Origin of the sequence: Pseudomonas sp. OV546 (assembly GCF_900116845.1) — a bacterium.
GTDB classification, from domain to species: domain Bacteria; phylum Pseudomonadota; class Gammaproteobacteria; order Pseudomonadales; family Pseudomonadaceae; genus Aquipseudomonas; species Aquipseudomonas petroselini.
The window spans coordinates 1-56577 of record NZ_FPCE01000007.1; the positions used below are offsets into that span (position 1 = coordinate 1).

57 protein-coding genes and 2 pseudogenes (1 of these 59 only partly in view) are annotated in these 56577 nt (G+C 57.7%); 18 read left to right on the forward strand and 41 right to left on the reverse strand.

What is annotated here, in order from left to right; genetic code table 11:
- Positions 1–623: 623 nt before the first annotated feature.
- A complete protein-coding gene (locus tag BM403_RS16725; RefSeq protein ID WP_093543810.1) occupies positions 624–1496 on the reverse strand; it encodes a LysR substrate-binding domain-containing protein in 873 nt (290 codons plus the stop codon).
- A gap of 112 nt (positions 1497–1608) precedes the next feature.
- Here BM403_RS16725 and BM403_RS16730 point away from each other — a divergent pair, with 112 nt between their 5' ends.
- The 4 genes from BM403_RS16730 (at position 1609) to BM403_RS16745 (ending at position 7137) form a co-directional block, all read left to right on the forward strand.
- Positions 1609–3234 carry a 5-guanidino-2-oxopentanoate decarboxylase gene (locus tag BM403_RS16730; RefSeq protein WP_093543812.1) on the forward strand — a complete coding sequence of 542 codons (1626 nt, stop codon included), beginning with the start codon at positions 1609–1611 and terminating at the stop codon, positions 3232–3234.
- Entirely contained in the window at positions 3231–4673 is a 1443-nt protein-coding gene (locus BM403_RS16735) for an aldehyde dehydrogenase family protein (RefSeq protein ID WP_093543814.1), read from the forward strand. The genes BM403_RS16730 and BM403_RS16735 overlap by 4 nt, the downstream gene beginning before the upstream one ends.
- Positions 4674–4876: 203 nt before the next feature.
- Positions 4877–6064 (forward strand): cyanate transporter, encoded by a 1188-nt coding sequence (locus BM403_RS16740; RefSeq protein ID WP_093543817.1) that lies wholly within the window; start codon positions 4877–4879, stop codon positions 6062–6064.
- Positions 6065–6201: 137 nt separating this feature from the next.
- Complete coding sequence (locus tag BM403_RS16745; protein WP_093543819.1) at positions 6202–7137, forward strand: LysR family transcriptional regulator; 936 nt, start codon at positions 6202–6204, stop codon at positions 7135–7137.
- A gap of 125 nt (positions 7138–7262) precedes the next feature.
- Here BM403_RS16745 and BM403_RS16750 read toward each other — a convergent pair whose 3' ends face one another.
- Together BM403_RS16750 and BM403_RS16755 are read right to left on the reverse strand one after the other, a co-directional pair.
- Positions 7263–7625 (reverse strand): 5-carboxymethyl-2-hydroxymuconate Delta-isomerase, encoded by a 363-nt coding sequence (locus BM403_RS16750; protein WP_093543821.1) that lies wholly within the window; start codon positions 7623–7625, stop codon positions 7263–7265.
- Positions 7626–7674: 49 nt separating this feature from the next.
- Positions 7675–8598, reverse strand: a complete 924-nt coding sequence (locus tag BM403_RS16755) for a LysR substrate-binding domain-containing protein (RefSeq protein ID WP_012722791.1) — start codon at positions 8596–8598, stop codon at positions 7675–7677.
- Between the two features lie 60 nt (positions 8599–8658).
- Here BM403_RS16755 and BM403_RS31555 point away from each other — a divergent pair, with 60 nt between their 5' ends.
- The gene (locus BM403_RS31555) at positions 8659–8904 is read left to right on the forward strand and encodes a hypothetical protein (protein ID WP_139237981.1); all 246 of its coding nucleotides are present in this window, start codon (positions 8659–8661) and stop codon (positions 8902–8904) included.
- Here BM403_RS31555 and BM403_RS16760 read toward each other — a convergent pair.
- From BM403_RS16760 to BM403_RS16785, 6 genes are all read right to left on the reverse strand, one after another.
- The gene (locus BM403_RS16760) at positions 8859–10184 is read right to left on the reverse strand and encodes an MFS transporter (protein ID WP_093544165.1); all 1326 of its coding nucleotides are present in this window, start codon (positions 10182–10184) and stop codon (positions 8859–8861) included. The two genes, BM403_RS31555 and BM403_RS16760, sit on opposite strands and share 46 nt — an antisense overlap.
- 55 nt (positions 10185–10239) lie before the next feature.
- Positions 10240–11562 (reverse strand): MFS transporter, encoded by a 1323-nt coding sequence (locus BM403_RS16765; RefSeq protein ID WP_046034536.1) that lies wholly within the window; start codon positions 11560–11562, stop codon positions 10240–10242.
- A gap of 73 nt (positions 11563–11635) precedes the next feature.
- The gene (locus tag BM403_RS16770) at positions 11636–12514 is read right to left on the reverse strand and encodes an SMP-30/gluconolactonase/LRE family protein (RefSeq protein WP_093543824.1); all 879 of its coding nucleotides are present in this window, start codon (positions 12512–12514) and stop codon (positions 11636–11638) included.
- 63 nt (positions 12515–12577) lie between these two features.
- Positions 12578–13510 carry a 3,5-dioxohexanoate:acetyl-CoA acetone transferase gene (locus BM403_RS16775; RefSeq protein ID WP_093543826.1) on the reverse strand — a complete coding sequence of 311 codons (933 nt, stop codon included), beginning with the start codon at positions 13508–13510 and terminating at the stop codon, positions 12578–12580.
- 67 nt (positions 13511–13577) lie between these two features.
- Positions 13578–14366 carry an SDR family oxidoreductase gene (locus BM403_RS16780; RefSeq protein WP_012722787.1) on the reverse strand — a complete coding sequence of 263 codons (789 nt, stop codon included), beginning with the start codon at positions 14364–14366 and terminating at the stop codon, positions 13578–13580.
- Complete coding sequence (locus BM403_RS16785) at positions 14363–15085, reverse strand: GntR family transcriptional regulator (protein WP_012722786.1); 723 nt, start codon at positions 15083–15085, stop codon at positions 14363–14365. The genes BM403_RS16780 and BM403_RS16785 overlap by 4 nt, the downstream gene beginning before the upstream one ends.
- Positions 15086–15332: 247 nt before the next feature.
- Between BM403_RS16785 and BM403_RS16790 the strand changes: the two genes are divergently transcribed.
- Positions 15333–16637: an MFS transporter gene (locus tag BM403_RS16790; protein ID WP_012722785.1), complete on the forward strand. Its 1305-nt coding sequence runs from the start codon at positions 15333–15335 to the stop codon at positions 16635–16637.
- On the forward strand, positions 16637–17395 hold the full coding sequence (locus BM403_RS16795) for a substrate-binding domain-containing protein (protein WP_093543828.1): 759 nt from the start codon (positions 16637–16639) through the stop codon (positions 17393–17395). Before BM403_RS16790 ends, BM403_RS16795 begins: the two co-directional genes overlap by 1 nt.
- On the opposite strand, the gene BM403_RS16800 is transcribed toward BM403_RS16795, so the two are convergent.
- Complete coding sequence (locus tag BM403_RS16800; RefSeq protein ID WP_012722783.1) at positions 17387–18289, reverse strand: LysR family transcriptional regulator; 903 nt, start codon at positions 18287–18289, stop codon at positions 17387–17389. The two genes, BM403_RS16795 and BM403_RS16800, sit on opposite strands and share 9 nt — an antisense overlap.
- Positions 18290–18613: 324 nt before the next feature.
- Between BM403_RS16800 and BM403_RS16810 the strand changes: the two are divergent.
- Positions 18614–19044, forward strand: a pseudogene (locus BM403_RS16810) (hypothetical protein); the annotation flags it as partial.
- Between the two features lie 5 nt (positions 19045–19049).
- Here BM403_RS16810 and BM403_RS32555 read toward each other — a convergent pair.
- From BM403_RS32555 to BM403_RS16820, 3 genes and pseudogenes are all read right to left on the reverse strand, one after another.
- Positions 19050–19913, reverse strand: coding sequence for a methyl-accepting chemotaxis protein (locus tag BM403_RS32555; RefSeq protein ID WP_370636056.1), 864 nt, complete (start codon positions 19911–19913; stop codon positions 19050–19052).
- A pseudogene (locus BM403_RS32560) lies at positions 19908–20675 on the reverse strand (MCP four helix bundle domain-containing protein); the annotation flags it as partial. The gene BM403_RS32555 and the pseudogene BM403_RS32560, both read right to left, overlap by 6 nt.
- A gap of 190 nt (positions 20676–20865) precedes the next feature.
- Entirely contained in the window at positions 20866–21120 is a 255-nt protein-coding gene (locus BM403_RS16820; protein ID WP_012722780.1) for a hypothetical protein, read from the reverse strand.
- 283 nt (positions 21121–21403) lie between these two features.
- On the opposite strand from BM403_RS16820, the gene BM403_RS16825 reads away from it, so the two are divergent.
- Entirely contained in the window at positions 21404–22630 is a 1227-nt protein-coding gene (locus BM403_RS16825; RefSeq protein ID WP_093543830.1) for an MFS transporter, read from the forward strand.
- A 144-nt stretch (positions 22631–22774) separates the two neighbouring features.
- Here BM403_RS16825 and BM403_RS16830 read toward each other — a convergent pair whose 3' ends face one another.
- The gene (locus BM403_RS16830; RefSeq protein WP_043204949.1) at positions 22775–22954 is read right to left on the reverse strand and encodes a hypothetical protein; all 180 of its coding nucleotides are present in this window, start codon (positions 22952–22954) and stop codon (positions 22775–22777) included.
- A gap of 168 nt (positions 22955–23122) precedes the next feature.
- On the opposite strand from BM403_RS16830, the gene BM403_RS32565 reads away from it, so the two are divergent.
- Entirely contained in the window at positions 23123–23434 is a 312-nt protein-coding gene (locus BM403_RS32565; RefSeq protein ID WP_148270897.1) for a colicin E1 family microcin immunity protein, read from the forward strand.
- Between the two features lie 24 nt (positions 23435–23458).
- On the opposite strand, the gene BM403_RS16835 is transcribed toward BM403_RS32565, so the two are convergent.
- The gene (locus BM403_RS16835; protein WP_093543832.1) at positions 23459–24754 is read right to left on the reverse strand and encodes a colicin-like pore-forming protein; all 1296 of its coding nucleotides are present in this window, start codon (positions 24752–24754) and stop codon (positions 23459–23461) included.
- A gap of 192 nt (positions 24755–24946) precedes the next feature.
- Positions 24947–25216 (reverse strand): hypothetical protein, encoded by a 270-nt coding sequence (locus BM403_RS32210; protein WP_052308629.1) that lies wholly within the window; start codon positions 25214–25216, stop codon positions 24947–24949.
- An 832-nt stretch (positions 25217–26048) separates the two neighbouring features.
- Here BM403_RS32210 and BM403_RS16845 point away from each other — a divergent pair.
- The 6 genes from BM403_RS16845 (at position 26049) to BM403_RS16855 (ending at position 33820) form a co-directional block, all read left to right on the forward strand.
- On the forward strand, positions 26049–27434 hold the full coding sequence (locus BM403_RS16845) for a metallophosphoesterase (protein ID WP_093543834.1): 1386 nt from the start codon (positions 26049–26051) through the stop codon (positions 27432–27434).
- Positions 27431–28459, forward strand: a complete 1029-nt coding sequence (locus BM403_RS31565; RefSeq protein ID WP_139237982.1) for a GTPase-associated system all-helical protein GASH — start codon at positions 27431–27433, stop codon at positions 28457–28459. The genes BM403_RS16845 and BM403_RS31565 overlap by 4 nt, the downstream gene beginning before the upstream one ends.
- Positions 28460–28464: 5 nt before the next feature.
- Positions 28465–29526: a TRAFAC clade GTPase domain-containing protein gene (locus BM403_RS31570; protein ID WP_139237983.1), complete on the forward strand. Its 1062-nt coding sequence runs from the start codon at positions 28465–28467 to the stop codon at positions 29524–29526.
- A complete protein-coding gene (locus BM403_RS16850; RefSeq protein WP_093543836.1) occupies positions 29508–30437 on the forward strand; it encodes a TRAFAC clade GTPase domain-containing protein in 930 nt (309 codons plus the stop codon). The genes BM403_RS31570 and BM403_RS16850 overlap by 19 nt, the downstream gene beginning before the upstream one ends.
- Before the next feature lies 1 nt (position 30438).
- Positions 30439–33081 (forward strand): GAP1-N1 domain-containing protein, encoded by a 2643-nt coding sequence (locus BM403_RS31575; RefSeq protein ID WP_139237984.1) that lies wholly within the window; start codon positions 30439–30441, stop codon positions 33079–33081.
- 490 nt (positions 33082–33571) lie between these two features.
- Entirely contained in the window at positions 33572–33820 is a 249-nt protein-coding gene (locus BM403_RS16855) for a DUF6124 family protein (protein WP_093543838.1), read from the forward strand.
- Positions 33821–33879: 59 nt separating this feature from the next.
- Here BM403_RS16855 and BM403_RS16860 read toward each other — a convergent pair whose 3' ends face one another.
- Positions 33880–34674: a DNA adenine methylase gene (locus BM403_RS16860; protein WP_093543840.1), complete on the reverse strand. Its 795-nt coding sequence runs from the start codon at positions 34672–34674 to the stop codon at positions 33880–33882.
- 300 nt (positions 34675–34974) lie between these two features.
- Between BM403_RS16860 and BM403_RS31905 the strand changes: the two genes are divergently transcribed.
- Positions 34975–36129, forward strand: coding sequence for an HNH endonuclease (locus BM403_RS31905; RefSeq protein WP_175538082.1), 1155 nt, complete (start codon positions 34975–34977; stop codon positions 36127–36129).
- Positions 36130–36180: 51 nt separating this feature from the next.
- Here BM403_RS31905 and BM403_RS16870 read toward each other — a convergent pair whose 3' ends face one another.
- The 21 genes from BM403_RS16870 to BM403_RS16970 form a co-directional block, all read right to left on the reverse strand.
- Positions 36181–36690 (reverse strand): lysis system i-spanin subunit Rz, encoded by a 510-nt coding sequence (locus BM403_RS16870; protein WP_256577178.1) that lies wholly within the window; start codon positions 36688–36690, stop codon positions 36181–36183.
- Positions 36684–37235 (reverse strand): glycoside hydrolase family 19 protein, encoded by a 552-nt coding sequence (locus BM403_RS16875; RefSeq protein ID WP_093543842.1) that lies wholly within the window; start codon positions 37233–37235, stop codon positions 36684–36686. Before BM403_RS16875 ends, BM403_RS16870 begins: the two co-directional genes overlap by 7 nt.
- A gap of 11 nt (positions 37236–37246) precedes the next feature.
- A complete protein-coding gene (locus BM403_RS16880) occupies positions 37247–37921 on the reverse strand; it encodes a hypothetical protein (RefSeq protein WP_093543844.1) in 675 nt (224 codons plus the stop codon).
- Positions 37921–38214 carry a hypothetical protein gene (locus tag BM403_RS16885; RefSeq protein ID WP_065886272.1) on the reverse strand — a complete coding sequence of 98 codons (294 nt, stop codon included), beginning with the start codon at positions 38212–38214 and terminating at the stop codon, positions 37921–37923. The genes BM403_RS16880 and BM403_RS16885 overlap by 1 nt, the downstream gene beginning before the upstream one ends.
- 3 nt (positions 38215–38217) lie before the next feature.
- Positions 38218–41568 carry a TipJ family phage tail tip protein gene (locus tag BM403_RS16890; protein WP_093543846.1) on the reverse strand — a complete coding sequence of 1117 codons (3351 nt, stop codon included), beginning with the start codon at positions 41566–41568 and terminating at the stop codon, positions 38218–38220.
- 7 nt (positions 41569–41575) lie between these two features.
- On the reverse strand, positions 41576–42229 hold the full coding sequence (locus tag BM403_RS16895) for a tail assembly protein (protein ID WP_256577179.1): 654 nt from the start codon (positions 42227–42229) through the stop codon (positions 41576–41578).
- Positions 42230–42323: 94 nt separating this feature from the next.
- Positions 42324–42548: a hypothetical protein gene (locus BM403_RS16900; RefSeq protein WP_093543848.1), complete on the reverse strand. Its 225-nt coding sequence runs from the start codon at positions 42546–42548 to the stop codon at positions 42324–42326.
- A gap of 128 nt (positions 42549–42676) precedes the next feature.
- Positions 42677–43447 (reverse strand): C40 family peptidase, encoded by a 771-nt coding sequence (locus tag BM403_RS16905; protein ID WP_093543850.1) that lies wholly within the window; start codon positions 43445–43447, stop codon positions 42677–42679.
- Between the two features lie 2 nt (positions 43448–43449).
- Complete coding sequence (locus BM403_RS16910; protein WP_065886268.1) at positions 43450–44148, reverse strand: phage minor tail protein L; 699 nt, start codon at positions 44146–44148, stop codon at positions 43450–43452.
- Positions 44149–44154: 6 nt separating this feature from the next.
- A complete protein-coding gene (locus tag BM403_RS16915; RefSeq protein WP_093543853.1) occupies positions 44155–44487 on the reverse strand; it encodes a phage tail protein in 333 nt (110 codons plus the stop codon).
- Positions 44488–47730, reverse strand: a complete 3243-nt coding sequence (locus tag BM403_RS16920) for a tape measure protein (RefSeq protein WP_093543855.1) — start codon at positions 47728–47730, stop codon at positions 44488–44490.
- Between the two features lie 45 nt (positions 47731–47775).
- A complete protein-coding gene (locus BM403_RS16925; protein WP_065886265.1) occupies positions 47776–48099 on the reverse strand; it encodes a hypothetical protein in 324 nt (107 codons plus the stop codon).
- Positions 48100–48203: 104 nt separating this feature from the next.
- The gene (locus BM403_RS32215) at positions 48204–48806 is read right to left on the reverse strand and encodes a hypothetical protein (protein WP_256577180.1); all 603 of its coding nucleotides are present in this window, start codon (positions 48804–48806) and stop codon (positions 48204–48206) included.
- A gap of 43 nt (positions 48807–48849) precedes the next feature.
- Positions 48850–49143, reverse strand: a complete 294-nt coding sequence (locus BM403_RS16935; protein ID WP_093543857.1) for a phage tail assembly protein T — start codon at positions 49141–49143, stop codon at positions 48850–48852.
- A gap of 26 nt (positions 49144–49169) precedes the next feature.
- On the reverse strand, positions 49170–49637 hold the full coding sequence (locus BM403_RS16940) for a phage tail assembly chaperone (protein WP_093543859.1): 468 nt from the start codon (positions 49635–49637) through the stop codon (positions 49170–49172).
- On the reverse strand, positions 49637–50107 hold the full coding sequence (locus BM403_RS16945) for a phage tail tube protein (protein WP_065886261.1): 471 nt from the start codon (positions 50105–50107) through the stop codon (positions 49637–49639). Before BM403_RS16945 ends, BM403_RS16940 begins: the two co-directional genes overlap by 1 nt.
- Positions 50108–50115: 8 nt before the next feature.
- The gene (locus tag BM403_RS16950; protein WP_093543861.1) at positions 50116–50463 is read right to left on the reverse strand and encodes a tail completion protein gp17; all 348 of its coding nucleotides are present in this window, start codon (positions 50461–50463) and stop codon (positions 50116–50118) included.
- Positions 50460–50876, reverse strand: a complete 417-nt coding sequence (locus tag BM403_RS16955) for an HK97-gp10 family putative phage morphogenesis protein (protein ID WP_093543863.1) — start codon at positions 50874–50876, stop codon at positions 50460–50462. Before BM403_RS16955 ends, BM403_RS16950 begins: the two co-directional genes overlap by 4 nt.
- A complete protein-coding gene (locus BM403_RS16960) occupies positions 50869–51192 on the reverse strand; it encodes a phage head closure protein (RefSeq protein ID WP_093543865.1) in 324 nt (107 codons plus the stop codon). The genes BM403_RS16955 and BM403_RS16960 overlap by 8 nt, the downstream gene beginning before the upstream one ends.
- Positions 51192–51533, reverse strand: a complete 342-nt coding sequence (locus tag BM403_RS16965) for a head-tail connector protein (protein ID WP_093543867.1) — start codon at positions 51531–51533, stop codon at positions 51192–51194. The genes BM403_RS16960 and BM403_RS16965 overlap by 1 nt, the downstream gene beginning before the upstream one ends.
- A gap of 2 nt (positions 51534–51535) precedes the next feature.
- Complete coding sequence (locus tag BM403_RS16970) at positions 51536–52780, reverse strand: phage major capsid protein (protein ID WP_093543869.1); 1245 nt, start codon at positions 52778–52780, stop codon at positions 51536–51538.
- Positions 52781–52826: 46 nt separating this feature from the next.
- Between BM403_RS16970 and BM403_RS31580 the strand changes: the two genes are divergently transcribed.
- Complete coding sequence (locus BM403_RS31580; protein WP_139237985.1) at positions 52827–53930, forward strand: hypothetical protein; 1104 nt, start codon at positions 52827–52829, stop codon at positions 53928–53930.
- A gap of 90 nt (positions 53931–54020) precedes the next feature.
- Here the strand turns inward: BM403_RS31580 and BM403_RS16980 are convergent, their stop codons facing one another.
- The 3 genes in view from BM403_RS16980 to BM403_RS16990 are tightly spaced (at most 12 nt apart) and all read right to left on the reverse strand, a layout consistent with a single transcriptional unit that may run on beyond the window.
- A complete protein-coding gene (locus tag BM403_RS16980) occupies positions 54021–54785 on the reverse strand; it encodes a head maturation protease, ClpP-related (RefSeq protein WP_093543875.1) in 765 nt (254 codons plus the stop codon).
- 12 nt (positions 54786–54797) lie between these two features.
- Positions 54798–56042, reverse strand: a complete 1245-nt coding sequence (locus tag BM403_RS16985) for a phage portal protein (RefSeq protein WP_093543877.1) — start codon at positions 56040–56042, stop codon at positions 54798–54800.
- Between the two features lie 2 nt (positions 56043–56044).
- Positions 56045–56577, reverse strand: the 3' end of a protein-coding gene (locus BM403_RS16990) for a terminase large subunit (protein ID WP_093543879.1). It continues 1228 nt past the right edge of the window; 533 of the gene's 1761 nt are visible here — the last part of the coding sequence; its start codon lies beyond the right edge, outside the window — the gene reads right to left on this strand; it ends in the stop codon at positions 56045–56047.

Sequence of the window (56577 nt, forward strand, 5' to 3'; positions counted from 1 at the left end):
AGTCGCTGGAAACATTGAATCGCACAAGCACTCGCGCCAACGCTTCACCGTCGGCTACTGACACAACACAGTTAAAACTGTGGGAGGGGGCTTGCTCCCGATGGCGGTGGGTCAGTTGGAATATCGTTGACTGAACCACCGCCATCGGGGGCAAGCCCCCTCCCACATTGGGATTTTCAAGTTGCTGGAAACGTTGAATCGCACAAGCACTCGCACCGAACGCTTCACCGTCGGCTACTGACACAACACAGTTAAAACTGTGGGAGGGGGCTTGCTCCCGATGGCGGTGGGTCAGTTGAAATATCGTTGACTGAACCACCGCCATCGGGAGCAAGCCCCCTCCCACATTGGGATCTTCAAGTCGCTGGAAACATTGAATCGCACAAGCACTCGCGCCAACGCTTCACCGTCGGCTACTGACACAACACAGTTAAAACTGTGGGAGGGGGCTTGCCCCCGATGGCGGTGGGTCAGTTGAAATATCGTTGACTGAACCACCGCTATCGGGGGCAAGCCCCCTCCCACATTGGGATTTTCAAGTCGCTGGAAACGTTGAATCGCCCAAGCACTCGCACCGAACGCTTCACCGTCGGCTACTGACACAACACAGTTGATCTTCAGCGCTACGGTTGTTGTGCTTGGCTCACTAACCAAACCATTAAGGCTTCGAGCCCCGCCGATGGTTTGGTGTCCGGTGGATACACCAGGTAATACCCCATCCCCGTCGGTACCCTCAGTTCAAACGGCGTCGCCAATCGCCCCGCTTTCAAATCCTCGCCAATCAACGCACTGTCGCCAATCGCCACGCCCGAACCTTGGGACGCCACCGTCATCGCCAGATCCAGCGTTTCAAAATGATGCCCCTGGCTCAAATTGTTCAGCCGCGTATTCGCCGCCTTCAGCCACAACGCCCAATCCCGCTCATCGCGCGTGGGGTGCAGCAGTACCTGTTGCTGCAGGTCGGCCGGTGTGTGCAAGCCACCGAGCAACGCCGGCGCGCAGACCGGGGTGAGTTGCTCATCGAACAGGTGCCGGGCCTCAGCCGACTGCTCGGCGATGGGCGCATAGATCACCGCCGCGTCGAATTGCTCACGGCGAAAGTCCACGGTGTAGGCCACGGTGGTGGTGAGTTCCACCGGCACGTCGGGGCGCTCCCGCTGCCATTGCATCAGGCGCGGCAGCAGCCAGCGCATCACACAGGTGGAGGCCTTGAGTTGCAGGGTCTGGCGGCGATTGCCGATCTGCTCGACCGCCTCACTGATCAGGCCGAACACCTGGTGGGCGCGCAGTGACCATTCGCGGCCCTCTTCGGTCAGGCTCAAGCCGCGCGCCTGGCGTTGGAACAGCGCGTAGCCCAAATGGCTTTCCAACCCGGCAATCTGCCGGCTCACCGCGCCTTGGGTGATGTGCAATTGCTCGGCGGCGCGGGTGAAATTGCAGCACTGGGCCGTGACCCAGAAGGTGTGCAGCGCAGGCAGTGGCGGGAGGCGTTTCATAACAGGCGGAGCCATGACGTGAGGACATGGCTAGTATGACTTTTTATCGATTGTTGTCGCTACCGGCCAGCCGCTCCAATAGCGCCTCGAATCCATAACAAGAGCGACCTCTATGGCGACCTGCGGCGAAGTATTGGTCAACCTCCTGGAAGGCTACGGCGTGGACCAGGTGTTTGGCATCCCTGGCGTGCACACCGTGGAGTTGTACCGCGGCCTGGCCCGTTCCAGCATCCGTCACGTCACCCCGCGCCACGAACAGGGCGCCGGTTTCATGGCCGACGGTTATGCGCGCACCCGTGGCAAGCCCGGCGTGTGCTTCATCATCACCGGCCCCGGCATGACCAATATCACCACCGCCATGGGCCAGGCCTATGCCGACTCGATCCCGATGCTGGTGATTTCCAGCGTGCAGTCACGCAGCCAATTAGGCGGCGGGCGCGGTAAGTTGCACGAGCTGCCGAACCAGGGCGCGATGATGGCCGGCGTGGCGGCGTTCTCCCACACCTTGATGTCGGCGGCGGAATTACCCGGCGTGTTGGCGCGGGCCTTTGCGTTATTCCAGGCCGGACGACCACGACCGGTGCATATCGAAATCCCGCTGGATGTGTTGGTGGAAAATGCCGACGCACTGCTCGGCAGTGAGCCCGTCAGCGTGGCCCGTGCCGGTGCGGCGCCGTCGGCGGTCAAGCAGATGAGCCAGTTGCTCGCGGCGGCCAAGCGGCCCTTGATTCTGGCAGGTGGCGGCGCCATCGACGCGGCCCCGACACTGACGCAATTGGCCGAGGCGCTCGGCGCGCCGGTGGCCCTGACCATCAACGCCAAAGGCCTGCTGCCCGCACGCCACCCGCTGCTGATCGGCTCGACCCAGACCCTGGTCGCCACCCGTGCGTTGGTGGCCGAAGCAGACGTGGTGTTGGCCATCGGCACCGAGCTGGCGGAGACCGACTACGACGTCACCTTCGCCGGCGGTTTCGAGATTCCCGGAGCCTTGCTGCGCATCGACATCGACCCGGACCAGACCGTGCGCAACTACCCGCCACAGGTGGCGCTGGTGGCCGACGCACAGATCGCCGCCGAGGCGTTGGTGAACGCGCTGAGCAGCCAACCATTGCCGCCACGCAACAGTGCCTGGGGCGCTGAACGTGTCGCACGCTTGTGGACCGAACTGGACCCTGCCTGGGACGCCGCCACCCGTGCGCAAACCCTGTTCCTCGACACTGTGTTGGACACACTGCCCAACGCCGTGCTGGTCGGCGACTCGACCCAACCGGTGTACAGCGGCAACCTGACCCTGAACCTCGACCACCCGCGCCGCTGGTTCAACTCGTCCACCGGCTACGGCACCTTGGGCTACGCCCTGCCCGCCGCCATCGGCGCCTGGCTGGGGCGTGGCGATGGGCAACCGGTGGTGTGCCTGATCGGCGACGGCGGCCTGCAATTCACCCTGCCGGAACTGGCCAGCGCCGTGGAAGCACGCACGCCGATCATCGTGCTGCTGTGGAATAACCACGGCTATGAAGAGATCAAGAAATACATGCTCAACCGTGCCATCGAGCCGGTCGGCGTGGACATCTACACCCCGGACTTTATGGGTGTGGCCAAGGCACTGGGCTGTGCGGCCGAAAGCATCCAGGGCATCGAGCAACTGCGCACGGCATTGCGCAACGCCGCTGATCGCCAGGGACCGACACTGATTGAAATCGACCAAGGCCAGTGGATGCGGGAGGTGGCGCAATGAGCCCGGTCGTGAACGGTGTGTATATCAACGGTGAGTGGCGTGCCGGAGAGGCCGTGCTGGAGGTGATCAACCCGGCCACCGAGGCCATCCTGGCCCAGGTCAGCGTCGGCAATGCGGGCACCGTGAGCCTGGCGGTCGACGCCGCCAGCGCAGCCCTCGCCGACTGGTCGAAAAGCACCGGCCGCGATCGCGCCGCCCTGCTGCGCAGGATCGCCCAGGGCGTGGGCGAGCAGCGCGAACAGTTGACGCACCTGCAGTCGAGCAACAACGGCAAGCCGCTATTTGAAGCCGCGATCGATGTGGACGACGTGATCGCCACCTTCGAGTATTACGCCACGGTGGCCGACGACCTGGACGCCGGCCAGGACCGCCCGGTGGCGCTGCCCAGCGCTGACTTCAGCGCACGCCTGCGTCGCGAACCGTGCGGCGTGGTGGGGCTGATCGTGCCGTGGAATTTCCCGATGGTGACCACCGCCTGGAAACTCGCCCCGGCCCTGGCGGCCGGTTGCTGCGTGGTGCTCAAGCCATCGGAAGTCACACCGTTGGCGGAGTTGCAGTTGGCGCGGATTATCGCCGAAGCAGGCGTACCGGCCGGGGTGTTCAACCTGGTGTGTGGCACCGGCCTGGACGTCGGCGCGCCGTTGGCGGCAGACCGTCGAGTAGCGAAGATCTCCTTTACCGGCAGTAACGCCGTCGGTGTGCAGGTGATGCAACGCGCGGCCGAAACCATCAAGGGCGTGAGCCTGGAATTGGGCGGCAAATCTTCATTGTTGGTGCTGGCGGATGCCGACTTGGACCTGGCGGTGGAACTGGCCTGTGGCGGTGGATTTTTCAACGCTGGGCAGATGTGTTCAGCCACCAGTCGCGTGCTGGTGGCTGACAGCCTGGCGGATGAATTCCTGCAGCGTGTTCAGGCACGCGCTGAAAGCATTCGCGTGGCCGACCCCTTTGCCGATGAAGTAGAAATGGGCGCGCTGATCAACCGCGTGCAGTATCAGCGGGTGCTGGGGCATATCCAGCGCGGCATCGAAGACGGCGCCCGTTTGCTCTGCGGCGGTGAGCGCCCGGCGGATCTGCCGAAGGGCTTTTTCATTCGCCCCACCGTGTTCACCGATGTGCCGCTGGACAGCGCGTTGTGGAACGAAGAAATCTTCGGCCCAGTCCTGTGTGTACGACGGTTCGCGACTGAGGACGAGGCCATCGCACTGGCCAACAACAGCGATTTCGGCTTGGTGGCGAGCGTGGTCAGCCGTGACAACGAAACCGCCGAGCGCGTGGCGAATGCCTTGCAGGCCGGGCTGGTGTGGATCAACGCGCCGCAAGTGATCTTTGCGCAAGCGGCGTGGGGCGGTTACAAGCAGAGCAGCATCGGCCGCGAGCTAGGGCCGTGGGGGTTGGCGGCGTTTCAGGAGATCAAGCATGTGATCAGATCCAACTGAGGGCGCAGGTCAAATGTGGGAGGGGGCTTGCCCCCGATGGCGGTGTGTCAGTCAACAATGTTCTGACTGAACCACTGCTATCGGGGGCTCGCCCTCTCCCACATATTGATCAGCGCAATTTTTAGATAGACCTAGCGACTTTCTCATTTGCCCCACTCCCCCGCCCATGGCCTGATGCCCCCTTGTTCACTCAAGGCCGTCCCATGGAAACCGTTCACACCAAACCCACCACCGCCCTGTGGCTGATGATCAGCGTCGTGCTGGTCGCCCTCAACCTGCGCCCGTCGATGGCCGCCGTGGGCCCGCTGTTGTCGTCGATTCGCACCGATGTGCCGTTGAGTTTCAGCAGCGCCGCCTTGCTGACGATGTTGCCGGTGATGGCCATGGGCTTGGCGATGTTCTTTGGCATGGGCCTGGCCAAGCGCTTTGGCGAGCACCGCAGCATCGTGGTGTCGCTGCTGGTGATTGGCGTGGCCACGCTGTCGCGGTTGTTCCTCGACTCGGCGCTGGAGTTGATCGTCAGTGCCATCGCCGCCGGGGTGGGGATTGCGATGATCCAGGCGTTGATGCCGGCGCTGATCAAATCGCGGTTCAGCGATAACGTCTCGCTGTTCATGGGCCTGTACGTCACCGCGATCATGGGCGGTGCGGCACTGGCGGCGTCGTTTGCGCCCTTCGTGCAAGTGCAGACCGGCAGTTGGCGCATTGGCCTGGCGATCTGGGCCGTGCTCGCCGTGCTGGCCCTGGTGTTCTGGTATGCGCAGCGCTCAGCGCTGCCGCCCCTGCCCCAAGCCGGCGCCGGCCCTCAAGAATCGTTTTTCGGCAATGGCCGCGCCTGGTTGCTGGCAGTCTTCTTTGGCCTGGGCACCGCGTCCTATACCTGCGTACTCGCCTGGCTCGCGCCGTACTACGTGGAGCAAGGCTGGAGCGAACAGAACGCCGGGTTGCTGCTGGGCTTTTTGACGGCCATGGAAGTGGTGTCCGGCTTGGTCACGCCCGCCATCGCCAACCGCCGCCAGGATAAACGCGGGGTGGTGGCCGTGCTGCTGGTGCTGATCATCCTCGGTTTCTGCGGCTTGATCCTCAGCCCGCAACACCTGAGCCTGCTGTGGCCTTGCCTGCTGGGCCTGGGCATCGGCGGCCTGTTCCCGATGAGCCTGATCCTGTCCCTCGACCACCTCGACAACCCGCGCCGCGCCGGTGGCCTCACCGCGTTTGTGCAAGGTATTGGCTACCTGATTGCCGGGCTGTCGCCGCTGATCGCCGGGATGATCCGCGACCAGCTGGGCAGCTTCGAATGGGCCTGGTGGTCGCTGACGGCAGTGATCGTGGTGATGCTGCTGATCGTCGTGCGTTTTAACCCCAAGCATTACGCGCACCATATCCGCTGAGGTCGTGTTGCAAACAGTATTTGTCCCACAGCAAACATAGAAATGCCCTACAGCGCTTTCTATTGGCACGTCCGTTCCGTTAAGCTTTTGCGCTGTCTTGTACTGAGTTCGGTACAACGGGTTTACGGACGAAACCGATGTTAAACAGTAACTTGCTCAGAAAACTCGATATGCAGGACTTGATGGTGTTTATCGCCGTCTACGATCAGAGCAGCGTTACCGAGGTGTCCGAAACGCTGTTTGTCAGCCAGTCCACCGTGAGCTACAGCTTGAAGAAGCTGCGCACCAGTTTTGAAGACGAACTGTTTATCAACACCCGGGCGGGCATGCGGCCGACGTACAAGGCCACCACCATGTACGGCCATGTGCAGAAGATCCTCGAAAGCATCAACCTGTGCCACGCCGGTGGCCAGGCCTTCGACCCGACCCAGAAAGCCGTGACGTTCAATGTCTGCGCGCCGGAATACTTCGAACAGTTGATCCTGCCGCGCCTGTTGAAACACTTCGATCACGCCGACCTGCCGGTGATCGTCAATGTGCAGAAACTGGAAACCGACATCCCCGCCGATGACCTGCGTGAGGGTCGCCTGGACCTGGTGATCTGCTTCGGCCCCAACTTCCACCGTGCCCATAAAGACTTCCGCACCCAGATGTTGCTGGAGGACGATCTGGTGTGCGTCTTCGATAAGCGCTCGGCACCGCGGGAAGCGGCCTTCAGCCTGCAATCCTTCGTCCAGCGGCGCCATGTATTCCCCACGCCGTGGACCTCCGACACCAACATGATCGACGGCTGGCTGGCGCGCCAGGCGCACAAGCGCCAAGTGATCGCCCGCGCCAACAGCTACGGCGCGGCGCTGAAGATGATCACCGGCACCGACTTCATCGTCACCCTGCCGCGCCGCGTGCAAAAACTGCTGGCGCCCGCGACGGTGTTCGGCCATTGCGAAGTGCCCAACGGCTTGCCGGGGTTCACGCTGGAGATGCAGTGGAATGAAACCAGTGAACAGGACAGTGCCAATACCTGGTTTCGTGAGCAGGTGGTGAAGGTGTGCGCGGATCAGGGGTTACTCTAACGTCTGTGGCGAGGCGCTTGCTCCCGTTGGACCGGGCTGGCGCTCCAGTGCGAAGCGCTCCCAAGATGTTGGGGCCGCTGCGCAGCCCAGCGGGAGCAAGCTCCCTCGCCACAGTTGATGGTGTGTCAGCCAATGGCGACTTTGCTGTAGGACTCGCGATCCATATCTATCACCTGGACGCTCAGCTGAACCTGGATATCCGCCGGCCAATCGCCCAGATCCTGCAGTGCTGCCAGCAGGCTCTCCGACAGCTGTTTCTTGACCTGTGGCGACCGCCCACTGAGCAGTGACAGCCTCACCGCCATAAAGCCACGCGGGTCGAGAGAGGTGCCGACCTGGAAACTCTCGACCTTGAGCGCTCGGCTTTTGATATCGAACTCGGAACCAAACTGCCCGGACGCCATCAGCACGTTGTTGAGCCTTAGCAGTGTTTTCTCAACGGCCAGGTTCGTCAGGTTGGCGGTGTATTCCAAGTGCAGATGTGGCATGGAGGGCTCCGAATTTGTTGTAGGAAGATTTGTAGATATATCACGTGAGTCAGGCCTGGGTCGCCAACCCTCGATCACTCATAAACGCCTCGAGCCGCGAACGCACCCAGCGCTCGGCCGGGTCGGTGTCCACATGGCTGAGCCAGACCATGGACAAATCCAGGGTCGGCGTCTCGAACGGAAACGGCTCGCAGAACAGGTGGCCCGACACCGCCATGGCCTCGGCGGTGTAGTCCGGCAGGCTGGCGATCAGGTCCGTGCCGGCCAGCAAGGCCGGCAGCGCGCTGTATTGCGGCACCGACAGCACCACGTGGCGTTTTCGACCGATTTCCGCCAGCCACTCATCGGCAAAGCCCGACACGTTGGCGGTGTGAGACACCAGCACATGGGGCCGTGAGCAATATTCATCGAGGGTCAGCGGTGTGTCCGACGCATCGGCGCGCAGCAAGCGTGGGCGGATATGGCGCAGCAGCTTGCGCTTGGCATTGGCCGGCAGGCCACGGGTCTGGGTGATGCCGACGGTGATATCGCCGGAGGCCAACAAATCGGGAATGCGCCAGTAGTCCACATGCTGCACCACGAACACCACTTGCGGCGCTTCCTGGCGCAAGGCGCGCAGCAGCGGTGGCAGCAGGCCGAACTCGACATCATCGGACAGGCCGATGCGGAACGTCATGGTGCTGACGGACGGGTCGAAATCGTGGGTCAGGCTCAAGGCCGACGACAACGAATCCAGGGCCGGCGACAGGTGCTGGATGATTTCCTCGGCCCGCGCGGTGGGCTCCATGCGGTGGCCGACGCGAATGAACAGCGGGTCGTTGAACAGCGTGCGCAAGCGGTTGAGGGCCGAACTGATGGTCGGCTGGCCGAGAAACAGCTTCTCCGCCACCCGCGTCACATTGCGCTCAAGCATCAACGCTTCGAACACCACCATCAGGTTGATGTCGGCCTTGCGTAATTCATTGCGATTCATCGGCGCCAGCCCCTTTCCCCAAGCCAAGCCGCAGTTTAGAAAGCGCGGGGGGCTGCGTCTATGCGCACACTGTTCATCCAGGCGCTTTGCGACTATAAATCAGCTCTCAATGGTCACAGGAACACCGCCGTGCTGGTCATTCTTGCCTTAAGCATCCTGCTCGGCGGCGTTTTGCTCTGGGCCATCAAGTTCATCGCTCATCCCACCGCCAGGACACTGCTGCGCGCCTTTGTCGGGTTATGCCTGGCGGCGGTCGTGGCTTATCTGGTGCTGGCTTCCGGGTTTCCGACTTCGCTGCTGGTCTGAGCCGCCTCCTGGCCCTGGCGCAGACGCAATGCCGCCAACGCGGCCACCACCAGCACCAGCGCAATCACTTTCAAGCCGTTCATCGCATTGCCGGTGCTCATCTCGATCGCGCCCATCACCGACGGCCCGACAAACCCGCCCAACAGCCCGCAGGCGTTGACGAACCCCAGCCCGCCCGCCAGTGCCACGCCCTTGAGACGCGAGGCCGGGTACAGAAAGATGATCGACTGCACCACAAAGAACATCACCGCCGACAGGCAAAAGCCCAGCAGGCTGAACACCGGCCCCGACACCGACGCAATGCCCAACCCCAGCGCCATGGTCAGCAGCCCGGTGACCAACAGTCGACGGCAACGCCCCGGCGTCGTGGCGAAACGCGGGATCAGTACCGCGCCGAGTGCCGCCGCGATCCAGGGCAAGGAGGTCAGCAGGCCAACGCTCATGGTGCTCAGTTCGCCGTACTTGCTGATGATGCTCGGCAGGAAAAAGATCACCGTGTAGATAGTGATCTGATGGCAAAAGTACACAAAGATCGCCAGCAGGATTTGTGGGGTCAGCCAGTTTTTCAACGAGTGCCCGCCCTCGCCCGCGCCCTCTTCGGTTTCCAGCGCGATGCGTTGTTCGATCCCGCGTGCTTCCTCGGCCGACAGCCAGGGCGCCTTGCTCGGACGGTCCGGCAGTTTGCGCCACACCACCCAGGCGAACGCCACGGCCGGCAAGCCTTCCAGCAGGAACATCCACTGCCAGCCGTGCCAGCCGAGCATACCGTCCATGCGCATCAAGGCGGCGCCCACCGGGCCGCCGATGATGTTGGCGAAGCACACGCCGAGCAGGAAATAACCGGTAGCGCGCGCCCGTTGTTCGCGGTTGAACCAGTAGGTCAGGTACAGCATCACGCCTGGAAACAGACCGGCCTCGGCAATCCCCAGCAACAGGCGCAGCACGTAGAACGAGGTCTCGCCCTGCACAAAGGCCATGGCCGCCGAGATCAGGCCCCAGGTCACCATGATCCGCGCAATCCAGAAGCGGGCGCCGACCTTGTGCATGATCAGGTTGCTGGGGATTTCCGACAGCGCATAGGTCAGGAAAAACAGCCCCGCGCCCAGTCCATAGGCCGCGGCGGAAATGCCCAGGTCGACATCCAGGTGATGCTTGGCCAAGGCAATGTTGGTGCGGTCCAGGAAGCTCAGGATGTAGGCGATGATCAGCAAGGGCATCAGCTTGACGAACATCAGTTTGTTCAACGCCTGCGGCTCGCGGGCGTGGGGGGCGGAAGTCATCGGCAATTCCTCTTGGCGCCCCGCCAGCCAGGCTGGGGGGCGCATCGGTGTTGTTCTAGGAGTCGAGTTGCACAACCAACGCCTGGGGGCGATGGGAAAACAGTTGCAGCAGCGCGCCGCCCAGGGCGCAGCCGGCCATCACGAAGAAACACACGGTGTAACCGTGCAGCGTGGTCCAACCGCCGCCCATGGCGATCAGGCTGCCCATCAGCACCGGCGCCAGGCCGCCGCCGATGAACATCGCTGTGGTGATGATGCCGTTGGCGGTGGAGGTCGCCGACGGCTCGGCCGAGTCGCAGGCCACCGCGTAGTAGATCGGCCACACCGCATTGGCGACCAGGCCGAACAGCAGTTGCACAACGATGATCAACGTCAGGGTATTGGCGAAGTAGAACGCGCCGACACTCGCCGCCATCCACAGCCCGCAGATGATCAGGGTGGTGCGCCGGCCGATGATGTCCGACAGCGACGGCCACACCAGTTGCCCGAGGATGCCGGTGAGGGTGAACACCACGCTCATCCCTGCCGACTCGGCCAATGACAGCCCGGCGATATTGTAGAGGTAGGCCGGCAGCACGATGTTCACGCCCATGTACACCACCTGCGTGAGCATGGTGTTACCGGCCGTGAGGGCGATATTGCGGTTGCGCAAGGTGGCGACAAAGGTGCGCCAGGCTTCGCCTTTGACTTGGCTGGCCGGCGCGTTGTCCGGCGGGGTCATGCCTTTGGCGGCGATGTCGACGTACAGCGCGGTGATGCGCTCGGCGGTGGAATAACGCGCCCAGAAGATCATCAACGGCAGCGCCACCACAAAGGCAAAGAAGAACACATAACGCCAGTTGTCCTCGCCAAACACCGTGATGACAAAACTCGCGACGATGCCGCTGAGCATCGCGCCAATCGGGTAGCCGGTGTGGTGCGCGCCCAGGGCAAAGCCGCGACGTTCCACCGGCCACCATTCGGCGGTGTTGCTGACGCCGACCGGCTCGCCCCAGCCGGCGCCGAGGTTGACGCCGACTCGCAGGGCAATGAAGGTGGCGAGGTTGCCGCTCAACGCCTTGAAGCCAGACAGGAACGAAATCGCCGTGTAGCCCAGCACCAGCGGTACCTGGAAGCGCGCACGTTTCCAGCCGCCACCGTAGCGGTCGCTCCACATCGAGCCGGGGATATCCAGCAACGCCAAGGCCAGCATGACCACCGTGGCCACGGTGCCCCATTGATCGGCGGACAAATCGAAATGCTTGGAGATGGTCGGCCCCAGGCGCAATACGATCTCACGGTCGTAGGCGTTGAGGATCCAGATCATCCAGCAGACCAGCAGGGATACCCAGGAATGCCGGTGAATGCTGCGCAGCGACGCTTTTTTTATAGTTGCCATGGGCCTCTCCAGGCGCGTAAGGGCGCGCACTGACACAAGGTTGCGAAGGAATATGCCTTTTTGAACACACGCGCTAGCTGGCGAACCGTCGCTCGGCTATTCCTTGCACGCCCAACCCGGTAATGGCGAACAGCGCTCCGCGCTGCTGGCCGTCTGCCGGGAAACGCGGCAGCGGCGGCTTGGCCATAGAGGTCACAAACAGGGTGTCGAGGTTCGGCCCGCCGAAGGTCAGGCTGGTGACCTTTTTCACCGGCATCTGGATGACGCGGTCGACCTGCCCCTCCGGGGTGTAGCGCACCAGCTTCCCGGCGTAGACCAGGGCTTGCCACAGGCACCCTTCGGCGTCCACGGTGCAGCCGTCGGCGGCGCCACCGCCGCCGGTGTCGACCTTGGCGAAGGTGCGGCGGTTGCTCACATTGCCCGTGGCGAGGTCATAGTCGTAGGCCCAGATCTCGCCGGACCAGGTGTCGCAGAAGTAGAAGGTCTCTCCCGACGGGCTCCAGCAAGGGCCGTTGGACACGATGATGCCTTCGTCCAGGGTGTGCAGGCTCAGGTCGGCGTCCAGGCGGTAAAGCTTGGCGCTGGCGTTGTCTTCAAGCGTGTCCATCGAACCGAAGATGAAACGGCCCTGCCGGTCGACCTTGCCGTCGTTGAGGCGGTTATCGGGCAGGTGCGGTTCCGGGTCGATGACCAGGTTGAGCTCACCGCTGCTGAGGTCCAGTGTGTGCACGCCGTTCTGCAGCGCGACAATCGCAGACTCGCCAGCGTGGCGCAGGGCCATGGAGCCGATCTTCTGGCCCACCTCCCAGGCGCGCAACTCGCGGCCATCCTCGGTGCAGCGCAGGATGCGGCCGTCGGCGCTGTCGATCCAATACAAACGTTGTTGCTCGACGTCCCACACCGGGCCTTCGCCCAGGGTGGTCTTGACGTCCACAAGCACTTCGATACGCATGGTGATCCCCTTATTGTTGTTGTGCGGGATGCAGGCCGCGCCTTGACGCGGCGGTTTTTCGGGTTAGAAATTGACTTGGTCGCGCCCCTTGAGCCCGAGGATTTCCCGCGCTTCATCCGGCGTGGCGACCCGATGCCCGAGGGCTTCGATCACCGTGCGAATACGCCGTACCTGGTCGGCATTCGACGCCGCCAGCTTGCCCGGGCCATCCCACAGCGAATCCTCCAGGCCGACACGGGCGTTACTGCCCATGGACAGGCCCATGGTCGCCAGCGGAATCTGCCCACGCCCGGCGCCGAGGATCGACCACACGTAGTCGTCGCCGAACAGGCGGTCGGCGGTGCGGCGCATGTGTGCCAAGTCCTCCGGGTGGCCGCCGATGCCGCCGCGCAGGCCGAACACCGACTGGATAAACAACGGCGGCTTGAGCAGGCCGCGTTCGAGGAAATGCGCGGCGGTGTACAGGTGGCCGATGTCATAGCACTCGATCTCAAACCGCGTGCGGTTCTCGGCGCACGAATTGAGGATGTGGGTGATGTCGCGGAAGGTGTTGCGAAAAATCCGGTCGTCACTCTCTTCCAGGTAAGGCCGTTCCCAGTCGTGCTTGAACTCGGTAAAGCGGTTGAGCATTTCGTAGAGGCCGAAGTTCATCGAGCCCATGTTCAGCGAGGCCAGTTCCGGCTTGAACTGCATCACCGGTTGCAGGCGTTCCTCCACGCCCATGGTCGGTGCGCCGCCGGTGGTGATGTTGATCACCACGTCGCTGGCGGCCTTGATGTGCGGCAGGAATTCGGCGAACAGCGCCGGGTCCTGGCTGGGGCGGCCGTCAACCGGGTCACGGGCATGCAGGTGGACAATCGCGGCGCCAGCCTCGGCGGCGCCGATGGCGGCATCGGCAATTTCCTGCGCGGTAATCGGTAAATGCGGCGACATCGACGGCGTGTGAATCGCACCGGTGACGGCACAGGTAATGATGACAGGACGATTTTTGGACATGACGAATCTCCGACTTTTATTCTTATGAAAAAAATCCTGGGTACAGCGCGATATGTTCTTCCGTGGCTTACAGGTACTCGACGTTACCGTCGACGCTGATCGCCTGGCCGGTCACGTTGCGTGCGGCGGGCGAACAGAGGAACAAGGCCATGGCTGCCACGTCTTCGGCGGTGACCATGCGCTTGAGGGAAATCTTGTTGAGGTATTCCTGGCGCATCTCGGCTTCGGGCACGCCGACCTGTTCGGCACGCGCGCGGATCACACCGTCCATGCGCGGGCCTTCGACGATGCCGGGCAGCAAGGCGTTGACGCGGATATCGCTCTCGCCCAGCTCCGACGCCAGGGATTTCATCAAACCGACAATCGCCCATTTGGTCGCCGCATACGGCGTGCGCCACGCGTAGCCCAAGCGCCCCGCCACCGAGGCGATATGCAGCAGGTGGCCGTGGGATGATTCCTTGAGCATCGGCACCGCGTGGTGGGCAAACCGGTACTGCGCAGTGAGATTGATGTTGATGGTGGCTTGCCACTCGGCGTCGCTGATCGCATCGATGCCGCCGGTAGGCCCGGCGATCCCGGCGTTGTTGACCAGCACATCAAGGCCGCCGAAATGCTCGCGCTGTACCTTGAACACCGCCTCGATCTGCGCGGCATCACTGACGTCGGCGCGGGTGGCGACGGTGCCCGGGTATTTGTCGCGAAACGCGGCCAGGGCTGGCTCGCTCACATCACACACATGCACCTGGGCACCGGCTTCCAGATACGCCGCCGCCAGCACTTCACCGATGCCGGCAGCCCCGCCGGAAATCAATACACGTAACCCAGGATAGGGCTGCAGCCGCTGTAGGACACTCATGCTCGTTTACCTCCTGAAGCAGACGACCGCGAACGGTCGCTCTTGACGAGCAGGCGCGCCAGGGAATCGGCGGCCTGCATGATGTCATCGGTCACCGCCGCGCGTGCACCGGCGCCATCACGGGCAGCCAGGGCCTCGACAATGCGCGTGTGCGCCTCCATCGAGCGTTGCAGGTGAGCTTTATCCGGGGCGACCAGCGCAAAGCACGGGCCCATGTGCAGCCAGAAGTTTTCCACGGCGGCCATGGTCAACTCGGCCTGGGCCACGGCGTAGATACGCCGGTGAAAGGCAAAGTTGGTCCACAGGTAGCGCGACACGTCGACTTCGTCGGCGGCGTGCTGCATTTGCTGGCACAGGTCGGTGATTTCATCGAGGTCGGCCTTTTGCAGGAGCAGCACGGCTTTTTCCGCCAGCAGCCCTTCAAGGGCGACCCGCGCATCACGAATTTCGCGCAGGCGTTCGACCGTCATAAGGCGTACACGCAGACGGGACGTTTCGGTGACTTCAAAGGCGTTTTCGGCGCTGAGGCGTTGCAGGGCTTCGCGCACCGGCATCGGGCTGGAACCGAGGGCTTCGGCGAGGCCGCGAATGGTGAGTTTCTGGCCGGGCTGGAAACGGCCACTCATCAATGCTTCGCGGATCTGGCGATAGACCTGGTCTTGCAAGGTATCGCGGGACACCTGGCGCAGGGTGGGCAGGAGGAGCGGACCATCTGTCATGAGGCAAAACCTGTGTTGTCGTTCTTATGGCCTCAATATGTGATCACAAATCAAATATGTCAAATAGTTTCCCATCTCCAAATCGCACGCACAAACAGCTGATGAATTTTCGACTGCACTGCCGATTGATAGCCAACGAACATCAATCCATTTAAATTTGTCACTTTTCATTTCTAAATGTGTCAGCCACTATTCCAGGTCTTAAGCGAGACAAGCACTTCAAAAAGAACGCTGGAGACACAAAACCATGACTAGCCCTACCCGACCCAACTCTGCCCACTCGAAAGTTGGTGCGGTATTCCGCGTTACTTCGGGCAACTTCCTCGAACAGTTCGACTTCTTTCTGTTCGGTTTCTACGCCACCTATATCGCTGCCGCGTTCTTCCCCTCCGCTAATGAGTTTGCATCATTAATGATGACCTTCGCCGTGTTCGGCGCGGGCTTCCTGATGCGGCCGTTGGGCGCGATTATTTTGGGTGCCTACATCGATGACGTCGGTCGCCGCAAAGGGCTGATCGTGACGCTGTCGATCATGGCCAGCGGCACGCTGCTGATCGTGCTGGTGCCCGGTTATCACACCATTGGCTTGTGGGCGCCCTTGCTGGTGCTGCTGGGCCGCCTGCTGCAAGGTTTCTCGGCCGGCGCGGAATTGGGCGGCGTGTCGGTGTACCTGTCTGAAATGGCGACACCGGGCCGCAAAGGTTTCTACACCAGCTGGCAATCGGGCAGCCAACAGATCTCTATCGTGGTCGCCGCCGCGCTGGGTTATGGCCTGAACGTATGGATGGAGCCGGCGGTGGTAGCCGATTGGGGCTGGCGCATTCCGTTCGCCATCGGCTGCGTGATTATCCCGTTCATTTTCATCCTGCGTCGCAGCCTGCAGGAAACCGAAGAGTTCGCCAACCGCAAGCATCGCCCGACCATGCGCGAAGTGCTGGCAACCCTGGCGAAAAACTGGACGGTGGTGATTGGCGGCATGTTGATGGTGGCCATGACCACCACTGCGTTCTACCTGATCACCGTGTACGCGCCGACCTTCGGCAAGACCGTGCTGCAACTGAGCACTTCCGATGCCCTGCTGGTGACGTTGCTGGTGGCCGTGTCGAACTTTGTCTGGCTGCCGATCGGCGGTACGTTGAGCGACCGTTTTGGCCGCAAGCCGGTACTGATCGCCATGACTGCGCTGACCGTTCTCACCGCTTATCCAGCGCTGTCCTACGTGGTGAATTCGCCAAGCTTCGCCCATATGCTGGAAACCCTGCTGTGGTTCTCCTTCCTCTACGGCATGTACAACGGCGCGATGATCCCGGCGCTGACCGAAATCATGCCGGTGGAAGTGCGCGTGGCGGGCTTCTCCCTGGCCTACAGCCTGGCAACGGCGATCTTCGGCGGCTTTACCCCGGCGATTTCCACCTGGTTCATCCACATCACCGAAGACAAGGCCTCGCCGGCCTACTGGCTGATGTTCGCCGCGCTGTGCGCCCTGTGTTCGACCCTGGCGCTGTATCGCCGCGCCAATGCCCGTGGGCAAGTCATGCAGGGGGCCGCGTGATGAAGCCACTGCTCAAGACCCTGACGGCCCTGACCCTCGGCGCCCTGGCGCTGACGGCCCAGGCCGAACAGCTCAAGGTGATGACCTCCGGCGGCTTCACTGCCGCGTATAAATTGCTCGGCCCGCAGTACGCCAAGCAAAGCGGCGACAGCCTGGACACCATTCTCGGCCCGTCGATGGGCAAGGCGCCGGAAGCGATTCCCAACCGCCTGGCCCGTGGCGAACACGCCGACGTGGTGATCATGGTCGGCTACGCCCTGGATGAGTTGATCAAGCAAGGCAAGGTCGATCCGGCCTCCCGTGTGGAACTGGCGGACTCGCGCATCGGCCTGGTGGTGAAGGCAGGCGTGCCAAAGCCTGCCATCGGGACTGACGCCGAACTGAAAGCCGTGCTGAGTCAAGCCAAATCCGTGGCGTACTCGGACAGCGCCAGCGGTGTGTATGTCGAGAAAGAGCTGTTCAAGAAGCTCGGCATGCCCGCCAAGGGCACCATGATCGAACGCCTCCCGGTGGCCGAACAGGTCGCCAAGGGAGACTACGAAGTGGGCTTGCAGCAGGTGGCGGAATTGTTGCCGGTGCCGGGTGTGACCTATGTCGGCAAGATCCCGGAGGACGTGCAATCGGTGACGCGCTTTGCGGCGGGTATTCCGGTCAACGCCGAGCACCCGACGCGGGCCAAGGCGCTGCTGCATTACCTGGCGTCGCCCGAGGCGCAACCGGTGGTGCAATCCACCGGCCTGGACTCGGTGTCACGCTGAGCGAAACGGCATCTCACGCACTAACCGCTCCAACTCCAGCGCCGCCGGTGGCAATGTCCGCCCGCGGCGTTTGATCAAACCCACATTGCGCATCACCTGTGGCTCCACCAACGGCACACTCACCAGAATCGGGTGTTCCAGCGCCGGCATCGCAATCGACGGTACCATCGCCACGCCCAGCCCGGCCTCCACCAGCCCGATCATCGTAGTCACGTGGTGCGTCTCGCAGATACTCGGCTTTTTCACCCGCACGCCACGCAAGGCCTGGTCCAGCAGGCTGCGGTTGCCGGAGGTTTTGTCGACGGTGATGTAGTCGTACTCATAGGCTTCGGTCCAGGTCACGCTGTCGCGCTGGGCCAGCGGGTGGTCGCGGCGACAGGCCAGGACATAGCGCTCCTGCAACAGCAGTTCGAACTCCACTTCATCGGCCAGGCTACCGCTGAAACTCACGCCAAAATCCGCCTCGCCACTCTCCACCGCATTGCACACCTCACCCGCACTGGCATCCAGCACCCGCAGGCGAATCTTCGGGTACAGCTTGTGGAATTCGGAGATCACGTGGGGCATGAAGTAATACGCGGTGGACGGCACACAGGCGATGGTCACATTGCCCATGCGCGTGGACGCGACATTGCTGATGCCCATCAATGCCACATCAAGATCGTCGAGCATGCGTTCGACCTGGGGCAGGAATGCGCGGCCGACCATGGTCAGGCTGACCCGCCGGGTGGTGCGTTCGAACAGTTTTACGTCGAGGGCGGTTTCGAGCTTTTCGATCCGCCGGCTCAGGGCCGGTTGCGAGATGCGGATGGCCTCGGCGGCGCCTCGGAAACTGCCCTTGTCTACCACGGCGCGGAAGGCCTGGAGGTCGTTGAGGTCGAAGTTGATGATCACGGGAGGGAAGCCAGAGTGGTCGGGGTGGTGGGCATTATCGTATGGGAGCCGGTGGGGCGCCATGCATGGCAGAAAGGTTTGCGGTAATAACCCTACTACAAATATGAAGTCATACATATCAATAGGTTATCGGCCGTCTGCGGCCACGCAATCGTCGAAATGGGTCAATACTTGCGGCCTGACCTACACAACGGAAGACGTAGCCACCCATGGAAACCCATCAGTTCTGGACAGACGCCGAGACGCCGGATATCGGCATCGATCAGTTGCTTCTTGCATCACGCCAATGGTCAAGCAGGATTGAATCCTACTCACCCTCGGCGGACTTTCCTCAAGGACGGCGTCGTCACCGAACTGTTCAGAGGTGAGAACGCGCAGGGCTTGTGGGATGACGGCGACGACCTCTACGCCATTGAAGACCGCAAGCCCTTCGGGCGATTGTTGCGCTATCGCTGGAGCGACCAGAGCCTGACAGTGCTGCGCGACCGGGTCCAGGAAGGCGAGTCCATCGTGCGTTGCACGGATGGGCGCTTGCTCTATACCGAGAAGAAAAAAGGCGTGGTGCGCGAACTCACTCAGGACGGCAGCGACCCGGAGGTGTTCAGCCACCTGAAAACTCCTGGCTGAACACCCAATCGTTCCTGAAGGCGCCGCAGTCGATTGTGCCGACCGGTCGAGGAACCTATGTACTGGCCGAAGGCGGAAGAGATCGGGTGTTGGAACTGATGTCCGATTCACTCACGCCGTCACCGTAGTCCCGCTACAGCTGAAAACGCGCCACCGCCTCGTTCAGCGCGACGGCCAACTGCGCCAGCTCTCGGCTCGATCCATTGATCTGCCCGGCGCCGGACGAGGACTGAGCAGACAAGTCACGGATATTGACGATGTTGCGGTCAACTTCCTTGGCCACCTGCGCCTGCTCCTCTGCGGCGCTGGCAATAACCAGGTTGCGCTGGTGGATCTGGTCGATGGAGTCGGTGATCTGGCTCAGTGCACCACCTGCGCCCTCAGCCAACGCCAAGGTATCGGTGGCACGCTGGGTACTCGACTGCATTGATGTGAGTGCATGGTCAGACCCCGTGCGCATCGCGGTCACCATCTGATCGATTTCCAGGGTTGATTGCTGGGTACGGTGCGCCAATGCGCGCACTTCATCAGCCACGACCGCAAAGCCACGCCCGGATTCGCCGGCCCGCGCAGCCTCAATGGCAGCATTGAGGGCCAGCAGGTTGGTCTGTTCGGCAATGGAGCGAATCACGTCGAGTACCTTGCCGATATCGCGCGATTGCTCGGCCAGGTTCTGCACCAGCGTCGACGTTTCACCGATGTTAGAGCTCAGGGCCTGGATGGCGTTGACAGTTTCGCCGACACGATGCTGGCCTTCGCGCGCCGTTTCATTGGAGAGGCGAGTGGACTCGGAGGTGGAAACGGCATTGCGCGCCACCTCATCCGCCGCCGAGGTCATCTCGTTCACGGCGGTGGCGGCCTGTTCAATTTCAGCGGTCTGCTTTTGCAGGCTGCGGCTGCTTTGATCCGTGATGCCATTCAGGTCGGTGGCGGATGATGCCATCTGCCCTGCCGACTGGCGGATCAGTTGCAGGGTCCCGCGCAGGTTGGACTGCATGGTCTTGAGCGCCACGAGCAAGCGGGTTACTTCGTCGTCGCCGGTCACGTCTACCGTTTGAGTCAAGTCACCGTGGGCCACGTTTTCGGCGGCCCGCACCGCATGGCTCAGCGGACCGACGATGCTGCGAGTCAACAACCACGCCAGCGCCACCGTACTCAAGGCGGCCAGCAGCACGAAGCCAACCACCATGGTGCGCGAACGGCTGTATTGCGATTCGGCCTCCTGGCCCTGCTGATTGACCTGCGCGTTGTAGTAGTCAGCCAGGGCATTGAGTTGCGCACCCGAACCATCGACCACGGTTTTCATGTCCACCAGCAGCAACTTGTTAAGCTCGGCGCCCTGCTGCTTGTCGGCGAGGACGAAGGACTGTGCCAGACCTTGCTGGTACAGGCGCAGCGACACCTGAAACTGGTCATAGAGCGAGCGCACTTCAGGGGTGTCGATGACCGCATCGAGCTCGGCCAGCCTTTTCGTCAGGTCTTGGCTACGGGTGTCCATCTGGCTGCGATACTGCGGAAGGCTGGCGGGGTTCGGGTCCAGCGCCATGCGCAAAGAGATCGTACGAATGCGCAGCATGATTTCGCGGATGTCCGCCACCAGCCGCATCTTGGGCACCAGCCCGCTTTCAACCTGCACCGCACTGGCGCGGATGCTTGCCATGTTCGACAGCGCAAAAAAACCCAGTAGGGCCACCAGCAAAGCAATCAAGGCGAAACCCAGACCCGCACGGCGGGCGATGGACAGGCTGCGAAGGGACATTTTCAGGGGACTCTCTTATTGGGGATACGATGTCGTATAAGAGCGTTTCGGCCTGCTGGGGCAGGACTTTAGCGATGCGGATGAAAGTGCTACTTAATATTTCTGCTGCTGGGAAAAAGGAGAAAAATACAGCTACGAAAAAGCCCGTAACCTCTCCGACCACGGGCTTCTTTTAGCGACCGGAGGTGACTCAGCTTCCGCGCTCTTTGTTGGATTGTGAAAGGACCGAGGCGGCAAGCGTTTTGGTGGTTTCGTTGTAGTGATTGGCGCCGAGTACCCTCCCGGCTTTCGCCTCCATTTCTGCACCCGTCTGCTTGTCGTGGTCTTTCTGGGCTAGCGCTGAAGCCGCGAGGCTTTTGGCGAGGGCTGAGGAGGCTGGGCTGTTGAGCGTTTGGGCCGCCAACGTCGCGACCTTGTCGGAGGTTTCTTTCGTATTCTTGCTCATGATGCAATTCCTTTGCAGTTGTGGGCACTCCATCTCGAGCGCCACCACAAAGTAAAGCGTTGCCCGGGGTATCGCAACGCGCTGCTTGTAGGCAACGTTTTGGAAGCATGTGCGAAAGGTGTACCGGTCATGTAGTGCGTGCTAGAGCGTCGCATCGATTGCACTGATGATTACTATCGAACGGAGCGCCTGCTCGATTTTCAAGACGGGTTCCTATAATCCCTTCCCTATTCCCTCCCCTTTCGCCTGGCTTCAGGCGACGTTAACCCTGGAACCCAACACTATGCCAAGTGCCAGCCAGACCCCTAGCGGCCTTCCCGAACATAATCAACAAAGTCTCAAGCAGCAGTGGCTGGCGATTCTCTCGGTCGCCGTGGGCGCCTTCGCCTTGGTGACCAGTGAGTTTCTCCCGGTGGGCGTACTCAATGACGTCGCCAGCGACCTCGGCATCAGCGCCGGCCACGCCGGGTTGATGGTGACCTTGCCGGGCATCATGGCCGCCCTCGCCGCGCCCTTGCTGTCTGTGAGCATTGGCGCCATGGACCGTCGTTACCTGCTGATCGGCCTGACGCTGATCATGATCATCGCCAACTCGGTCGTGGCCTTCGCCAGCGACTTCAGCCTGCTGCTGTTCGGCCGTGTATTGCTGGGCATCAGCATCGGCGGTTTCTGGGCCACGGCCATCGCCCTCAGCGGCCGCCTGGCGCCCAAGGGCGTGGATGTTGCGAAGGCCACTTCGATCATCATGATGGGCGTGACCCTGGCCACCGTACTGGGCGTGCCCGTCGGCACCTGGCTCAGTGGCCTGATGGGCTGGCGCATGACCTTCCTGGTCACCGCGCTGGTGGGCGTACCGGTGCTGCTGGCGCAGGTCTTCCTGCTCCCTCGACTCAACCCGGAAAAAGCGATTCGCGTCAGTGACCTGCCGGCCTTGTTTATCAATCCGCAAGCGCGTGTCGGGTTGATCGCTGTCTTGCTGATCGGCCTGGCGCACTTTGCCGCGTACACCTATGTCGCGCCGTTCTTCAAATACAGCTCCGGCTTCGACGGACCGACCATTGGCTCGCTGTTGCTGCTCTTTGGCGTGGCCGGGGTATTCGGTAATATTTTTGCCGGTTTCGCCGCCAACCGCAGCGTACGTCACACCCTGCTGTTGGTTGCGCTGATGATCGGCACCAGCACCGCCCTGTTCCCCTACTTCGCCACCGGCATGACCGGCGCAGCGATGCTGATCGGGCTATGGGGCTTCGCCTTTGGCGCCTTCCCGGCGTGCGCCAGTATCTGGATGTTTGTCGTAGCGCCGAAAGATGTGGAGCGCGGCATGCCGCTGTTTGTCGCCCTGTTCCAAGTGATCATTGCCTTGGGCTCGTTCTTTGGCGGGCGTATCGTCGACCAACTGGGCAGCGCGGTGCTGTTGAGCCTGGCCACGGCGCTGGTGGGTGCAGGTTTTGTGACGGTGCTGGTGCTGGGGCGGAAGGTCAGTAATAGCTTGGCGGCTCAACCCGCCTGACCGCGCCCCAGAAACGAAAAAGCCCCGTAGCTGAATAAGTTACGGGGCTTTTTCGTTTCTGGGGTCCGATCAGAGAGCGCAACCTCTGACCATTCATGGCATTCCATGGCCCCCGATGTTCAGATCAACCTACAACCGCGGTTGTTAGCTGGCAGCACATTTCTCAATGAGTTTATCTGCCAGGATCTTGGCTTTAGCTGCCGTGCTCACCCCTGTTCCATTTTCCGGGTTCATGGTCTTATCACGCAGATGGGCATCGTAGTAGCCCGGCAGCCCTTCAGGCATCAACGCTTTGCTGTAGCGCTGATACTCAATGTGGTGCATTTGAATACACCGGCGTCGGGTATGAGGAAAATCATGTGTCGGTGAGGCTCACTATTAGCCCATCGCCACCTATGACATTTGCTATGTAATACTGAGCACGGTAGCATTCAAACTAAAATTGAATTTAAACGCGAGCATACTTTGTATATAAAATACTACTTCCGGAACTTGATAATCTCGGTAGGAATTTTCATTTTATTCTTTACCAATTGGTTTGGTGGGGAAACATTCGTAGAAAGAACAAACCCCATTTTTTTAACGCTGGGTGTATGCAGTACTTTTTTATTCCCTTTTTCGCGGATGATCATCGAAAAAACTGCGCTTCGCTTCACAACGCCAGAATTCTGGACTACCGGCTTATTTACTGAGTCACCTGGGAAAAATGGCCTATATGCTATCTTTTATGTAGTCTGTACGATCCTAGCAGTTCCCATTTGTGGTATTTATCTAATGTATATGGCATTAAAAAAAGTGGCCTAAAAAGACCACTTCCTCTCTTCTCTTTTAAGGCAGCATTGCATCAAGCGCATCGTTAAATTGCTTCACGTGCGCGTCATCAATATAAGCACTGACAAGTGCCATAATTAGCGCAAAAGCTACGATACCAATCGGTGTGGAAACGGTCACTCCGAAAGCAAAAGCAATTAGACCTGTCGCTGCACTGCCGGCAAAAAGTGTTTCCATTTTCAGCACAGTATTGTTCCAATCACCCGATGCGTAGCTTTTCTTGACCTCCTCAACCAAGTCATACACATCAAATGCTTTGCTTGCATAGCCAAACCCTTTCGCGAAGAGGTTGAGGTTTTTTGCCAGCTCAGCTCGATCAAGTGAATCCAGAGCATTCACGATGGCGGCACGATCTGCAGCACTGAATTTCTTATCCAGATGATCCTTGTATTGATCAAAAGCCTTCAAAGCCTCTTCAGCACTGCGAAGCGTTTTACCCTTTGCAGTTTCAGCCAAATCTGTAGCTAATGCAGACATCTGAGCGCCATATTTTTCACCGATTTCTTTGTAGAAATCAGCAGTGAATTTGATAGCCCCCTTAATTTCCTCTTCTGCCTTTGCTTGTTCTTCGGCAATTCGTTTTGCTTCTGCTTCCTCTGCAGCTTTTTTGGCTGCGGCTTCAGCCGCAATACGTTCATCCTCTGCAGCTTGTGCTGCTGCAACAGCAAGGGTCAACGCGTTAGACTTTTCAGTAAGGGTCCGGATTTTTTCAGCCAGCTTTTTACTTTCATAAACAGCTGAAATCGAAGCGATAAAAGATTGATAGATTTCAATCGGCGTGCCTGGGCGTTTTCCGTTAACAATATCAGTTGCGAGAATGGCGGAATTCTTTTTGAATTCTACTGCAAGAGGATCTCTTCCAAAATAAGAGTTCGCAACTGCATTACTATTAACAAGTAACTCTTGTGCTTGTGCAACCAGCCCATCTACTACCGCTTTCTCTTTTTGTGCTTTTTCCAATTCACTCAGAAGGCCGACATCACCAAGCGCAGCGGCTACTTCGCTTTCGGTTTGGGTTGGAATATTAGGAAAATTTGCATTATAGGCCGTTTCAATGTCCACCTGAGCACGAGCTGCTTTACCTGCAATGGGCAAAACATAATCCGAAGAGGAGCGGATTCCAGGAAGGCTCAGAAGGGTCTCAACGTCGGTACCAACAGGCACATCTACTGAATTTGGAGGCTGTGCGCCGGGTACTCCCGGTACAACAACTGGTACAGGTGGAAGCGGAGGTGGAAGTGGATCTGGTGTGACGATGATAGGGGGTAGCTCAATTCCATTTGTTGTAGACATAAGAATCTCCATGTGACTTGGCATTTTTTTAGAAATGCACAAATCTTAAATTTCAGCAGCCCAAAAGCAGGCTGCGTCCTGCTTGTCTTCATACGATGCTAGACACCAGGCAAAACAACTGTACATAAAACCAGCTCTACACACAACCGACAATATGCATTTGTGCATATTTTTGGCATTTTTACTATAAAATCAGATATTTATAGCATTAACAGCATGCTCAAACGCATTCTCCCTCAATTGGATGTGGCTCTGACTCATTAGGAAGGCCAACACGTCATCGCCGCTGTATTGTTCTGCAAAGGCTCCTCTTGCCACCTTCCTATCGCTCACATCGTCAACCAGCGCATCACCATGCAGCATTGATTTGTACACGAACGTCTCGCGCAATGCCTTTAGGTAGAAAGCGGCGTCATCAGGGCTACCAACTCCAACAGCAGGCGCTGTGAGCTTGCTGTGCAAGCTTCCCTTGATCGTTGCGACCAGCGTAGGGAAAGCCTAGGCGAGCCAGGCCTCTGAGCTTCAGGGACGTGACAGAGCTGATTGTGAAGTAGTGGTAGCGCATGGACTTTGGAACAATCGTTACGTCATGCCCTACGATATGTTTGGCGCTGATCCGCTTGAAAAGCTTGTCTGTGATCAAGTCATCTGCGGTGAAGAACTTAACCTTCACACCTTGCGCGTTGTAGGCTTTCAGGCAGAACCACGATCAAATAATTTCCCTTGGGTAGGGCTGTGAAGCGTATTGAGACGCTTACGAACAACCAACCTACCCTACTGTCATTTTCAGTACAAACTACCCTGCACAGGGGTTCTAAGGCGAAATAATCATGGATGAAGACAGGAATGCCAAGGTAAAAGCCAGACAGGCCCCACAAGCACATTAACTGGTCAAATTTTGGACAAAAAAAGCCCCGATCCGCAGATCAGGGCTATTTATTTTGGTACAAAGCGCTGGTACAAACGCTTTATGTGACCTCTTGTAAGTGCTTGATTTACAAGAGCATCAATAATATGGCGGAGAGATAGGGATTCGAACGCTTTGAAGCGGCCCCCGAGGCCGCTTCAGGCCGTCTATCTCGGTGGTTTTGGATTTTAGCATGGTGTGGGAATGCCTAGAAAGGCCTTGGGTTTGCCCTAGAAATACCCTAAAAATGCCTTAGGACGCCCCCAACTTAACCAAACGTGGAGACAGGATTGGCAGTGGGAAATGCCAGCGGAGTACACACCTCAATAGCATGCAGCGGTGCTCTGGCAATGTGATATCATTTTTTTATTGGTGTCGGATGGCGCAATGAGCAATTGCAGTGCTCCCAAGCCACTCCATTTGGGATTAATGTTCATAGGAGGAACGGAGTTGCCAGCAATTTTCATTCATCTCTCAGATATCCATTTTGGCCAAGAAAAAAATGGCGGTTGGGTTAAGACGAATGCGGATGCCAAAGAGCGTCTTATGGATGATGTTCAGGCAGAGCTCGTAAGAAGGGGCTCAAACGCATCTGGGATTATTGTGACTGGTGACATCGCTTACTCCGCACAGCCTGAACAATATGCAGCTGCTGGTCTTTGGTTAGATGAGCTCGCGGCTCGCACAGGCTGCGATCGACTATGCACTCAGTTAGTACCCGGTAACCACGATATCGATAGGGATTCCATCACAAAAGCCATTGGCTGGAAAATTCAGTCAATACGTGATTACGGCGACGACGTCCTAGACATGCTTCTCGATGACGAAGCGGAACGTGAGTCCCTATTCAAACGGTTCGCTGCATACCGAGACTTCGCCCAAGGTTATGGGTGCGACCTGGATTCTTTTGGCGAGTACTCGGCAGACCACGCCGTCCAGCTTGCTCCTGGCCGATCGATTCGCTTCGTCCGCTTAAACTCCGCCTTGAGCTGTTCGAAAAAAGATGAACCGGGGGCTTTGATCCTAGGCGCGAGACAACGTGTTATTCCCCAAGTACCTGGGGAAGAGGTCGTGGCACTGATGCACCATCCTCTGCATTGGTTCATGGATACCGTTGAAGCAAGAAAATACATTGCTAATAGGGCACGTGTAGTCATTTCAGGGCACGAACACTACCCCTCTATAGATGTATCAACGGTAGAAGACGGATCTGATCTTATGCTGTTAGCTGCTGGTGCCGCCGCTCCGGACCATATTGGCGAAAAGTACACTTACAAATACAACATTTTAGAGTTTGACTGGGACCAAGAGACAGACTCTCTGTCAGTCAGCATCAATCCGAGGACATGGGACGACGAACACAAACGTTTCCATAAGGATCACGAATTCCTCGCTAGTACTCAGGAGCAGCATCTGCTCGCATCACCAAATTTCAAGCAAGCGCCACGAGCTCAAAGTTTTCATCCAACTACCGCTGAAGCACCGAAAGTCATACCGGTGGTTAATCCGATTTCAGGTGCGGGCAGGTCCGAGATGGACATAACCGCCAGAGATCGTGCTCTGCGCCTCAAATTTTTCCGAGACATAAGTAAAACTCAACGCCTCAAGATCCTAGCTGATCTTGGTGGCCTTCCAGTAGGAGCAGGCGCAAAATTTGATCACGCACTAGAGCAAACATTTTTCGCTCGAATACTAAGCAAAGGTCGCGCTGAAGAGTTGGCCATAGCTATCGAAAAAGCTTTATCGGATGCCAAGACAGAGGGAAGCAAATGAGTTTGATGGCTAAACATTCGCGTATTTTCTGGCCTGAACCCAAGGACGATGATGTTCGACGACTGAACCAAGCAGTTGTCTCCGTCCAAACGTGGATGCAGGGAATATCAACCGCTTGGCTTGCGATCGAGCTAGCATCCAGGATAGCAGCAGCTTTCGAAAGCGGACTTGTCGACGAAAATATTGCAGTAGCAGTGGAACAAGCAATAGTTGAAAACGGAAGCGATGCTTTCGTACGAGAAAACAATGATCTACAGATCACTGTAGTAGCTGTAGTGGCCGCATTAGATCTTGTTCGCAGGGAGACTGTGGGTGAACATGACACGAGTGCAGTGGACGCTTTCGCAGCCGCAGCGTGGTCAGCGCTTTCATTTCAAGATCCCGTAGAAAAAGAATCGCTTGAGATGCTTCGCATTGAGCTCTGCGATGCGTGTCAAAAGCGCAGCAAAGACGTAGCAGAGGAATCCAGGATTAGAGCTGAAGTGCCGGAAGTTGGCCTGTTATCTATCCCCGACAATGTTCCGACTGGCGCGCGTGCTAAGCAAGCGTTCAAGACTGCAGTTACCCCACTTGTTAAAGCACTTCGGGAAAACGCTGAGCTTGATAGGGAAGAAATCGACTTCCTTTGGTGGCGACTGGCAGATTGGAGTGAAAGCCTTGAGCGACCATTCCCAAGCCTTCCAAGTTTAACTCAAGCCGTCACGGCCGGACTAGAATGCGCAGCAAAGCTAAAGCGTATTCCATCATCAGGCCATCGCAATGTCGTGTTACGTGGAATTGGTGACGATGTGTCCTCTACTCTGCCGCAAGTGATTTCGACCATCGGTGAAAATATTCAGGCTCTCGTTTCTGGCATTGACAGTGAAGGAGTCTTGAGCGCAAAACAGGCCTTTCCACTTCTTAGTGCGTTGGTTAGCGACGATTGCGAGCTATCCGGATCCAACACACCTCGAACAATTAGAGATTGGGGCGCACGCGCCCTCCTAGAAGCTGGCGTGATGCATCTTAGCGGACGAAGGGGCTAAACCTTATGCGCGCTTGCACTTTCGACGAGTGTACAGTCAGTGTCACTGGACGCTGCATTCAGGGGTTTTCTACTTCTGAATGTCCCCATATCGATGGAGACATCGCCGACATTGAAGCTCCCCCCGAATCACAAGACTCCGAAATTTCATGGTCAAGTGAGCTGCATACCTCAGTAGGCAACAGCGGAGGTTCTGCAGGATTAGCGGTGCTGGAGCGCTTGGAGGAAATGCCAAGATTGCCTCCAAGTATGACGCTTGGGACTGAGGAAGCTCGGGAATTGATGTGTAATGAATACACAACAATGGTAGGCATCGTCGGATTGCCTGCCTCCGGCAAGACTGCGTGCCTTGTCAGCGCTTATCTCTTGTTATCAAAAGGTCAGTTTCAAGATTATTCGTATGCTGACAGCAAAACTCTCATGGCGTTTGAGCAAATTGCTCGCGGTAGTCGGCAATGGACCAATGGAGAGCCTCCTAATCAGTTAACCGTTCGCACCGAGCTTGTGGACGACCGACAAGCAGGTTTCCTGCACTTCAAATTGCGGCGAATAGCCGATGGCAAGCTGTTCAATGTTTTATTGCCAGACCTACCTGGTGAATGGTCTAAATCCTTCATTGATCGAGCCGACTCTGACAGGTTTGATTTTATCAAATCAGCTACCGTGATTTGGGTCATGGTGGATGGGCGAGAGTTCGTGGACGGCGAGCGCCGAAATTACGCAAAATATCGTACCGAACTTTTAATCGAACGTTTGGCAGGAATGCTTTTGACGCCTCCACCGCGTGTGATTTTAGTCCCAAGCTGGCGGGATCTCGGTGACTTCCCTGAGGAAATATTCAAACAAATTCGAGATACCGGTCTTAGATTTGGTATTGATATTTCACTAGCACCTATCGCCTCATTTTCGGCTAATACAAACGTAGAGCCAGGCGAAGGTATAAGTGATTTGCTTACGAGAACATTCATGCACGACCGACCCCCCCCAGTTTTTTGGCCGGATGACAACGGAAGTAAGCGTCGGAAACTATCAGCTTTCAGGAGCGGAAATTGGCCACAAGATCGGTAGTGCTCATAGGTGGACCCGACTCCGGCAAGACCAATTACCTTGGTCGCTTATGGCCTTCTTTTCATAAGAGAAAAGGCGAACTGCGTGCCGATTGTATCCCAGCCGACATTAGCTATGTTGACGCTGCAGCTGAACATCTGATGAAGGGAAAATTCGCACCAAGATCTGACAGAAACCTGGAAGTGGGTCGATCTGACTTTTCAATCGACGTCAGAGCTCAGGGTGGATCCGGCGCTCTTCGAACATTGATGGTGCCAGATATATCCGGAGAGCTTTGGACTAGGGCTGTTGCAACTTCGGAAATCTCAGCTGAATGGATGTCACTTTTGCAAAATGCAGAAGGGGCGATTCTCTTCTTGCGACACGACTCTGATCAGACAGTCCAACCGTTGGATTGGGTAAATGCCCGTTCGGTACTTCAGCTATTCACTACGGAAGAAGAAGGCCTAGGTGGAGCAGAGCTATTTGAACTGCCTAACCAAGAGGCGCCAGATATCGACGTAATGGAGACTTCGGAACCTAGAATTCCGACACAAGTACTCCTCTGTGAATTATTTCGATTTCTTGAATTCCTGCTAGCGGAAAGGAATGACGGAGGCGCGCCAAGACTGTCAGTCGTAATCGCCGCATGGGACCGCATGGACAGTGAATCCCGCGACGATAGCCCCATAGCGTATCTCGAAAAGGAATTCCCACTTTTCGCAGGACGACTGGCCTGCGAGAGCCGTTTGGACATTAAAGTGTTCGGTTTGTCTATTATCGGTGGAGATTTGGACGATGATCCGGATTTCCGTAGTGAATTTCTAAAAAATGACCTATCTGAGCAAGGTTATGTAGTAGTGCAAAACGATGATAGATTCGAAATCGTCAACGATGTGACCCTTCCCATCGCTTGGGCCATAGGGGAATAAGTTGAAACCTCTAGATGAGCAGTTACACGGGTATCGCCAAGGGCACGAATTGCTGTCGAGCACCATCCGTTTGTCCAATGCTGATCAACAATTGATTGACCGCCTGTCTGATGTTGCAGGCCCTCTAGGACCTAATGAACGCTTTGCACCTTACATTACATGCTATCCGCTTACAGGCGGCTCCCACTACGTTGTGGCTAGAACATGGCAAGATTTGGATGCGCCCCGTGCGGGATGCGTTAGGACACGAAGTATCCTAGTCCCAACCGAGGTATGGGTAGAACTAGAAGACATCGCGGCAGTTGTAACAATTGCCACCAAGGCCGGCGCTAGCGAACCCGCCCAAAAGCGAATACTAGATATAGCCACTCGTACTACATTGCCTGAATTCGACTCGTTGCAAGGAACTGAGCTAGTTGAAGCACTTTTCCTTGAAGATCGAGCTCCTATTGTTGTGTTCGATGCGGAAAAACCTGAATTACTAACACTGCGAATTCTTACAGCACTATGGTCTGGCTTTCGACGTCAGTTTGCTGTTTCAACATTTTGTCGCTCACCAAGGACTATCGGCCGTCGTAGTTTCGATCTCGTTTTCGCTCCGAGGGACGCTCGGTCGCGGTTTAGCGACTGGCCTGGTCGAAGAATAGATGGGCGTAAACGAGAGGCACCACGCCATCATTGGTCAGCATCAATTACTGAGCGAGTTCTTGAATCTCCGTTTCCGTCACTGAAAATGCTTGATGCTATCGGCGAAATGTCTTCTGACGGCGTTGGCACCGAGGCCGCGTTAAGAGTGTCACTTTTATGGGAGGACCTACGTCGGAAGATCTATACTTCTCCAAATGCTGTACTTGGACTACTAGACATTGCGAGCACTCGAACAGTGCGCAACACTGAAGTACTACACGAGCTTGAACCTGCGATTATTAACGCTACAAATCTTGCAATTAAAAAGATGCCAGCCCAAGACGCATGGAACTTTCTGAGCGCTCTAACATCAAAGCTAGAGTCTCCCGGACAATTTGGTTCCGTTACGCAAGCTATATATTTTGCCGCAACAGAACTTACAACTCAAAATTCCGATATGGCAATGCATTTTCTGCAGGGGCTATTAAACCAACACTCCCCTTCTTTGCCGCTCTTAAAAGGAATAGCGGAAGGGTTATCACTATCATTCAATCAAGGCACTACAAAACAACTCGCCTCTTTGAAAACAACAGATCTAATGCGGGTTTCTCAACTCAGCTTGGATCTGATGAAAAAGATAGTATCTGATAACTCAACTCTTCCATCAATGATCGCAGTCGAACTCTCAAAGCTCAATCACCCTATAAGCGATAAGTTCAGCAACGCGATCTTACCTCTCTTAGTCAACGACGAACAAGCTTCTCTTGCTGAAATTCTCTTAGAAGAAACAGATAGCAAGCGGCTAACAGATTATTTAATTCATCTTTACAACACCAACGGCTTGTCCTCTGCGCAGCTGCGCTCCACAGTCGTTGAACGGGGTCGAAAACTAGAAATAACGGACGATTGGAAAGACACAATCGCACGAATGACGCCTAGTAATCACGTTGACTCAATGCTGAAAGAATTGCTGGGCAACGAGCGAAAAGATCTTTTCTGGATTCTCACCAGCGATGTCCTAGACGTCTCTCGGCGAGCTGAACTACTGCACACGTTTCTAACTACTGTAACACCACGGTACTTTTTCGATATTTTCTCATCTATCAGCGATGTAAAAAAAGTTATCGAAGTTTTAAACCTCAAATGTGAAGAACATTTAAGATCTCTAATACCTGTGATCCGACACGCAAACCTATCTCACGCTGAAAAATTTAAAATAATATCCATACTCCTACCTTACCTGCAAGGGCAGGAGGCTGTAGACTGGACACTTAAAGCTATAGAAATCGCACTTACTTTAAGCGAAGTAGAAGTCAAATCTAAAAAATTAATTCAGTGGCTAAATAAAGCTGGACAAAACCTTTCTGGTGCTCGCACGATCAAGCAAGCACTAATCCATAGCAATAACTCCAAGGTTATAACCAGAAACTTTAACGCATTCAACGAATGCAAAAAAGATGCACGAGAACCAATATTAAAATCAGTTGATGAGATTGCACACCAACTAACTACCCGCCCTTTCCTAGGTATTTCTCAAGAGGCTGCCAATGAGATCGCCAAGCTGTTATGGGATTCGCGAAACTCCAATAAACATGCATTGAAAGAAGCGGCCGGACAACTACTCCCTTACCTCTTAAAACAGACGGAGTCCGCTGCCTCCCCGCTCATAGCAGCAACCTTTCCAATCGTCTATGCAGAACTAGAAAAAGAAATACCACCGGATTTTTTTTCAGCAATCTTCCGTTTTGTAGATTGGGACAAATGCAAGACTGCTCGAACTCAGCTTGTTAGTTCGTTCACTCGTTCAAAGTGGAGTATTGTGGATCTTGCAGTAACCGCAGCCCGAACAGGAGATACGCTGTCAATTTTTACTATTTTATCAAAAGAGCCTAATGGCAAATATTTAATCAAAAAGCTTACTCTAGAAATTGAAAACATTCCTGTCGAGTATAGAACAACAGTGAAATATGCGTTACTAGATCTAGACTACAGCAACCCCTTTAATAAAAACCACTAAATCTAATTTTTCACAAAAAAAATTGCTTAGTATCAGAGTACAGAGCTTTAACGATCATTCTGTACCGAAAAGTGTCAACATCCATCTTGATCCCCGCCTTCTATATCGATAAGCTTTCAAACGTCACAGCCATGCTGTGACCAGGGGTCAGAACCTGCAAATACACGAAGGTGCGAAAAGCGCCGTAGCTGCATACATATGGCGGACCGCGCGAGGCAGGCTTCGGCCTGGCCGGTGTTCCTTCGTGTGCCGGTTTCTGACCCTCGTGCGGTCTGCCACCCTAACCGTGTCAGAACGGCGGGTGGCGGTTCCTTAATCTCACGAAGGAGCTAAGGAGAATGGCTTATCCCCCTTTCACGCAAGGGCGCCGCCCATTACGTCCAATCAATACCTCGTTACACATATCGGAATTTTCCGTCGGCCTATTCAGCCGACTGAAATACCCACCCACCCGCGATAAAAACCGCCACCCGCAACGGGAGGTTCGCGTATGAATACCAACGACAACAACGCAGATACCTCACAGGGCCTTTTCAACATCCGCCCGGATATCACCACCGAAAAAGCGCTCGTTCACGCCAGTGAGTTTCTCCAATCAGCAACCGCGCTCGCCTACAAATGCATCTTCGAGCTGGATGACGCACAACGTCAGCAAGCCTTTGGCGTCGTTCAACTGGTTGAGAACGCTCGGCTCCTGATCGACATGGTGCTGGAGCGAGAAAGCCCATCTGCAAACTGACAGCAACCCAGCCCGGATAGCCGTGTCGCCACAGAGCGGCTATCCGATTTGTGCTTGGTTCAAAACAAGCCACCCAGCACCTCAGGCTCCCAGCTCATGATCACCAGTTCACCGCTCGGTTCTGTCGTCGCCTGGCGCTGGTTAGCTGAGGTGTATCGAACATCCAGCGTCTCAAAGTGAAAACCATCAAATACCCGCCGGATATCCGGGTGGTCGTTGATACTGACCATCACCCTCCCCTCGCACTGGCGCATGAATTCGGCCATCTGCTCGTATTGATCAAAGGGAAAATCGACACCGTAGCCTGCGACCTTCCAGTACGGTGGGTCCATGTAGTGAAAGGTATGTGGCCGGTCGTAGCGTTGGACGCAGTCGAGCCATGGCAGGTTTTCCACGTAGGTTCCGGCCAGCCGCTGCCATGCGGCGGAAAGGTTCTCCTCGATCCGTAACAGATTGATCGGCGCCGCTGTTGTCGCCGTACCGAAGGTCTGGCCGGAGACTTTGGCAGCGAACGCATGGTGTTGGAGGTAGAAGAATCGGGCCGCACGTTGGATGTCGGTGAGGGTTTCCGGGCGGGTCATCTTTTGCCACTCGAATACCTGCCGTGAGCTGAGCGCCCACTTGAATTGGCGGACGAACTCTTCCAAGTGATTCTGTACGACGCGGTACAGGCATACCAGGTCGCCGTTGATGTCGTTGAGGACTTCAACAGGTGCGGGTTGGGGGCGGAGGAAGAACAAGGCAGCGCTGCCGGCGAAGACTTCGACGTAGCACTCGTGGGGTGGGAATAGCGGGATGAGGCGGTCGGCCAGGCGGCGTTTGCCGCCCATCCAAGGGATGATTGGGGTGGTCATGTGCAAGCCTTCTCTGTGTGCAGAAACAGGTGCTAGGCTCGCTGTGCTTTGCGCGCAAAGCGGGGAGCCTTGGCTGGACTTGCAGGCTTGGTCTGCGAGTTTGGCGGTCAGTCGGGATGTTGCTGCATCCGGATTGATCGCTCTCCTTCAATAGTTATCTAGCTGTCGGTTCGCGTACGGCCGTTGCAGGCTGTAACATAAAAAATTAGCTTCGCCGCATCGTTACAGTTAATTTTTCCTCCGATTAAACTAAGCGTGCCATGAAGCATTTAATTTCGTAAAGACGACTAGGATTCAAGAATGGACTCTCAGTTAGATGCATACGCATTTGATGACTATCTGCGTCAAATGCGCGATCTAAAAATGAAAGAGCTTGATCTTTCTTTAGCATACGCTGAGGCAACGACCCCAGCAGACCGCATCGCGATTCAAAATAGATCTAATGTTCTCAGTAAAGAAATGAAAGATCTGAAAGATCACTTCCCATTAGCTCCTCGTGACTACGATGTATTCGTAAGTGGTCCAGAACAAGCCTTAGAAATTTTCGAGAGAGAAAACCCAGAGCCATTCAAGCCAGGCCCCTGTAATCACCCTAAGGTTAGTTTGAGATTACGCTGCTATGAGAATGGCACCAGTCAACTGGTTTCACAGTGTGCTACCTGCGGTATACAAACACGAAGCCATCGAAAAGACTCGGTTGCTGACTGGAGTGCTGTTGAACCTTTTGACACACAATTCGTAATACAGATTCAGGAAGAACACTCCAGATGGGCGGATGCACGATATAAAGTATTCTCGGAGGCTATGAATGAAGGCAGTGAAGTTCCGAAATTCGACGACTCAACATTTCGACAAGTCTATGAACTAGAAAACCCTCGCCCACACACCCCGGGCGAATGCAGCCACACCAGTTCAAGGCTCACTAGAAGAATATATAATGACGGTAACATTGCTATAGTTTCGCAATGCGAAGATTGCGGGCACCACATAAATACGGTATCAAAAAAACTGGTAGCACATGTAGAATCGCTACCTATTTTCGATGAAACCAAGAAAAAAAACCTTGAGATAGCATATTCCCGCTGGGCTGAAAAACTCGGTTCAGAATGGCGAGCCGCTTATAAAAAATATAAAACTGATACACAAAACAAAATCTGGAACAACGAGATAAAATTTCAAGACAACTCCAGATTCGGCACATACTACACTTCAGACGAATGGTATCGAACCCGCTCAAGAATTCTGAAAAGAGATAGTGGTATCTGTCAAGCCTGCAAAGAAATGGCCCAATGTGTCCACCATATAGCTTACGACCGATTTGGATGTGAGAACGATCTGGATCGGATATCTCTTTGCAACCAATGCCATGTAAAAGTTCACAGCGTTCAGCGCCAATTCGGCTGGCAGTTCCGCCTCACACCGTTGGAGATTAGAACTCTCCACGAGGACTGGTAATAAGCACCCAATTAATCATTAACATTGAATGCAGAGAAACTCTCACGAGCCTTATTCGAGAATAGAAACAGATCTGGCGTATCCCTGACATGCTGCCAACGCAATCAATCCCTCATCCCCCTCCTCGGCGATCCTGACAATTCGTTGAGCAAACGCTCGGTCAAGTTCGGCTCTCTCACCTCCATAAACCACGCCGCCGGTGCCGGTGGTGGCAGGCACTGCATCACCTCCGGCAAAGGGCGGCTGGGCGAGGATGACTGACAGCCGCAAATCAGCGGTAGCCAGGCGATCCATAAGGCGAGCTTGGCGTTGTTTGGCATCGGTCAAAGCCCTCTGGTGGGTTTGGTCACTGGCTTGCAGGCGCCGCTCCAGGGCGTAGCGTTTGTCGACCTCGCTACGCTGTTGTGACGCGGAGGCGAAGGCCAACTCTTTGAGCGTTTCAGCATGGAGCCGTGCTTGATCACTCAATTGCCGCTCATACCGCCAAGCCTGGATTTGCCAACCACCAGCAGCACCGGCGATAAACAAAGCGACAAGAACCGCGACACGCACATTCAGCACAACACCGCCCTCGCCCAGATCCACAACTCGATACGCGCCTCCAGACCATTCGTGCCGCCGTTGATGCGCCGGGTAATACCGACGAAATCATCCTGATCCGCCAGCGCATTCAACCCATTCGCCCACCAGTACCAAGCGGCAGACTCAGCTGCCCATTGCGGCTGTTCCAGCAATTCAGGCTGCTTAAGCAAACGTAAATCTTCAAACAGCGCCAGACTGCATTTGAGGTAGTTACGTCTGCCCGTAATCTGAATCAGCCCCCGCCCCCGATACCGCTGACCATCACCATCCGCTTCCGGCGTATTGCCCAGCAGCCTCGCCAGCGCCCCGGTGTCATACCGGCTCAGATACCGATCACTCCCCCGCTCCCGCACATACCGCAGCTGCCCCGACTCATGCCCAATCTGCGCCAGGAACGCCGCCTGCCGTTGCCGCGTATTGATCTCTCGCCGCCCCATGGCGTCATTCAGCACCGACACAAAAACGCCCGCTTGTTCGCGGGCGTTGGGGAATATTTGCTGCAACTGTTGCTCGGTGATGTTCATCTCGTTAGCCCTCAGTAGTGCGTCACGTCCGCCACCAGCAGGGTTGGGGGTGTCAGCCGTAGCGGCGTGACTTCGGTGTAGGTGAAGAAGCGGAACAGGTTCTGGCCCCAGAGGTTGATGTCCATCAACGCGCCGCGTCGCACGTAGCCGGGGCCGATGCTGGCGGAGTCGTACGTGGTGCCGTCGATGTTGTCGTTGAACTCGTTGTAGAAATGCACCCGTGTGTAGGTCAGCGCGGCGGCGTATGCCCTGCTATTGCCCACCGGCAGTAGGTATTCCGGTGAGAGCATGGGGTTGGCATGGATCGGCCGGAGGATTTTGTGTGACGCGTCGAACAGCAATCGCTGGTCGCTGCCGAACACTTGTAACCCCGCCGTGGACGCAACGACTGGGGCGGCAGCGAACAGGTAGAGCGTCACCGTGACGCCCGCGTGGCTGGTGAGTTGCACGTAGGAGCCGTCGTATCGTGGGTCGAAAAAGACGTTGACGTAGGCGCCGCTGGTGTCGCCCATCAGCATCACTGCGTCCAGCGGCACCGTGAGGTTAGCAGCGAAGTAGAGCTGCTGGCCGCTGGTGTAGCGCGGGGTCAGGGTGACGGCGAATTTGTTGATGAGGCTGAGGCAGATTTCTTCGCCGGTGATCTGGGCGGTGCCGTAGTCGTTAAAGGCTTGCAGGCCGGCTGGCATCAGTAGAAACCATAAAAGATCCTCACCGCCACGTTGGCTTGGTAAGGGTTGAACGGCGGCGGGTAGACCCAGCTGAGTACCCCGCCCGCTATCGAGACGTTCGGGAAGATGTACACGGTGTAGAGCGGGAAGCTTAGTTGCTTGACGAAGAACAGCGGCTCACCGATCAGCGACACGGCTATCGCGCCATTGACCGCGCCGGTATTGACGCTGCCGATCAGGGTTCCGACGCGGGTGGAGGTGTCCAGAATCAATGCGCCGTTGGCGTCCCAGACTTGTAATCCGGCAGGCATGGTTCAGCCCCAGATCCCCAGGCGTACCCGCAAAGTGCCGTTGATGTCGTACACCTGCACCACGCGGTTGTTGATGCTCAGGCGCCCGCCTCCGGCTACCGGGCCGTTGAATTCGATCACGCCGGTCTTGTCGAGTCGCCAGCCCTGGGTGCCTGCGATGTAGTCGTTGGATTGCAGGTAGTCGCCGATTTTCAGGTTAGTGATGGAACCGTCTTGAATCAGCGCCTGGTTGATAAACATCTGCCCGTTCTGCACCACAAACGGCGTGAACACCTGCCCACCCGCGAGGGTGGTCACCATGGCGAAGCGGTCAGCACTGACCAGAAACTGGCTCTGCAACCCTGCGCCTGTGTTCTCGATGCCTAAACCAAACCCGGCAGCCACATACTGCCCGTCCTGGTTCAGCTCCATCTTCACCGCCCACATGGCCTGGAGCTTGTCATCGGTGCTGGCCAGGGCTTGGCTGACCTGCTGCACTGAGGCCACCGCATCATCCACTGAGGCAACGACCGTATTCAGTTGATGGGCTTGAGCAATGAGCTGCTCACCCTGCTGTTCAATGCTGCTGGAGTTCGCCTCGACCTGATAGGCCAATGCATCAGCGTTCTGGGTAACGGTGCCGATGTCCAACCAGTATTCGGGATCGGGTGGTGCCACGCCTTGAACCGGTTCTCTGGCTTGGAACAGCCGACTACCCAGGCGAACAATTTCTCCCGCCGAATAGGCCTTGGTTTCGTCATACGCCAAGGCATCGCTCACCTCGCTGAAAAGTTCTTTCAGTTCTTCTCGGGTCCTCTCCAGCCGGTCGTTCACCGAGCCCGGACCGTCACCAGTGATCAGGCCAATCTCACCCAGCAACTCCTGACCAAGCTGACTGGCGCCAATCTGCCCCGCGATCAGTTCCAGAATCGGCCCGGCCTCGGCGCTGGCTTGTCCGGCCAGACCATTACCAACGGGATACCAAGGCCCGACATTGCCAGTGCGATCAACCAGCCGCGCCCAAAAATAGAACCGTGCCCCCGCCGCCAGCCCCTGCAAGTCATGCGCAGCCTGCGGATATGCGAAGTCACCGAGTTTCTGTGCACTTTCAAACGCGGGCACCTGCGAGGACCAAACCTCTGTGCGCTGTGTATCCTCAGCCCCAGCAGGAAAGCCCCACTGCAAGCCAATCCCAAACAACTTGTCCTGCGTGCGCAAAAACGCCACCGAAGGCGGCGGCGTGATCTTGCCCTCAATGGCGGTTAACACCGAGCTGGCCGGTATGGAGGCCACATCCAACACATTCACCGCCCGGACCCGCGCCAGGTACTGGCCGGAGTACACGCCCACCACATCCACCAACAACTCTCCGGTACGCGGAATCCGTACCCAATCCCCGGCGCCGCGCCGCCACTCCACGTCATAGCCCACCGCATACTCGGCGGCGTGCCAGGCGATGGTCATGGTGGTCACCGCCAGCCCTTGCTGGGTGGAGATGCTTTGCGTGATCAGCACGGAACTGGGTGGCGCCTGCACGCCGGGCGGGAGAATGGTCACCGGTGGCGGGTCGATCTTGCTCGCGTAATCCACCGCATCGTATTTGCCCGGCTCATGCTGGATCAGCGTGAGCTGGTACTGCTGCCACTCCGGTCGCGTGATGCTCAGCACTTTGAATTGCAGGGTCGCCAGGTCATCAGCGTCGATCACCCAGCCGCACTCCGGCAGCAGCGGCTCGCTGTACTCGGCGGCAACCGTCACCGCACGCCCGTCCACCTGCGCAATCAATCGCGACTCGGACGCACCACTGGGCAGGTTACAGATCAAGCGTGATCCAGAAGGAATCTCCACATCCCGATCCAATGTCACCACCCGCCCCGCCACCGCCGACACCCGCCCACCATTGGCCCGGCCTGCCAGCAGTTCATCACTCAACCGAATCAACTGCCCCGGTCGCGGTATCTGCCCATCCAGGCCGACGCGCATCGTCGCTGGGCGTGTCTGCGTTTGCTCACTGACCAACGCAAACATCCCCGCCCTCTGTGCCTGCCCGCGACTGGTGCAACCCACTGCGCCGATGGGCAAATCCTGAATCCCGAACTTCGCGATACCGTCTTCGACAAACACCGGTTCCTGCTCGGTCTCAAAGCTGTTGTCGGGGTTGTCCCAACTGACCATCGCCCGCGTATGCCGATCCCGTTTGCGCACGCCCTGGTACTTGAGGCTGATGATGTTGCCACGATGAAAGTTGTAGACCGGGTCTTGCGGCATGTCGGCGTTGACCACCATCTGGCTGCCGTCCCAATAGGCCATGCCGTGGAAGATCGAGGCGATGTCTTCAAGGACGATGTACGCCTCTTCCTGGGTTTGCAGGTAGAGGTTGCAGGTGAAGCGCGGCTCGGTACCGCCCTTGCCGTCCGGGACCATTTGGTCGCACCACTGGGCGATGCGGTACAGGGCGTAGCGGTTGACCATCGCCGCGTTGAGCCGCTCGCCGAGGCCGTAATAGGGGTGCAGCGCCAGGTCGTACCAGACCCAGGCAGGGTTGTTGCTGTAGGCGAGCTTAAAAGTGCCGTCCCAGATCCCGACATAGGTATGGGTTTCGGGATCGTAGTTGCTGGGCACGCGCAGGATGCGGCCGCGCATCAGCGCCGAGAGTTTGGGCACGTTGTTGAATTGCTCGGCGTCGAATTCGATGCCGCCCACGGCGGTGAGGGGGTAAGTCAGTTCGGCGTCGATGATTTCGGTGATCGACTCGACGCGCATCATATCGGCGATCAGGCTGCTGTTTTGGTTGGGGGTCAGCCTGCGTACGCGCAGGGTCCACTCGCTACCGGTGGGTAGTTCCAGGCGGTGGGATCGCTCGTACTTGGTGGTGTTTTTGCGTGCGACGAAGGCGGTCAGCACCGGCAAATAGGCGCCGCCGTCAGTGGCAATATCCACCGCGTAGTCGATGCGGTAGCCGTTGATATTGCCACTCGCGTCCTGGGCTTGAAGCTGGGGCCAGGACAGTCGCAAGCGCACGGCATTGATCTCGTCATTGCTGACCGAACGCACCCAAGGCGCTTCGGAACGCAGCTCGATGCCGATGGCGATCTCGTTGTTAATCTCGGGGAAGCCAACCAGGCGATCCTGATTCACGGTGCCCGAGCGGAACTGCCAACGCGCCCGAGGGAAATTCACGGTGCCATCGGCAGCTTGGAGAGGCGTGCCGTCCAGCTTGATGGATTTCAGCCCATCCACCGGGCCGACTATTTCGCCCCAGCTAAAGGCGTACAACAGTTTTGCGGTGGCGATGGAGGGTGAACTGTCACTGGCGATGTAGGGGCGATTGGGCTTGTTGCTGCCAGCCTTAGCGCCGACAACATAACTGCCCATGACCGCGTCAGACCTGATCCTGGGCGTAGATGCCGCCACTTAACACCGCGCCGCCAATCTCGCGTTCGCCATATAGCACTGGCCACGGGTTGCCCTGCGCGACGGTAGTGACGGCACCGCCGAACGCATAACTGGCGCGATTGCCCTCCTCGTCTCGGCCCAGCCCCGGCTTGGGGATCGGTGCAAGCATCTGCATCACACCGCCGACAGCCGCGCCGGTGCCCGCTGCGATCAGGCCCATGCCCCAAGGTGACGTGGTGCCGAAGCTGAAATACCCCAGCGCAACCAACGCGACGCCGAGGATGGTCTGAAACATCCCGGCGCTTTTGCTACCCGCCACCAACGGCACGATGCGGATCACGCTGTCGTCGCGAGTGCTGAGGGGCAATTCCTGCTCGCTCAGATTGCGTTGGCCAGCGAACACCGAGAACACCAACCCTCGCAACTCGGCATCCCGCAGGAAGCGTTCAAAGCCAGGCAGCAGATAGCACAACGCACTGATGCCCTCGGCGGGGCTGGACAACTGCAGCGGAAAGTCACGACCAAAATGTTTACGCAGCACGCCATACAAACGCACAGTACGTAAGCCCGTTCCGCGATACGACGAAGTCCGGTTGAAATCCGTCTCGATACTGGATGCAGCCAGGATTTTTTGGGGCATCGTCTTAAACCTCCGAAATTCCTCGCATAAACGCTTATAAGTAACAAATAAAAAGCCCCGCGAGGCGGGGCGTTTCATCAGACAGTACAAATATTTATTCATCATCGAATTCTTGGCGCACGCGTTCTGGCAGCATGTAAACAAGCTGTTGCAATTCGATCCCACTCATATCCCGCATTATACTTCGCGCCGATATAAAGTCCTCTTGAGTTTTAATCTCGGCCTTTGTCAAGATAGTTTCAACATCAGCAACACTATCAATGGCAATGTCTACATCATTAACGATAAGCGCAACGTATTGAGCAATTGAATCTTTCATAACGCCTCCTCATGACTATTTAATACACATCATGAGAGTGCTTTGAGTTGCAATTCCCGACACCTGTTAAAAATCACAGTTTTTCAGACCCCTTTCACATAATCACTAAATCCAATAATTCTAAAGAATCAACAATTGCCGTTTCTATAACGCAGTATCAACCGCGTACGCTGCGCCCAATCAGCCCCATACACCTCACGCGTCGAACTACGCCCATACAGGTGATGAATAAAAAACGGACCACTGCCACCCAAATCGGGCGCCCGTTCGCTGGAGAGCGAACCGTCCGTGCCTAAAAATATCGCTGCGTGGTTGGGGTGATAGGTGCGGCCGATTTCCATGATCAGCACGTCTCCGCGCTGAGGACCGTCGACCTGCACAAACCCGGCCTCGGCAAAGTGATGCTGATAAAGGCTGGGACCGTGCTTGTCCTCCCACCAGCGGTCGGTGCGCGGGTAGTCGGGCAAGATCAGCCCCCACTCCCGCGCATACCAATCGCGGATCAGCGTGTAGCAATCCAGCACGCCATGGGTGAAGTCCCGACCCAACAGCGACGCGCTGTAGCTCTCAGGTTTAAGCCAACGAATCTCTCCCCCCGGCCAAGCCACAATCGCCCAAGGCAACTCATGCAACTCACAACTGACCCGATCCGCCTGACTGGGCCGCGCACTGCCATTGTTGTGGCTATGCACCACCGCCAGCACCTGCCCCTGATCCTCGGCTTCGCACCAGGCATTGCGGCTGACCACAAAATGCTCCGAGGCACTGGCGGCAGTGTTGAGACACGGCCAATACACGCGACCGCTGCCGGTGCGGATCAACAACCCACAAGCCTCCTCCGGATACCTTGCCTCGGCGTGCTGCCGCATCTGCGCCTGCAGGGCGCGGCTGATTCGCATGGCTACCTCCGAATAATCAAACTGGAACCCGGCGCCCCGCCAAACCGCGCGGTGTTGCCGCGCACCTTGCAACTGCGCCAGCGTCCGGCGCAGCGGTCCTGGGCGGGGTCGTCGGTGGGTTCGTCGTGCTTGGTGAACAGTGCCGTGCCGATGTACGCGCAGGCCTCGCCTCGGTACTGGTTCATGCAGGCCCAGCGGCACAGGCTGGTAATTTGCTGTGTGGGGACTTTGATGCCCTGCAAGTCCGCCGGGCTGGAGAGTTGGAACTCCAGCTGCATCTCGTCTTCATCGGTTTTCTGTTCGATAAACCAGCTCATCACGCGTTGCTGGTCGCTGGCCTGCGGGTTGCCCTCGGGGAAGTTGGCGGCGTCGAGGTAATGGCGGAAGGTTTCGCGGATGGTCACCTTGGCGCCCGCCAGGTCGTCCAGATGCAGGCACAGTGCTGAGAGAGCGCCACGTACACCCGCGATTTCGTTGCCGACTGTCAGCGTTGGCAGTGCGGGGCGACCGTCGCCGTTGAGGTCCAGGCCTTTGGCTTCAATGCTGATCGGCTCATAGGCTTGGCCCTGCCAGATAATCGTGCCGTCCTGCATGTGGCCGTGAAAACGCATCAGGTCGCCGCCCAGGTGGGTGGCGTCGACTTCGTACAAGCGCACGGCGTCACCCGGCTCCAGCAGTTGGACGTCGGTGTTGATGGCCATGATGAGTCAGGGATAGAAGACTTGTTGGAAGGTCCAGCTCAGGGTGTAGATGCCTTTGCCGTGGGGCAACAGGCGGTAACCGGTGGCGCGAAAACGCGCTGCGCTACCGCCCGGTGGCGTCCATTGGAAAGAGCGTGAACCGCGATGCAGATCGAGGAATGCTCGCACCGGCTGGATCTTGGCCAGCACACCCGTCACGGAAACGTCCCAGGCTTCGGCTTGATTGTTGAGGCCGACGCCGATCACCTGCACGTAGCCGTCGCCAAATTCATTGATCTGCACGCGCTGTTCAATCTGGCCGGATGAGCCGAGGCGCACCGGCCAAACGAAGGTCTCCACTTAGCGTCTCCCTGTTGAATCCAGCAGGCCGTTTTGCCGTTGCTCCTGGCGGATGACTTGGCGCACGGCGTCTTCAATCGCCTGGCCCATCTGCTGCGCGAATTGCTGGGCGCCCGCTTGGGAGGTGACGGACATTGCACTGTTGCCTCGCGCATCGACGTTGATCTGCACACTGACCGACGGCATTGGCTGCGCACTGCCGGGCGGTGCCTGGGCCAGGAATTGCTTGAGGTCGCGATTGGTGCGGCCGTCCACCACCCGCTCGCCCTGTTGAAGTAACCAGGTGCCGGTCTTCGGAATCGTGTCGATGCCCTCGTGGGCCATGCCGACCAAGGTGGTCGCGGCGATCATACCCACCGAGGCATAACCCAGCGCTCGAACCAACGCCGCCGCTGCCGGACCGGCTGGCCCCAGTTCCAGAGCCTTGGTCGCCGCCACCTCAGTGTTGATGATCGCCTGGGCCATGGCCGCTGCTTTGCTGGCGAAAAACAGCAGTTTGTACGCTGCTGAACCTTCACCCGCGAGCTGCTTGAACAGGTCGGCGGCATTGCCAATGAGTTCGCTAAACACGCCGAGCGTGGCCGAGCGATAGGCGTCTTGAATCTCGGCTAGCCGGTCATTGTTCTGCTGGTTGATCTCGGCGACGCGGTCCAGGTATTGCTGTTCGCTGGTGAGTTTTTGGTCGAAGAACAGTTGCTGACGTTCCAGCTCTTTGTCGCGCCATTTCTGCAGTTCTCGCTCCACTTCGGTGAGGCGAATCAGCTCGGCGCTTGGGCCACCGACGGCGCTATCCAGCCCCATGAAGGCCGGTGCTTTGCCGACCGATGCGCCAGAGATTGCATCGGCTGCGTTGCGGTACTGTTCCGCCGATAATCCGCCCTGTTTTTGCAGTCGGTCCAGTTCGGCAAAACGCTTGCGTGTGCTGACCAGCAGGTTGTCTTCCTGCTGCTGAATCTCCGTCAGCAGTTCCTGATAGCCTCGCTGGGTATTGAGGTGATCAACCGCCAACGCCGCCCGTTGCAGCTCAATTTTCTTCAACTGATCAAGCTGAGCGAGTGAGCCTTGATTGATCTCGTACTCGATGCGGGCGCGTTCGGTTTTCTGGTCACTGAGCTGGAGCTGCTCACGCAATGAACGCAGGGTTCGCTCGTAACTATCCTGAAGCCTTTGCGCTTCACGCTGGGCGGCTTCAGCGGCTTGCCGAGCTTGGCGGTTCGCCTCTTCCTGGGCTCGGTTCGCAGCCTCTTGCGCGTCCTTGAGTTGGGCGACGGCCTGGGCGCGGGCCAGTAGTGCGCGACCGGCTTCGGTCTGATTGAGCTGATCACGCTCGGCCTGTCGATTGATTTCACCAAGGGCCGAACCGTCCCGCAGGCGGGCCATCTGCTCAAGCAAGTTGTTGATGCGCCGCTCCCACGCAGCCGTCAGTTCGGCATCTGGCGGTTTGATGCTTTGCAGTCCGGCGCTGACACCTTCGGCGGCGCTCTGAGCGTTGCGTAATATGCCGTCCAGCGCGTCGATGCGCTTGCCTGCCTCATCGGCCTGTTGCTGACTGCGGGCATAGGCACCAGCCAGGCCTTCGATTTGATCACGCAGTTTTTGACTCGGACCAATGGCGTTGATCAGCGCCTGAGTCGCCGCGTCGATATCCTGCCCACCCGCCACTGCCCGCCGAAACGCCGTCACCGCACGGTCTCTGGCAAAGGGATTGGCGTTGTAGCTATCGCCCCATTTATCCAACAACTGGGCGCGCTGGCGAATATCGCGCAAAGCTAGCTCAGCCGCCTTGCGCGCTTCGTTCTGCTGGTCGAGCAATTGCTTGAGGATCGGACGCCGCTGGGCGTTGCTCAGGGCCTCCCACTCCTTGCGGAGTTCGGCCAAAGGACGCTGCAAATCCACCGCCGAGACGCGGGCCTTGTCCGCATTGTCACTAAACAACAGAAGACTGGTGGCCGTTGTTCCTACTAGGAACGCAAACCCCATCGGCCCACCCAACACCGCCGCGACACCCGAGATCGCCCGCGCCGACAATGAACTCGCCGCCGCATATGCCGCCTGCGCCGCAGCCGCAGCGCGTGAAGCCTCCAGATCCGCCAGCTTCGCCGCCGTCAGCGCCCGCGTTGCGGTATTGAGCTGCTGCGCCGTCACCGCTGCCGCCACACGTCGCTCGGCCAACAACACCTCAGCCTGGGTAACGCGCGCGATCAACGCCGAGGCATCCAGTGCAGCCCGCGCACGGCCCAACTCCGCCGAGTACGCCACTCGCGCCGCGTCTACCTGCTGATACAGCGCTTTGATGCTCTCCGCCGCTGTCTGAGTGATCCAGCCCAACCCAGTGCCGACAGCGATGGCCGACAACACGCCCAAGTTATCCGCCACATAGTTGATCGCCTGCGCCAACTTCGCCGTGGCCTGCGAGCCGCTGTCAGCAGTGCCGATGTACTGCATAAAGGCATCGCGCAGACGCAGGCTGGCATCGGCCACCGAGGTCGCCATGCCGCCGGTTTCCTTGCGCATACGGCCGATCTGGCTGACCCAAGCCTTCGCGACGACATCTACCGTTAACTTGCCCTCGGACGCCATCAAGCGCAGCTCGTCGCGGTTCTTGCCTAGGGCATCCTGCAACGCCTGCAACAAACGCGGCGCCTGCGTGACCACCGCGTTGAAACCGTCACCCTGCAATTTGCCACGCTCCAGAGACTTGCTGACCTGATCGATCACCGTTGCCGTGGCCTGCGCCTTGGTGCCGCTGACCGTCAGGCCCAGCGACAGGGCTTCGGTCATGTTCAGCGCGTCTTCGGCGGTGCCGCCATAGTCCTTCAGCACGCCAGCGGTACGGATGAACAGCTCGGCGTTTTCGGAGAAGGCTTTGAAGGTGACCCGGCCGATGTCCATCAGGCGGGTTTGGGCCTCGGCAAAGTCGGCCTGGGAGTCGGTGGCGAGTTGAAGGCGCGAGGCGATTTGGCCCCATTGGTCGGCCATGGCGATCAGGTTACCGACGGCCAGGGCTCCGGCCATTAGGCGGACGTAGCTGCCGACAGCGCCGGAGAGTGAACCGACGGCTCGCTCCTGGGCGCGGATTGCAGATTCCTGGGCACGCCAGCCTGCAGAGGCTTCGCGGTTGCCGGCAGTGACGGTGCGCAGGTAGTCGCGCCCTACTCGACCGGCGCGGGCCATTTCGCGTTGGTATGCGCTGGTTTCGGCGGAGACGCTGACGATTAGGGAGCGCAAGGTCTGACCATTCATGGCATTCCAAGGCCCCCCAATGTTTAGGTCAACTTACAAGGGCAGTTAGCTGGAACTGCATTGCTCAATTACTTTGTCCGCCTTGCCCTTGGCTTTCGCTGCGCTGCTCACCAACGGCCCGTTTTCCGGTGTCATGGTCTTATCACGCATGTGTACATCGTAGTAGCCAGGCAACCCTTCCGGCAGCAAAGCCTTGCTGTAACGCTGAAACGCCACGCACTCTGCCGTGCGCTCACAGCGCTGAGCCCGTTGTGAAGACGCAACGCAACTGTCAGCTCGGGCCTTTAACTGGCTCATCTCCGTTTCGACGGATTGCGCGACTGCCTGCGTGGCAATCAACGAGAAAATCAACCCCAACACTTTTTTCATAAAACACCTGCTCGATGAGTAAGAGGTCGACTGTAATTACTTTGGATTAGAGTTATTACTCAATTCGATGCACTTGAATGCGTCTGCGAACAGCCCGAGGAAAATCATGTGTTATCGAGACTCACCACCCTGATTTTCCGATCAAAGAAATGACGCCAGTGTTCAGTCCAGGCGAACTCATCAATGCTGACCACATCAATGATCCCGAGCTTCGCCCACTCCGCGAATTTCGCATTGTTGTAAACGAAGGGATTTCGCAAAACCCCGGCGCCAAGATCCAAGGTCATCAAGCGCAAGCTGAGCAAGGCGCCATTCTTGTATTCCACGCCACCATAGCGACACAGCACGATATCGACCTGCTTTACCCCAAAGGAGTTGAGCGACTCAATTTCCAGATTGACCGCCGGATAGAAAAAGCGCCCATCGCCACGGGCAACCACTTCGGCATAGGCGGTGCTGCTTTTAAAAGCACGCTGGTCGTCTTCACTGATGCTCAGGTTGCCGCCTTTGTAGATCCTGGCGTTGAGTAGTGTCATTGCGGACGGTGTCTTCACTAGTCGCAGAACGGCGGCTTCGCAGTTTTCGAGCAGGACGTACGTAAGGCGCGGAGTGTTGCCGAAACGGTAGAAACCCAAGGCAACGATGAGGATGGCAATGAACAACACCAGCACCAAACTGATCAGGGAACGCTTGATGATAGGTCTCACATGATTTCTCCTGGAGAGAAAAATGCGAAGGTATCATCGGTTTTCAATCGAGTCTGTCAGCTCGGTCTGTCAGGTATTGCCGCAGTTGCACCTCGCCATCCTCTTCTCTATCCGGAAGCTCATCGTCAGGTCGCCACCTTGGTAATAGATCCAAAGGGGCAACCTTCGCGCCCTGCGCCTGAAACACGGCAGCCGCAAGGATCGCCGTCTGCACATCCCCTCTCACATCACTGATGGGTGATTCGCGGTTGTAGGCTTGCCACAAGAACAGCTCTTCGGCGCTCAGTTGCTCGATCAGTTCGCGCAAGGTCTTGCCGAGCCGCAGAGCCAGGGCCATGAGAAACCCAAGCTCCGGCTCAGCGTTTAGGCGTTTCCCGCCATGTCGACTGGATCAGGCGAATCAGCCTCAGCGCTGACACCGCTCAGCTCAAACGCTTTGGCCACCAACCGGTCATGCACCGGGCTAAACGCCTCCACCAACTCATCCACATCGTCATCGCCAAACAACCTGCGACCCGACAACTCGAACAATGTCCGAGCCAGGACAAACGCGTACAGCGGCACACTGAACACCTCAATCAGCGGCTCCTCGGGCTGATCCTTTCCGTCAACAACGGGCGGCTGAGCACTCAACCCAGCCGCCACACGCGCCTGTCGAACCTGCTCCAGCGCCCGCCGTCGATACTCCAACCAATCTCCCGCGCTCAGCGCACGAATCACCACCGTAGCGCCCTCCCACTCCTCAACCTGCACGCTCTCATGTTTGAAATTACGCAACGGGTCGAGGATTTTTTCGCGCAGGTCGCTATCGCTGGTTCTTGCACGCGGCATTACGCACCTCCATTACCCGTATCGAAGCTGACCGCCCCGGTGATCCGCACATTGAACGTGCCATTCACCGTGCTATTCGGTGCAGCGTCCCAGGTGAACTGAGTCACCAACCCAAGAAACAACGAGCTGGTTTTGTCCTTGAACACCACTTTGAACGCACGCGGCTCGCCGTCATCCCTCGCCTCGCGCAGCACGGTTTGCGCCTCGTCATCCGCCTTCCAGTTGCCGGACATGCTGAAGGTGCCGTTGTCCGCCAAGCCGGTGGTGAACTCCTTGGCGTCGCTGGCCAGGGTGGTGGTTTCGATCTCGTCGGACTGCCCGCCCTGGAACTGGGGCTGCTTGATGGTCACCGAGAGGTCGGCGAACTCCAGAGTGTCGTCAGTGGGGTCGGTGGTGCTGGTTTTCGACACGCTGACCTGCGTGCCTTGGGATTTGACGTACTTGGACTTGGTCGGCGTCTGGCTGGCCATGGTGCCTCCTAGGGTTGCAGGGTGTACTCCCAGCTCACGCGGAACAGACGCGTGTCGGGCTCGTAGTCATCGGGTAAACGCATCGCCTCGCTGACGCAAAAATCGGGGCCGCTGGCGGACATCAGGTCGAAGGCTTGTTCGGCCAGGAGGATCGCTTCGCGTTTGCTCAGCGCCCAGGCGTCGATCTGGATTTGCGCGTCGGTTGAGCCGTCCCAACCGGAAAGTGTCCAGCCTGCACCACCGCTGATCAGAGTCCAGGTGATGCGGGGTGACGCGGCGTCGGCTGGGGCAATTTCCGGGTAGACGCGACCGTCTGCCAGCGTGCCAATGCGGGCGGCGATGGCGGTTTCGATCATCGGGCTAACAGCGCCTGATCGATGGCCTGGGCGAGTTTGCTACGCACTGCGCCTTCGATATCAGGAAGGCTGCGGTCCCAGGTTGGGCGGATGAAGGGTTTGGCGTTCATCTTTGACGTGCCGAGTTCCAGAAAGCGCCAGTAAAAAGGTGCCGGTGAATTCTTCGGGCGTCTCACGCTGACACCTGCCACGGCGGCGCCCGGTGTATCCCGCTGGCGTAGGCGTTTAGCAACGATATGTTTTTGCAGTTTGCCGCTGCGGATGGGCGCGCTCTTGCGGGTGCGGTCCTGGGCTACGCGGGCTCCGGCCAATGTGGCGTCGCGCACCACTTTGTTGGAGGTGGCTTTGGCCAGTCGCTGGAAGTCAGCTTCCAGCTCTGCGAGGCCTATGACGCGTAGCGAGATATCAAGCATTGGCCTTCACCGTTTTGCACATCAGCTTAAGTTCGCATCGGGCGTAATCCAGCAGCGCCGCTTCGATCAGGTAGTAGGTGTCGCCCTTCACCACGCGCATGCCGGAGACGATGCCCTGGCGTGGGCGGATTAACACTTCCACCGTGACTTCCCGTTGCTCCTGAGCTGCCGCCATCCAGGATCGGCCGGAGACTGGGCGGATCTCGGCCCAGGTCTCGCCGACATCCAGCCAGACTTCGATCCATCCGCCGATATCGTCTTGCACACGGGTCAGGCGTTGGAGCGTTACCCGATGGCGCAAGCGACCGGCACGCATCACACACCCAGATTGCAGCGGAACGGTGCGAGCAAGGATCGCGATCCGGTGGGTAAGTCGGTGCGGCCGGTTTCGCTGAACAGGTCGACGCGACTGTCGTAAAAGTGCCCGAGGATCAGCAGGCAGGCGGCGAGGATCGACGGGGTGATCAGCAGTGGGTCTTGCCCAGCGTCACCCGCGAAAACGGCCAGTTCCAAGTCTGGTGTGTTGGCGTAGAAGCGCCGCTGCAAGTACTGCATCGCGGCGTCTTCCGCTGCATCCAGATAACGCTGCACCAGCGGCTGATCAACCGGTTCGGCTCGTAAATGGAGCATCGCGGTTTCAATGTCGATCACGCTCATGATCAGGCAGCCTTGGCTCGGCGACCTTCTGGTTCAGGCGGCGCAGGCACGGTGAATGGGCCATGGATAAAGGCCTCGGGGCGCTTCACGGCCAGGGCGACGCGTTCTTCACAGCGGATGGAGATCAGGTTCTTCTCGAAGTCATCCGCGTTCTCGGTGCTGACCACCACGTTGGCGTCTTCGCGGTCGAACAACTGCGCGCCAGTGCGGAAGGCGCCGGTCAGGAATTTGCCTTCAAACCCACTGGCCTCGGTCGCCACCACCGGTAGGCCCCACAACACAGGCCCGGCGAGGCCCAGGGGATTGGCGAGGATGTAGCGGCCCAAGGTGTCCTTGGTCAGCTCAATCTTGGCCCAGTCGATGAAGTGCAAAACGTGGCCGCTGGAGGGCAGCCGCGCGAGTTGGGCTTGCAGCATTGCCAGGCGCAGGTCATCGATGCCGGATTGCTCTTGCACCGAAAAGGCCGGGGCAAATGGCGAGGCCTGGGGCACTATGCCGTGGAGGTGGACACCGGTACCGTCGCCGAACAGGATCTCATCTTCCTCCACGTACTTGAGGCCGTAGCGCATTTCGATGTCGATGGTGGATTGCAGTTGAGTGAAGTCATCGAGGATTTGCTTGGCGGCTTTGAACATGTGCGCGAGGGTGGAGACGGCGGTGATTTTGATGCCGAACTGGATGTCCGAATAGGGTTTGGCTTGACCTTCCGGCACAACAGCGGCGGCGTTGGTGAAGCCGGTTTGTTGGACCCAGAAGATTGCTGGTGCGGTGGTTCTGCCTGGGGCGATTAGGTCGCGGATGAACAGGCGTTGCTTGGGTAGCGTGTCGATGCCGGGGAGGCGTTGGGGCTCGACAACGCCTTCGGGAATGTCCTTGGACAACAGCGCCGCATTCACCGGAATGCTGATGCGCTTGCCGCCTTCAACGCTGGAGGCGAAGGCTTTGAGGGCTTCGCTTTTGACCACGCAGACGCCGAGGCTGTCTTGGGGTGGTGAGGCTGTTGGGCTGGGCAGCCGGGCGAATTCCTGCTCGATCTCGCCGAGGCGAGTTTTCAACTGGATTTCGGCTTCAGTCAGGGTGTTGAATTTCAGCGCCAGTTCATCGACGGCAGCCTTCGTTTGTTCAGATAGACCGCCAGCCTTGCGCGCTTCGCTCATGGCCTCTTCGGCCTGTTTGCTGAAGGCGCTGGAGGCACGTTCCAGCTCGGCGGAGACCTGTTTGAGCAGGTCGTGGGTGGTGTCGGACATGGTTTATCCTCCTAACACTTGTAAAACTACGATAGACAAGTGGATCATGTTTGCGGAACGCTACAGCTCATCACTTATACGACTCAAAAAAACCAAAACTGTAACAACCCCCAAGCCAAACAATGAAAAGCAGTACTTAACCAAGGACTTCACAATGAACAACTGGAGCTTTTCAACTGGCTGGATCGATTTACCGGACGAAGCACGCAGTAAAGTCCCAGGGCCTTTTGACCCTTGTAATTTCTGGTTAAAAACCGCAAGCAATGAGTTGACGTTAGAGGCAATGCGCCAATGGTTTTTTGCACGCTACGAAGACCCCTCATCATCCACTCCGCATAATGGGGCAGATGGAGGTTATATTTTTATATATGGGGGCCCTTTTGATCCAAACGACGTAATCCAAGAACGTTTTGGAGAGCTCGTAGACTACAATTTGATTGAAGATTTAATTAAAGAACTACAAAAAATTCCAGGCGGGCATGAATGGGCTCCAGTCGAACGAGATAAAATCGAAGAGTATGATACCGCTCTAGCTGCTGCTGTACTGTCTCGCGATGATCCGGCCCGATTTCTAATGGATCGGTTAGCGGAAATAAACAATTCGATGAAAGAAGCAGATGGGAACCCAAGCAGATTTTTCTTGGCCCAGCTTCTTCATAGCGCGGCCATTACTGCCTTGGAAGCATATTTGCTCGACACCATAAATTTCTGGGTATCTGACAGTGATGAGGTCTTCAGGATATTTGTCGAGCGCAATACAGATATTGGTAAAGAAAAAATCCCAGTCTCAGAAATATTCTCCAAGATTGAACGAATTAAGGGAGAGGTAGCGGAATACCTTCAAGAATTCGTCTGGCATCGCCTAGACAAGGTTAAATTAATGATTGAGCGATCATTCGAAATAACCTTCCCAGAAATAAACAAAATTATGACTCAGGTTGTAATTCGCCACCATATTGTCCACAGAGGCGGACGTGACAAAAACGGAGAACTTGTATTTATTGCCACCGAAGACGTTCTGAAAATCTGTGAAGAGGTAAAAAAATTCTCTACCCACCTAGAAAGTGAATTAGATAAACGTTTCAAACGGCCAAGCAGACAAGGTTGGTTTGACTTTAACTCTGACTTCGAAGATGACCTGCCATTCTAAGCCCTGCTCGCATCTGGATCCGAAAAAAATAGCGACTGTACGACCTCATAAGACATAACCCCTGGGGAGATATGAAAACTGCCGTATCGACTATCTAACGCTGGCCAACGCCGCGCGCAATTTTGAAAGGGCCCGCTCGAGTTCGGGAAGGCCCACACTTCCCCTTTTTTCCATGAAATTTACATAACGCCGCGCCAGCAATCCAGCTGGCACTGCGTTGAACTGCGTAGTATCCAGGGCAAGCAATCCATCAGCAAACCCTTGCTCCACGGCAGCGCTGCCGGCAATCCAGCTGTCCGCGTTCATCAGTTGTTGCATTGCATCTTGGGAGTCGCCGGTGCGGGCGGCGTAGATATCAGCCATGGCCTGGTCGAATGGCGCTAACCTCTCGGCCATCTCCATCAGGTCATAGCGATTGCCCATGGCAACCACCCAGCAGTTATGGATGTTCAAGAACCCGGCGCGGGCGATGCGTACCTCGTCTCCGGCCATCGCAATAATCGACGCTGCCGATGCGGCCAGTCCCAGCACCTTGACTACGACCTTGCCGGAGTACTCACGCAGGAGGTTGTAGATCGCCAAACCTTCGAACATGTCGCCGCCCGGCGAGTTCATGTTCACCGTAACGTCAGCGCCGTCGATAGTGCGTAACGCGGCGGCAATGCGTTTCGCGGTGACGCCCTCACCTGTCCAGGGATCGAAGCCGATAGGGTCGAAGATGGAGATGCTGTGCTTATCTTCATTTGCCGCTCGGATCGATGCGTTCCAACGCTCCAGGGCCAAGGGCCGAACCTCGCCGGATAGTTGGGCACACGGTTGCAACTGCGGCGCTAGCGGCAGGGTTTTGAGGGTCATGGGTGCTCCGTGTTACGCGGCGTTTTGTTTATCAAGTTGCTCAAGGGAAATCATCGCGGCCTGGACCGTGAAGATCTCACCGCCAGGGATTGGCGGCAGGTTTTCAAAACGGCGGACTTCGTTGCGATTGATCCAGCCGTGAGTCAGACCACTGATGTAGAAACTGGCGCGACCGGCGCTGTCAGCACGCAACAGACCTTCTACGGCGAACTCGACGAAGATCTGTTCTGCGTCGTTCTCGTCGATCAGGCAGCGATTGATTTCCTGTTCGATATTCACCAACAACGGACGCAGGCTGTTGGTGAGGAAATGCAGGTTCTGTGCCTCAACACTCGCAGCCCAACTGCTCTGCTTGGTCATGTGCCCGACCATGAACGGCGGTACACGAAACCAGCGGCAGATCTCTTCGACATTGAAGGCGCGGGTCTCCAGCATCTGCGCGGCTTCGGGGTTCATGGTGATGCCTTGGTACTTCAGGCCGGCTTCCAGCACCATGGTTTTTCCGGCGTTTTTCGAGCTGCTGAATTCCTCCAGGCTCTTGCGCAGGAGCTCACGTTGTTCTTTGGTCAGGGTGCCTGCGCCTTGTGCAGCGCCGCCTTCAACGGTGAGGAAACCCGAGGCTTGCAGGCCGTTGGCGAAGACCTTGGCTGCGGCCTCTTCTGCCGACATCGAGGCGCCGAAAATATCTCGCCCGGTGGTGATCGGCAGCATGCCGCAGATGCCGTCAAGTCCGAAACCACGGATGTGCACCAGGTGCTTTTCCAGGATCTCGCGTTGGCCTTGGGCCTCGTTGTAGAGATACTGCAGCCGACCATTGTCCAGACGTTTGACAGTCATGCATTGCGGCAGCAACGGCACCAGCGCCACCAAACGCGAGCCAATGACCTTCTTCTCGATGAAGGCGTTGCCGCGCAGGCAGAGGCTGGCGACCACCATCAGCATGAAGCGCTGCTGGGTCATTTCAATATTTGGAGAGCGGCACAGTACGCGGTACAGCGGATGGTCGGTGGCGGGTTCACGAGAACCATCGGGCAGTCGCCGGTAGAGCTTCAGTGGCAAGGTGGACACCGACTCCGAGAGCAAGCGCACGCAGGCCCAGACTGTCGACAGGCGCATGGCGGAATCGACCGATACGGCTTTTCCGCTGCTGGAGGTGCCGAACCACTCTTGCCAGAAGGCCTGCTCAGTCAAACCGATGGGCACGCCGAGCCACTGCTGCAAGGCGGCACGCAGCCGTCCGCGTTTCCAAAGTTTCACGGTCAGACGCCCACCATGATCGGGTTGTTGAAGAAGCCGTCGCGGTCGCCAACCTCGGCCAGTTGCAGTTCGGATGCACCGACGCTCATCGCCAGCGCTACCACCCCGTCAATGCGGCCAGTGCTTTTGCGTTTGGCGAAGATGCGGTTGTCCTTTTGATCCGCGTCGAGCACGGCGCTGGCGGCGTTCCAGCGTAGTACCGGGTTGGCTTTGATCTGGATGCGTTGCTCGGTGAGCAGGGTTTCCGTCAGCTCGATGGAGCGCGGCATCCAGAGGCCGGAATCCTTAGCGACTGTGTAGCCCTGACCGTGGGCGAACAACGGGACGTCGATGCCCTGCGCCTCCAGCTCTGGCAGGAAATACTTGATGCGGTAAGCGTCGAACGCCACGCCGACGATGTTGAAACGTGCGGCCTGTTCGCCGAGACGTGTGGCGACCGCGCCGTAGTCCACTGCACTGCCGGGCGGTGCGTGCAAGTAGCCTTCGCGTAGCCACACATCATAGGGCACGCGGTCGGTGCGGGCGCGTTCGTTCA

What these genes read in the sequence shown, in the direction of transcription:
- BM403_RS16725 (WP_093543810.1), bottom strand. Translation starts at nt 1,496, where the DNA reads ATGAAACGCCTCCCGCCACTGCCTGCGCTGCACACCTTCTGGGTCACG.
- BM403_RS16730 (WP_093543812.1), top strand. Translation starts at nt 1,609, where the DNA reads ATGGCGACCTGCGGCGAAGTATTGGTCAACCTCCTGGAAGGCTACGGC.
- BM403_RS16735 (WP_093543814.1), top strand. Translation starts at nt 3,231, where the DNA reads ATGAGCCCGGTCGTGAACGGTGTGTATATCAACGGTGAGTGGCGTGCC.
- BM403_RS16740 (WP_093543817.1), top strand. Translation starts at nt 4,877, where the DNA reads ATGGAAACCGTTCACACCAAACCCACCACCGCCCTGTGGCTGATGATC.
- BM403_RS16745 (WP_093543819.1), top strand. Translation starts at nt 6,202, where the DNA reads ATGTTAAACAGTAACTTGCTCAGAAAACTCGATATGCAGGACTTGATG.
- BM403_RS16750 (WP_093543821.1), bottom strand. Translation starts at nt 7,625, where the DNA reads ATGCCACATCTGCACTTGGAATACACCGCCAACCTGACGAACCTGGCC.
- BM403_RS16755 (WP_012722791.1), bottom strand. Translation starts at nt 8,598, where the DNA reads ATGAATCGCAATGAATTACGCAAGGCCGACATCAACCTGATGGTGGTG.
- BM403_RS31555 (WP_139237981.1), top strand. Translation starts at nt 8,659, where the DNA reads ATGCGCACACTGTTCATCCAGGCGCTTTGCGACTATAAATCAGCTCTC.
- BM403_RS16760 (WP_093544165.1), bottom strand. Translation starts at nt 10,184, where the DNA reads ATGACTTCCGCCCCCCACGCCCGCGAGCCGCAGGCGTTGAACAAACTG.
- BM403_RS16765 (WP_046034536.1), bottom strand. Translation starts at nt 11,562, where the DNA reads ATGGCAACTATAAAAAAAGCGTCGCTGCGCAGCATTCACCGGCATTCC.
- BM403_RS16770 (WP_093543824.1), bottom strand. Translation starts at nt 12,514, where the DNA reads ATGCGTATCGAAGTGCTTGTGGACGTCAAGACCACCCTGGGCGAAGGC.
- BM403_RS16775 (WP_093543826.1), bottom strand. Translation starts at nt 13,510, where the DNA reads ATGTCCAAAAATCGTCCTGTCATCATTACCTGTGCCGTCACCGGTGCG.
- BM403_RS16780 (WP_012722787.1), bottom strand. Translation starts at nt 14,366, where the DNA reads ATGAGTGTCCTACAGCGGCTGCAGCCCTATCCTGGGTTACGTGTATTG.
- BM403_RS16785 (WP_012722786.1), bottom strand. Translation starts at nt 15,085, where the DNA reads ATGACAGATGGTCCGCTCCTCCTGCCCACCCTGCGCCAGGTGTCCCGC.
- BM403_RS16790 (WP_012722785.1), top strand. Translation starts at nt 15,333, where the DNA reads ATGACTAGCCCTACCCGACCCAACTCTGCCCACTCGAAAGTTGGTGCG.
- BM403_RS16795 (WP_093543828.1), top strand. Translation starts at nt 16,637, where the DNA reads ATGAAGCCACTGCTCAAGACCCTGACGGCCCTGACCCTCGGCGCCCTG.
- BM403_RS32555 (WP_370636056.1), bottom strand. Translation starts at nt 19,913, where the DNA reads ATGCAGTCCAACCTGCGCGGGACCCTGCAACTGATCCGCCAGTCGGCA.
- BM403_RS16820 (WP_012722780.1), bottom strand. Translation starts at nt 21,120, where the DNA reads ATGAGCAAGAATACGAAAGAAACCTCCGACAAGGTCGCGACGTTGGCG.
- BM403_RS16825 (WP_093543830.1), top strand. Translation starts at nt 21,404, where the DNA reads ATGCCAAGTGCCAGCCAGACCCCTAGCGGCCTTCCCGAACATAATCAA.
- BM403_RS16830 (WP_043204949.1), bottom strand. Translation starts at nt 22,954, where the DNA reads ATGCACCACATTGAGTATCAGCGCTACAGCAAAGCGTTGATGCCTGAA.
- BM403_RS16835 (WP_093543832.1), bottom strand. Translation starts at nt 24,754, where the DNA reads ATGTCTACAACAAATGGAATTGAGCTACCCCCTATCATCGTCACACCA.
- BM403_RS16845 (WP_093543834.1), top strand. Translation starts at nt 26,049, where the DNA reads ATGAGCAATTGCAGTGCTCCCAAGCCACTCCATTTGGGATTAATGTTC.
- BM403_RS31565 (WP_139237982.1), top strand. Translation starts at nt 27,431, where the DNA reads ATGAGTTTGATGGCTAAACATTCGCGTATTTTCTGGCCTGAACCCAAG.
- BM403_RS31570 (WP_139237983.1), top strand. Translation starts at nt 28,465, where the DNA reads ATGCGCGCTTGCACTTTCGACGAGTGTACAGTCAGTGTCACTGGACGC.
- BM403_RS16855 (WP_093543838.1), top strand. Translation starts at nt 33,572, where the DNA reads ATGAATACCAACGACAACAACGCAGATACCTCACAGGGCCTTTTCAAC.
- BM403_RS16860 (WP_093543840.1), bottom strand. Translation starts at nt 34,674, where the DNA reads ATGACCACCCCAATCATCCCTTGGATGGGCGGCAAACGCCGCCTGGCC.
- BM403_RS31905 (WP_175538082.1), top strand. Translation starts at nt 34,975, where the DNA reads ATGGACTCTCAGTTAGATGCATACGCATTTGATGACTATCTGCGTCAA.
- BM403_RS16875 (WP_093543842.1), bottom strand. Translation starts at nt 37,235, where the DNA reads ATGAACATCACCGAGCAACAGTTGCAGCAAATATTCCCCAACGCCCGC.
- BM403_RS16880 (WP_093543844.1), bottom strand. Translation starts at nt 37,921, where the DNA reads ATGCCAGCCGGCCTGCAAGCCTTTAACGACTACGGCACCGCCCAGATC.
- BM403_RS16885 (WP_065886272.1), bottom strand. Translation starts at nt 38,214, where the DNA reads ATGCCTGCCGGATTACAAGTCTGGGACGCCAACGGCGCATTGATTCTG.
- BM403_RS16890 (WP_093543846.1), bottom strand. Translation starts at nt 41,568, where the DNA reads ATGGGCAGTTATGTTGTCGGCGCTAAGGCTGGCAGCAACAAGCCCAAT.
- BM403_RS16895 (WP_256577179.1), bottom strand. Translation starts at nt 42,229, where the DNA reads ATGCCCCAAAAAATCCTGGCTGCATCCAGTATCGAGACGGATTTCAAC.
- BM403_RS16900 (WP_093543848.1), bottom strand. Translation starts at nt 42,548, where the DNA reads ATGAAAGATTCAATTGCTCAATACGTTGCGCTTATCGTTAATGATGTA.
- BM403_RS16905 (WP_093543850.1), bottom strand. Translation starts at nt 43,447, where the DNA reads ATGCGAATCAGCCGCGCCCTGCAGGCGCAGATGCGGCAGCACGCCGAG.
- BM403_RS16910 (WP_065886268.1), bottom strand. Translation starts at nt 44,148, where the DNA reads ATGGCCATCAACACCGACGTCCAACTGCTGGAGCCGGGTGACGCCGTG.
- BM403_RS16920 (WP_093543855.1), bottom strand. Translation starts at nt 47,730, where the DNA reads ATGAATGGTCAGACCTTGCGCTCCCTAATCGTCAGCGTCTCCGCCGAA.
- BM403_RS16925 (WP_065886265.1), bottom strand. Translation starts at nt 48,099, where the DNA reads ATGAAAAAAGTGTTGGGGTTGATTTTCTCGTTGATTGCCACGCAGGCA.
- BM403_RS16935 (WP_093543857.1), bottom strand. Translation starts at nt 49,143, where the DNA reads ATGGCCCTGGCTCTGCGGCTCGGCAAGACCTTGCGCGAACTGATCGAG.
- BM403_RS16940 (WP_093543859.1), bottom strand. Translation starts at nt 49,637, where the DNA reads ATGCCGCGTGCAAGAACCAGCGATAGCGACCTGCGCGAAAAAATCCTC.
- BM403_RS16945 (WP_065886261.1), bottom strand. Translation starts at nt 50,107, where the DNA reads ATGGCCAGCCAGACGCCGACCAAGTCCAAGTACGTCAAATCCCAAGGC.
- BM403_RS16950 (WP_093543861.1), bottom strand. Translation starts at nt 50,463, where the DNA reads ATGATCGAAACCGCCATCGCCGCCCGCATTGGCACGCTGGCAGACGGT.
- BM403_RS16955 (WP_093543863.1), bottom strand. Translation starts at nt 50,876, where the DNA reads ATGCTTGATATCTCGCTACGCGTCATAGGCCTCGCAGAGCTGGAAGCT.
- BM403_RS16960 (WP_093543865.1), bottom strand. Translation starts at nt 51,192, where the DNA reads ATGCGTGCCGGTCGCTTGCGCCATCGGGTAACGCTCCAACGCCTGACC.
- BM403_RS16965 (WP_093543867.1), bottom strand. Translation starts at nt 51,533, where the DNA reads ATGAGCGTGATCGACATTGAAACCGCGATGCTCCATTTACGAGCCGAA.
- BM403_RS16970 (WP_093543869.1), bottom strand. Translation starts at nt 52,780, where the DNA reads ATGTCCGACACCACCCACGACCTGCTCAAACAGGTCTCCGCCGAGCTG.
- BM403_RS31580 (WP_139237985.1), top strand. Translation starts at nt 52,827, where the DNA reads ATGTTTGCGGAACGCTACAGCTCATCACTTATACGACTCAAAAAAACC.
- BM403_RS16980 (WP_093543875.1), bottom strand. Translation starts at nt 54,785, where the DNA reads ATGACCCTCAAAACCCTGCCGCTAGCGCCGCAGTTGCAACCGTGTGCC.